Genomic DNA, 54916 nt, shown 5'->3' with positions numbered 1-54916 from the left:
ATGTCGCGGAAGTAGTTCAGCGGATCGCTGGCGTCGTCCTTGAACAGGTCAAAGACCCGCTCGGAGGTCACGCAGCAGGCAATCGCCGCATAGCCGCTCGCCACGCCCTTTGCCATGGTGACGAAGTCCGGCTCGATCCCGTAGTGCTGGTAGCCGAACCATGTGCCCGTCCGGCCCACGCCGCAGACCACCTCGTCGATATGCAGCAGCACGTCGTATTTGCGGCAGATCGCCTGCACCTTCTGCCAGTAGCCCTCCGGCGGGGCGATCACGCCGCCCCCCGCCGTCACGGGTTCAAGGCAGAGCGCGCCCACCGTGTCGGGACCCTCGCGCAGGATGACCGCCTCGATCTGGTCCGCCGCCCATTCGCCGTAGTTCTCCTCCGGCGCGCCGTCCTGCTCGTGCTTGCGATATTCCAGACAATGCGGCACCCGCACGAAATCGGGGGCAAAGGGCCCGTATTGCGCGTTGCGCTCGTCCTGCCCGCCCGCCGACAGGCAGCCGATGGTGGTGCCGTGGTAGTCGCGGTCGCGGTACAGGATCTTGGTTTTCTTGCCGCCATACCGCTTGTGCGCGATCTGGCGCACCATCTTGAAGGCCTTCTCGTTCGCCTCCGACCCGGAGTTGCAGTAGTAGACGCGCGTCAGCCCCGGCATCTTGTCGATCAACTGTTCGGCGAACAGCGCGCCGGGCACGGAACCGGCGGCCCCGGCGAAATAGTTCATCCGCATCAGCTGATCGTAGACCGCGCGGGCGATGCGCTCGCGGCCATAGCCCACGTTAACCGTCCAGACCGCGCCCGACACCGCATCGAGGTGCTCCTTGCCCGCCTGGTTCCAGACGCGCATCCCCTTGCCCTCGATCATGATGTTGGGGTCCTTGGTCTCGAACCCCTTGTGCTGCACGAGGTGATGCCAGACGTGCGCCTTGTCGGCACTGACGATGTGGCTGAGGTCGTTCTGCGAATAGGTCCCGTCCATGGCGGTGCTCCCCTGTATGGCGTTTCGTCCAGTTGGCGCGATTTTTGGGCGTCGGATAGGTCCAGATCAAGGGCGCGTGTAAGTCCAGACATGAATTCCCTTACGGCAGTCGATCCGAAAAGCAGCGCTTTTTCAACGCTTTGATCCACGCCGCCAGGCGGCCTGAAATCGCGCAGCTGCCTTGCGCCGGGGCCTCTATGGGAAAAAACGTTGATCGACTGCCTGTTTGCTGGTCGGATCAACCGTAGCGCCCGGCACGAGGCGCGCCCAAACAGGGAGAATTCGCATGAAGACGACGCTTCTTGGCGCCGCGGCCGCTTTGGTCGTGATCGCCGGCACCGCCCGCGCGGAAACCATCACCGTGGGGTATTTTCTCGAATGGCCGATGCCCTTCGAATACGCCAAGGCCGAGGGCCTCTACGAAGAGGCCATGGGCGTGGACATCAACTGGGTCAGCTTCGACACCGGCACCGCGATGAGTGCGGCCATGGCGAGCGGAGACGTCCAGCTGAGCGTGTCGCAGGGCGTGCCGCCCTTTGTCGTGGCCACCTCCGCCGGGCAGGATCTTCAGGCGCTCGACGTGGCGGTCAGCTACTCGGACAACGACAATTGCGTGGTGCGCGAGGATCTGGAGATCGACAGGGACTCGGCGGCGGAACTGGCGGGCAAGAAGGTCGCCGTGCCGCTGGGCACCGCCGCGCATTACGGTTTCCTCAAGCAGATGAGCCACTTCGGCGTTGACCTTGCCAGCCTCGACATCGTCGACATGGCGCCGCCCGACGGGGCGGCCGCCATTGCGCAGGGTGCGGTGGACATGGCCTGTGGCTGGGGCGGATCGCTGCGCCGGATGAAGGAACACGGCAACGTGCTGCTGACCGGGGCAGAAAAGGAGGACCTGGGCATTCTGGTCTTCGACGTCACCTCCGGCCCCGCCTCCTGGGTGGCGGAGAATTCCGACCTCGTCGCCACCTTCCTGAAGGTCACGGCCGACGCCAATGCCATGTGGGCGGACGAGGCCAATCAGGCAAGGATGATCCCCGTGATCGCCAGGGACGCCGGCATGGACGAGACCGCCACGGCGGAAACCATGGCCACCTTCGTCTTTCCCACGGTCGAGGAACAATTGTCCGAAAAGTGGCTGGGCGGCGGCGCGCAGGAGTTCATGAAGGGCGTCGCGGATGTCTTTGTGGAGGCCGGGTCCATCGACGCCGCGCTGGACAATTACGCGGATCACGTCGACACCGGGCCGCTTTCGTCGGCGAACGGCATGTAGGGCGGGTCGCTGACCGTGGGGCATGATCTTCGCCGAAGATCATGCACTCCCCGGTCGCCGGCCCCCATGATCTTCGGCGAAGATCATGGGTCTTCCCAAAGCGAGGTACTGGCGTGAGCGGTCTTGGCATCGAAAACATCTCCATGCGTTTCGACCTGCCGAACGGGCGGGCGGTGCAGGCGCTCAGCGACGTTTCCCTGCACCTCTCGCGTGGCGAGCTTCTGAGCGTGCTGGGCCCTTCGGGCTGCGGCAAGACCACGCTGCTGAACATCATAGCCGGCTTCCTCGCGCCAACCTCCGGGCAGATCACCCTCAACGGTCACGCCGTCACCGGCCCGGACGCGGAACGCGGCATGGTCTTCCAGCAGGGCGCGCTCTTCGAGTGGATGAGCGTGAGGGAAAACGTCTCCTTCGGGCCGCGCATGGCCGGACGGCGTGCGCGCGACTGGGCGGGAACGGTCGACCACCTGCTCGACGTCGTGGGCCTGAAGGATTTTCACGACAAGGCGGTCTACGAGCTGTCGGGCGGGATGCAACAGCGCGTGGCGCTGGCGCGCTGCCTGGCCAACGACCCGGACGTGATCCTGATGGACGAACCGCTGGGCGCGCTCGATGCGTTGACGCGGGAAAAGATGCAGGGACTGGTGCTGCGGCTGTGGAAGGAGACCGGCAAGACCATCATCCTCATTACCCACTCCGTCGAAGAGGCGCTCCTGCTGGGCGAACGCCTGCTGGTCATGGCACCGCGACCGGGGCGCATCCACAGCGAATACCGTCTGCCCTTTGCCGACATGGGAGTGAACGCCGACCTGCGCGAGGTCAAGAAACATCCCGACTTCGCCGCCCGGCGCGACGAGATCCTCGGGATGATCTGGGACATGGAGGAAGAGATCATGGGGCGGCCCGAAACCGCCTCCGAGACCGCCGGGACGGCGGGCGTCTGATATGATCGTCTTCCTGATCTACGCCGCCGTTTTCGTCTCCGCCTTCGCGCTGGTCCGCTTCATCGTCGGCCGCACCGCCACCGGCTTTGCCGCGCGCAAGACCGTGACTTTCGGTGATGAAAGCGCCGTGGTGCCGGACCGCGCGGCCTCCGTGGTCTCTGTCCTGGTGATCTTCCTGCTCTGGGGGGCCTTTACCGGCTCGCGCCTGCTGCCGGGGTTCCTGCACGCGCCGGGGCCCTTCATCGGCGACGCGACCTTTTCCTACACCGCGGAGGCCGATGGCGTGGGCCCCGACGAGGCCACCGTCACCGTGCGCGTCTTCGAGGTTGGCCAGACGGTCGCGACCCCGACGGTCGACCCCGGCGAAGGCTGGGCGAAGAACGACAGCGACACGGTGGGTGCCTGGCGCTCCGGCCTGATCCGGGTGGCGAAGAACGACGAGGCCACGGAGGGCCACCGCGTTACGATGGTCAACGGCCAGCCCATCGCCCCCGGCCTGACGGTCGAAACCACCTATGGGCGCATCGGCATGTCACCCAAGGGCACGCTGAACTTCGAACCCGCGAAGGGCTGGCAGATGGAGCCGATCTGGCTCCCCGCGCCGGAGGCCGTGGTGGCGCGCCTCACCGACATCGCCCGCGAGGGCTATCGCGGCGCCTCGCTCTGGGAACACCTCGGGTTTTCGCTGTTCCGCGTGGTGGTGGGCTTCTTCTTCGGGGCGCTGGTGGGCATCCCGCTGGGCTATGCCATGGGCCTGTCGAACTGGTTTCGCGGCTGGTTCGACCCGATCGTCGAATTCATGCGCCCGGTGCCGCCGCTGGCGCTGATCCCGCTGGTCATCATCTGGGCGGGCATCGGGGAACTGGGCAAGATCATCCTGCTGTTTCTCGCCGCGCTCTGGATCATGGCCATCGCCGCGCGCGCCGGCGTGTCCGGCGTCGCCATCCCCAAGGTCCACGCCGCCTATTCGCTGGGTGCCTCGCGCTGGCAGATCATGCGCCACGTCATCGTTCCGAATTCCCTGCCGGAGATATTCACCGGCGCGCGGGTGGCCATGGGGGTGTGCTGGGGCACCGTGGTCGCCGCCGAACTGGTCGCCGCCGAAAAGGGCGTCGGCATGATGATCATGGTCGCTTCGAAGTTTCAGCAGACCGATATCGTCATCATGGGCATCGTGCTGATCGGCCTCATCGGCTTTGGCATCGACATCCTGATGCGCTGGGCCGAGAAGCTTCTGGTGCCGTGGAAGGGCCGCATCTGAGGGGTATCGTGGACCGGCACTCCCGGTCCACGCGCCTGTCGGGTCAGTTGTCAGTTGCCGGAGCTGTCTCCGCCGCAGGATCCACAGGCGCCACCGGGTCAGTGTCCACCGGGTCAGTGTCCACCGGGTCAGTGTCCGCCGGGGCAGTGTCCGCCGGGGCCGCCTCTTCCCCCACGGGGGCGGTCGTGTCTGCCGTCCCCACCGGGGCGTCGCCCGCCTCGGAACTCATGCCGTCGAGCGACACCAGCAGCGCTGTCACCTGACCATCGAGCCAGGCCCGCCCCTTGTCCACCGCCGCGACGTAAGTATCCAGAACCGGGGCCGCCTGCGGCACCGCCGCCGAAATCCTTGGCGCATAGACATACAGCCCGACCGCCAGCGCCGCCAGCACCAGCACCGTCAGGAAGCCGCGGCCAAAGCCACCCTTGCCGGGATCGGCTTCCTTCACCGGGCCGCGCGGGGCGGTGTCGATCACGCGCGGCTCGTTGGTGGCGCGCAGGGTCTGGTTGATCTCGTCGACGTTGGGCAACAGATCCCGCCGCGAACTGGCCGCCGCTTGCGGTACAGCGTGACCGTCTCCGTCACCCTCCACCGGCACAGCCGGGCGGCGCGGTGCGGGGCGGGGGGACGGACGCGCGGCGGGGTCGCCGTCTGTCCCGTCGGCACGCAGCGCCGCCATGCGGTCGCGCGACTGCCGCGAGCGGCGTGCCAACTCGCCCTCGTCCGGGTCCGGGAGGCCAAGGTCAGGCTGGCTTTCCAGCGTCTCGGCGGCGCGGCGGCGGGCCTCGTATTCACGTTCCTCGCGGAAGATACCGGCCACCTCGGGATCAAGCCCGCGCGGCTTCGCCGTATCGGCCTCCACGTCCTCATCCACGCCGGCGGCGCGGGGATGGTACTCCGGTCCGTCCCCGGACCGGTACTCCTGGTCGCCCTCGGCACCGTACCCAGGGGCTGACTCTGGCGCATCCGACGCATATTCAGGTCCATATTCAGGCCCATCTTCAGGCCCGTAATCAGAAATCTCGGAAAAGGCGGTTCCGGGGGCATCCTCGGGCGCTTCCCCGGACGTATCGTCGGAGGCGGCTGCGCGCGGCCGGGACGGCCGGGGGCGCGCCGCGGCGGGCAGGGGGGCCTGTTGCGTCTGGTCCTCGTCGACCTCCGTTTCCCATTCCGGTTCCCGCAGCGGCAGGTCCGCATCCCCGGTCAGGCTGGCGTCATCGTCGGGGTGGTGCTGGAACCAGGTATGCCCGCAGTTGGAACACTGCACGTCGCGCCCACCCTCGGGAATGACCTCGGGCGGAACGTCATATTGCGCACCGCAATTCGGGCAAATCAGCCGCATCCTGCTCTCGTCCTGTCTCTCGCTCGGCCCCCGAGAGCCGTTGGCGGTACAATAGGGGCCTTGTCCCGGCGGGAAAAGTCCAATGTTCACATGGAAGGTGCGTTGCGTTACAGGGCGTGCACTGGCACAACAGGGCAAACGTGAGGTGAGGGCAAACGACCCGTGATCGAGCTGGAAAACGCAGCCTACACCTACGGTGGCGAGGCGCTTCTGACGGACATGACGCTGACGCTGGCCCCGGGGACGTTCCACTTCCTGACCGGGCCTTCCGGCGCGGGCAAGACGACCTTCCTGAAACTGCTCTACGGGGCCTTGCAGGCGACCGAGGGCGCCGTGCGCATCTTTGGCGATGACGTGACGGGCCTCAGCCGCGACCAGATCGCGCTGATGCGCCGCCGGGTCGGCGTGGTACATCAGGATTGCCAGTTCCTTGACCACCTGCCGGTGGCCGAAAACGTGGCCCTGCCGCTGACCGTGTCCGGGCAGGCGACGCCGGATCAGGTGGACAATCTCAACGAGCTCATGGGCTGGGTCGGCCTGCACGGCAAGTTCGAGGCCCTGCCGCCGCAGCTGTCGGGCGGCGAACGGCAACGTGCCGCGCTGGCCCGCGCGCTGATCCTTTCGCCCGATGTGATCCTCGCCGATGAACCCACCGGCAATGTCGACTGGGAGATGTCGCAGCGCCTGCTGCGCCTGCTCATCGAACTCAACCGCATGGGCAAGACGGTGATGATCGCGACCCACGACCTCGCGTTGATCCGCGCCGCCAAGGCCCATGTGCAGGCCCGCGTCCTGCGCATCGCGGGGCGGACCCTGCATACGGCGGGGGCGGACCTGTGAACGCGCGTCTGGCCGACACCCTCGCCCTGCTGAAGGGCGATCAGGGCGCCGACCGCGTGGTGCCGCCCTCGGGCTTTACCGTGCGGCTGACGCTGCTGACCTCCGCCGCCATGGCCTTTCTCACCGTCTTCGCGCTGGCGCTGTCGCTGGCGGCGGGGCGGCTGGCGCAGGACTGGGGCGAGGAACTCGCCCGCGCCTCGACCGTGCGCGTCTCCGCCCCCGAAGGCCAGATGATGGAGCAGGTCCAGAAGGTGCTGGTCGTGCTGGAACAGACCCCCGGCGTGGCCTCCGCCCGGACGCTGACCGCCGAGGAACAGCGCGCCCTGCTGGAGCCGTGGTTCGGCCCGGCCCTCCCGGTCGAGCAACTGCCCATCCCGCAGCTGATCGAAGTGCGCGAAACGCCCGACGGTTTCGATGCCGACGGGTTGCGCCTGCGCCTGCAGGCCGAGGCCCCCGGTGCCGTGCTGGACGAACACAGCCGCTGGCGCAAGCCTCTGGTGGCGGCGGCCTCGCGGCTGCGGCTGCTGGGCTGGGTGTCGATCCTGCTGATCGGTGCCGCCACGGGCGCCATGGTGACGCTCGCCGCCCACGCGGCACTGGCCGCCAACGCGCAGGTCATTGCCGTGCTGCGGCTGGTGGGGGCGACGGATGACTACATCGCGCAGGCCTTCGTGCGGCGCTTTACCTTGCGGACGCTGGCAGGGGCGGCGGCCGGCACGCTGCTGGGGATGCTCGCGATCCGCTTCATGCCCGCGCCGGGCGCGGTGGACGGCCTGCTGACCGGCCTGCGCTTTCAGGGGCTGCAATGGCTCTGGCCCGTACTGGTGCCCGTGCTTGCCGCCGTGGTGGCTTGGGGCGCCACCTCCACCGCCGCCCGCCGTGTCCTCGGAGACCTTACATGACCGCCTATTCGCCCGGCCGGATCGGTGCCCTGCAATGGTTGCGCTCCGCCGTCTTCGTCTTCCAGATGTACCTCGCCATGGCGGTGATGGGCATCCTCTACTTCCCCTGGGCGCTGGTGTCGCGGCGGGGCGCCCGCGCCGCCTGCCTGCATTACTGCCACTGGGTACGCTGGACCGCCTCCTGGATGGTCGGCCTCAGGACCGAGGTCCGCGGCACGCCCCCCACGGGCGAGGTCATCATCGCGGCCAAGCACCAGTCCTTCCTCGACATCATCATGATCTTCTCCGAGGTCCCGGCCGGCAAGTTCATCATGAAGCGGGAACTCCTCTGGGCGCCGGTCCTGGGGCAATACGCCCTGCGCATCGGCTGCGTCCCGGTCCAGCGCGGCAAACGCGGCGCGGCCATCGCGCGGATGATCGCCGACGTGGAAAGCGGCCTCGCCGATCCCGGTCAGCTGATCATCTACCCGCAGGGCACCCGCGTCGCCCCCGGCGTCCGCAAACCCTACAAGGTTGGCGCCGCGCTCCTGTCCGAACAGACCGGCCAGCCCTGCGTCCCCGCGGCCACCAACGTCGGCCTGTTCTGGCCGCGCAAGGGCATCTGGCGCAGGCCCGGCACCGCCGTGGTCGAATTCCTGCCGGTGATCGAAGCCGGCATCGGGCGCGAAACCTTCCTCATCCGGCTCGAGTCGGAGGTCGAGAAAGTCTCCAACAGGCTCATGCGGGAGGCAGGCTTTGAACCGGATCCGCAGCATCCCGGCGCTTGAGGCGCTCTACGGCGCGACAGTCCCCCTCGCGGTCACAAAGGAACGCCCCCGGCTGACGCCGCTCTACCGGCAATGGATCGAGGGCGCGCGCTTCTGCATCCTCTGCACCGCGGGGGCGGAGGGCGTACACGGCACCCCGCGCGGCGACGCTGGCCCCGTGGTCCGGGTGCTGGACGACGAAACCCTGCTGATGCCCGACTGGATGGGCAACAACCGGATCGAGGCGCTGCGCGACATCGTCACCGACGGCCGCGTGGCGCTGCTGTTCATGGTGCCCGGCTCCACCACCACCGTCCGTGTGAACGGCACGGCCTTCCTCACCGACGACGCCGCGCTGCGCGAAAGCTTTGCCAAGGGGGCCCGCCAGCCCGCGACGGTCATCGTCATCGCCGTCGCGCAGGTCTACACGCAATGCGCAAAGGCCTTGCTCCGCTCCGGCCTCTGGAACCGCGACGACCGCGACAGCGTACCCACCACGGGCGCGATCCTCGCGGAGATCACCGGGGGCGCCGAGGGCGGCACGGACTACGACACCCATTACGCCGAGCGCGCCAAACCCCGCATGTGGTAAGCACCGGCCCGGCGCGCGGCACTGTCTGCCCGCAGCCAAAATCTCTCGCCGGCCCGCCGCCCCGGAACCCGCTCTCCGCTTCTTCTTGGGGCAAATTCTCCCCCGGGGGGAGAACCCACGCATGGGCCCTCGCCGCTGTGTAGCTACAACTGTTCCCGATAGTGGGTTACAGTGGGTTCTGACACCGGAAGTGTCCGGCAGTGGCCTGCCTTGTCCGGATGGGATTTCAGCGCGCTGGCTGCTGACGCTTCCTCCACCAGGCGTGGATTGCCCTCTTGCCGGCGCGGCGCGGAGCGGAGCCGGGAAAGCGGCTGCCATGTCCTCTTCGATCCGGACGAAGGTGAGGCGGTTGATGCGTGCCGGGATGAAGGCGCGCAAGGCGGCGTCGGTGCCGATCCGCGCGGGCCTTCCGGGCCGACGGTCGCGGCGATGGTCGCAGGTGGGCGGCAGGTTCGTTACCGGCTCTGGAACAGGGTGTTCAACACCTGTCGCAAGCGACTGTTCCGCCCGCGCCGCGACCACGGCAAGGGTGGTCTCCGCCAGGCGCGCGACCTTCGCCAGATCCTGCCGGGTGATGGTGACAGCGCCACCAGGGCGCGCAAGTCCTGCCGCTGGCCGCTCATGCCGCCCGGCCCTCGCGTGCCCTGCTGCGCACGGCGCAGACTCGTAGCGGAGTGTCTGCGCCGTGCGCGGCGGATTTCCGGGTTCGACTTGCCTTCGGCGCTCCATGCCAGGATCAACCGGGCGCGCGGCATCGGGATGCTCCCCCTGCTGTCCGGCATGCGTCGGTCCAAGGCCCCAGGGCGTTCGGCACCGACCAGGGCTTCGGCCATGCTCCTGCCCTTTGGATCATCGGGGAAATAGAGTGGACAGGCGCCAAAGGTCACGAGGAAGCGGACTGGCAGAGCAGGCCCCGGCACATCTCCACGTAGACGTTGAGGCGTGCCGGGTGGCGCGGGGCTCGGACGGCTGGGAACTGTTCAGTCATCCGGCCCACCCGATTGACAGAAGCCAATCCGGCCGGCCCGCGATGGCCAGCCCGATCACAGCCCGCGACGAAGCCCGCACCGGCAAGCCATATCGCCGCGCCTTGCAGCTTGGGAGCGAGCTCTTCCACCTTGTTCATGGCGCGTGCTCCTGGACTTCGAAAGGCCCCTCCCTCGCGGGTCTGACGGGGACCATTGTCTCTGACATTGTCAGCGGGACAAAGTGCAGCGGGTCATTCTTGGCGGTATCGGTCATGCCTGATCCCCTTCAGAACTCGTCGGCTCGTGGATCTGGGCGGTTCCGAACACGCTCACCCAATGCCGCGCGACCATGCCAGCCCTGATGGTGTCCCAACCCGGGCACTTTGCGATTTTCGGCGCGTTCTCGCGCTACCGGATTTTTTCCAGCTTAATCGCGTAGCGATGGGCTTCCCTCGAAAACGCCTCCACCAGCTCATACCAGCCACGCACTGCGACGCCGTCATGGTAACCGTCGCCCTTGTTTCATTGTCCTGCATCCATCGAACCCCTTCTCGAAATGCCACAGCCCGCCCCGCCGATCGCCTGCAGTGGGCATGGCAGAAAACGCCTCCATGTCGCCGGGTGTCGCACCCGTGATCCGCACCCTTGGATGTGTCCGCTGCTTGTTCGGCGGATACTTCGCCAACACACGGTCAAGCCCGGTGTCCCCGATGAAAGCGAGGCCGAAGCAGCCATCCTACTGCATCATGTGCAGCCACTCGAAGGTCCGGGTATCGTCCTGCCCCCGACCTTCGCCATCGCGAATGAGGTTCTGTGCCTCGTCCAGCATCAAGATCCCATCCGGCCCGACCTCTTCCGCGATCCGGTGACGGCTTGCTGCAAGGGTGCGCGCGTTCGGCTCTTCGAGGCCAAGCCGCGCGCACAACGCACAGGCAATCCCCCACTGGTCCGCCTGATCCGTGCCCACGTCCAGGAATGATGCTCTTGGCGCTTCCATGTCGCGGAAGAGGAACTCGGTTTTCGTCTTTCCCACGCCGGAACTGGCGATGATCATGGTGATCCCGCAAGCCGCCCGCACGCTGCGCAGGGACAGCAGCATCTTCCGCGAGGTCTTCGTTTCGACAAACGCCGCGTATCGCATCGGCGGTCGCTCGGGATTGATCCAGGCCACAGTCTCCGGACTGTCCTTCCTCGCTTGTTGGAGTACCTTGCACGCTGGTGAGGCCGGGACGGTGAACCACCACCGCCCGGCCATTTCAGAACCGATCCGCCAGGCGGCGTGCCTGCGCATCGGCCCAATTTTACATCTGCTCTTCGGTCGGGCGGTATTCGACCTCTCCGACCTCCGGCACGAAGCTGCCACCGCGGCGCGGCAATGCGTGCATGAAAAAGGGCGCTCCCCCTGGAGGAAGCGCCCCGGAGACCGGCGAGTGGGCAGGTCCGCAGGCTCGCCGGAGGGGAACGCCCGGGCCGGACGCGATCAGGCGTGGATCGCTCCGTCGCCGCAGGCCAGTGCCGCCTCGCGGACGGCCTCCGAGAATGTCGGATGCGCGTGACAGGTCAGCGCGATGTCCTCGGCGGAGGCGCCGAATTCCATGCCGACGCAGATCTCGTGGATCAGGTCGCCCGCACCGGGGCCGATGATGTGGCAGCCGAGGATGCGGTCGGTGTCCTTGTCCGCCAGCAGTTTGACAAAGCCTTCACCCTGAAACACTGCCTTCGCCCGGCCATTCCCCATGAAGGAGAACTTGCCGACCTTGTAAGCCTGGCCCGCTTCCTTCAGCTGCGCCTCGGTGGCGCCGACGGCGGCCACCTCCGGCGCGGTGTAGATCACGCTCGGGATCACACCGTAGTTCACATGGCCATGCTTGCCCGCGATGACCTCGGCGCAGGCCATGCCCTCGTCCTCCGCCTTGTGCGCCAGCATCGGGCCTTCGACCACGTCGCCGACGGCATAGATGCCGTCAACGCTGGTTTTCCACTGGCCGTTCACGGCGATCTGGCCGCGCTTGGTCATCTCGATGCCCAGGGCGTCGAGGCCGAGCCCTTCGGTGAAGGGCTTGCGGCCGGTGGCGACCAGAACCACGTCCGCCTCCACCACGTGCTCGCTGTCGTCCTTGCGCAGCTTGTAGGTGACCTTGGCCTTGTTCTTCGCGGCCTCCACCTTCGACACGGCCGCGCCCATGGTGAAGTTCAGCCCCTGCCTGGCCAGAATGCGCTGGAACTGCTTTTGGACCTCCGCGTCCATGCCGGGGGTGATGTGGTCGAGAAACTCGATCACCTGCACCTCCGCGCCCAGACGCTTGTAGACCGATCCCATTTCCAGACCGATCACGCCCGCGCCGATGACGATCATCTTCTTCGGCACCTTGGGCAACGCCAGCGCGCCGGTGCTGTCGACCACCACGCCCGCGTCGTTGTCGACCGTCACCTCGGCACCGGGGACGGAAGCGACCTCCGACCCGGATGCGATCAGGATGGTCTTCGTGTCGTAGGTGGTGTCACCGACCGTGACCTTGCCCTTCTCGGGGATGGAGGCCCAGCCCTTCAGCCAATCCACCTTGTTCTTCTTGAAAAGGAACTCGATCCCCTTGGTGTTCTGGCCGATGACGTCGTCCTTGTAGGCCAGCATCTGCTTCCAGTCGACCTTCGGCGTGGCCCCCTTCAGGCCCATCTTGGCGAAGTTGTGCTCCGCCTCGTGCAGCTGATGGGAGGCGTGCAGAAGCGCCTTCGACGGGATGCAGCCGACGTTCAGACAGGTGCCGCCGAGGGTCTCGCGGCCCTCGACGCAGGCGGTCTTCAGGCCCAGCTGGGCGGCGCGGATGGCGGCGACATAGCCGCCGGGGCCTGCGCCGATGACGATGACGTCGTATTGGGACATGGGTCAGGTTCCTTTCGTTTGGCCGGGAAGGGGGCTCTGCCCCCGTCGCGGCGCGGCCGCGACTCCCCCGGAGTATTTCACAAGCAGAGAAGCAAAAGCGGTGCGGGCGGTCATATCACGCTCCAGACCAGCAGGAAGACGGTGGCGAGGAAGCCCGCGAACCAGATCAGCGAGCGCCACGGCGACCAGCCGAGGAGGTAGGCGGGCAGGTAGAGGGCGCGTGCCGCGAGGTAGATCCCGGCGGCGATAGCGGTCGCGCCTCCGGCCTTGTCGCTGTAGGTCACGGTCATGACGCCGATTCCAAAGAGGATCAGCCCCTCGAAGTGGTTGGACAGCGCGCGCTGAGCGCGGCCCGCGTAGCCGGTCAACTGGCGCGGCTCATCCCTTGGCGAGGCGGCGTAGCGCGGGCCGACCTGTTTCTGCGCCAGCACGGAATAGAGCGCGAACTGCAGGCATTGCAGCAGCGCGGAGAGGCTGAGGGCGGTGAGTTCGGGGGTCATAGTTCGGGGGTCATAGGATGGCTGTTCCGATCATGGCGAGGGTGGCAAGTAGCCCCGCGAAGTAGAGGTACGAGCGCCATGGCACCCAGCCAAGCGCATAAGCGGGCAGGTAGAGCGCGCGGGCCACGACGTAGGTCCAGGCGCAGGCCGCGGTGAACCAGCTGCCCGAGCCGGTGAACTGCACCAGGACCACGGCGATGATGAAGGGGCCGATGTTTTCCGTATGGTTGCCGAGCGCGCGCCTCAGGCGTTCCGTCCGCTGCGACAGGTCCTGCGTCCCATCGCGCGGGGCGAGGTTGCCCTCCCGGCCGATATCGGCCTCCAGCGACTTCTGCGACCAGAGGACGGCGGCGAGGTGGATCAGCACGGTGGCGGCCAGCGCGGCGAGGTCCGGGGTCATGCGGGGGCTCCCTTTGTCCACGCGCGGCGTGCGTCGGGGGTCAGGACGGCGGCGCGACGGGCCGCGAAGGCGGCAAAGCAGGCCTCCTCCAGCGCGCGTACCTGTGGATCGGCGCGCCATGTTTCCAGCAGCGCACGTACGCGGGGCAGGTGGGCGCGCATCTCGGGCGCCGCCACGTCGTTGCGGTTGGCCGTGCGGTGCCAGTGGGACCCCAGCCGGTATTTCGAATCGCCCCGCTTGCCCTGACCGTCGCCGCGAGCGTTTTTCATCAAGAAGACATCCTCCGACCGCACGGCGTAATGGTGCAGCCGTGCGGTTTGCGCCCCGGCGGCCACATCATGCGGGCGGAAACGGGCGGATTTCGCCTGATAGAGCGAAGCATTCGACAGCGCCGCGCCGTCCGGCGTCATGACCTGCGGGTCCGGGACGGTCGGCTCCAGCGGGTTGTGATCCGTGGCGCGGGCAAAGCTTGCCGCCCGGAACAGGCACTTGAACTTCGCCTCGCCGGGGACCGGCGCGGGCTCTGCACGCGTGTTGCGTTCCAGCACCAGATCGCCGGGGCACCAAGCCGTCACCCCGCCGTCACCGAACAGCCGCCACGGGATCGGCACCACATCCGCGCCCGACGTGCGTGCCATCAATGCGGGCAGCCCGTCCTCCAGCCAGAGGAATTCATCGCTGTCGATGTGCAGCAGATGCGTGATGCCCGCGCCCCGCGCCCAGGCCAGCACGTGATCCATGCCTGCATCCTGCGGTGGCCGGTCGCCGGGATCGTGGTCGATGTGATGCACCAGCCCCCGCGCCGCCAGCCCCGCCAGCAGCGCGTCGGAGCCGTCCGTGCAGTGGTTCGTCGCCACCACCATGGCGTCGAAACCCAGCCCCGCATGGTAGGCCAGCCATTCCAGCAGGAACGGGCCTTCGTCCTTCATGCAGGACACAAGGGCGATGCGGGGCGCGTCGGTCACGCGGTCTCCAGCAGGTGCGCGGCCGATGGCGGATGGCCGAGCCCGGTTTCCTTCGACAGCCAGCCTTGCGCCTTTTCGCGGTCGTTGACGGAAAACAGCGCCCAGCGGGCGGCGCCCTCGGACCAGAGCTGCAGCAGCGTCAGCCCGGCCTGCCCGCGCGCCTCCGCGTCGGCGTCAAAGGCGGCCTGATCGAAGGCGTCGAATTTCAGCAGGAGTTGGGTGGTCATAGGAACCTCCATGTCCGGTGTCGTATCCGGTGACATGGTAGCGCGACCCTTCGCAGGATCACGCCGCGTGACAGGGGGCAGGCCGGGTTTGACCCCGACCTGCGCTTCGGATCACAGATCCATCAGCAGGCGACGGGGGTCTTCCAGCGCTTCCTTGACGCGCACGAGGAAGGTCACGGCGCCCTTGCCGTCGACGATGCGGTGATCGTAGGACAGCGCGAGGTACATCATCGGGCGGATCTTGATCTCGCCGTTGATGACCATCGGACGGTCCTGGATCTTGTGCATCCCCAGAATGCCCGACTGCGGCGGGTTCAGGATCGGCGAGGACATGAGCGACCCGTACACACCGCCGTTCGAGATGGTGAAGGTGCCGCCCTGCATTTCCGCCATCGACAGCTTGCCGTCGCGGGCGCGCTTGCCCTTTTCGGCGATGGCCTTCTCGATTTCGGCAAAGGACATCTGGTCCGCGTCGCGGATCACCGGCACCACGAGGCCCTGCGGCGTGCCCGCCGCGACGCCCATGTGGACGAAGTTCTTGTACACGATGTCGGTGCCGTCGATCTCCGCGTTGACCTCCGGGACCTCCTTCAGCGCGTGGCAGCAGGCCTTGGTGAAGAAGGACATGAAGCCGAGGCGCGCGCCGTGCTTCTTTTCGAACTGCTCCTTGTACTGGTTCCGCAGCGCCATGACCTCCGTCATGTCCACCTCGTTGTAGGTGGTCAGGATCGCGGCGGCGTTCTGCGCGTCCTTCAGGCGGCGGGCGATGGTCTGACGCAGGCGCGTCATCTTGACCCGTTCCTCGCGCGCGGCGTCATCGGCGTGCACCGGGGCGCGCGGCGCGGAGACCGGCGCGGAGGAAACGGCCGGCGCGCTGTTCGCGGCCGCCACGGCGGCGGCGACGTCGGCCTTCGTGGCGCGACCGTCGCGGCCGCTGCCCTGTACCTGATCGCGCGAAATGCCAGCCTCGGCCATGGCCTTTTCGGCGGCGGGGCCGTCCTTCACGTCCTTGCCGGGGCCGGCGTTGCCCGCCGGCGGGGTGGAGTACTGCGTCTCTGCGGGGGCGGAGGCCGCCGGGGCGGTTGCGCCCGCGCTGCCGCCGATCACCGCCAGCTTCCCATTCGCCTGAACGGTTGTGCCTTCGGTCGCGACGATCTCCGACAGGACGCCGGCGGCGGGGGCGGGCACCTCGACCGACACCTTGTCGGTCTCCAGTTCACAGAGCATTTCGTCCTGCGCCACCGTGTCGCCGACCTTCTTGAACCAGGTGGACACGGTCGCTTCCGTCACGGATTCGCCCAGCGTGGGCACCATGACGTCGACCGACTGGCCGCCTTCCTGGCCCGATCGCTGGCCCGATCGCTGGCCCGATCCCTGGCCCGATCCCTGGCCCGCCGCGCCGGAGGCCGGGCCGTCTTCGGACCTGGCGGTGGTGTCGCGCGGCTTCATCTCTTCGGGGCCGGCGTTGCCTTCCTCCGCGATGTTGCCCAACAGCGCATCGACGCCGACCGTCTCGCCCTCGGCGGTGACGATGTCGGACAGGGTGCCGGCAACGGGAGAGGGCACCTCCACCGTCACCTTGTCGGTCTCCAGTTCGCACAGCATTTCATCTACCGCGACCTTGTCGCCCGGCTTCTTGAACCATGTGGCCACCGTCGCCTCGGTGACGGATTCGCCCAGCGTGGGAACACGTACTTCGGTCATCTTGTCTTATCCTCTTTCAAACCCTTGGTCGCGTATCGCGGGGTGTCACTTGATCGTCAGCGCGTCGTCGACGAGCGCCTGTTGCTGTGCCTTGTGCGCCGAAGCCAGACCCGTCGCGGGTGAGGCGGACGTGGCGCGGCCAGCGTAACGCGGTCGGGCGTGGTCCGCCTTGATCCGGCCCAGCACCCATTCGATGTTCGGCTCGATGAAGGTCCAGGCGCCCTGGTTCTTCGGCTCTTCCTGGCACCAGACCATCTCTGCCTGCTTGAAACGCTCCAGTTCCTTCACGAGGCTGATCGCCGGGAAGGGATAGAACTGCTCGACCCGCAGCAGGTAGACGTCGTCGATGCCCCGCGCGTCGCGCTCCTCCAGCAGGTCGAAGTAGACCTTGCCCGAACACATCACGACCCGCTTGATCTCCGAATCCGGCTTCAGCCGGGTCGGGGAATGCCCGGTCTCGGCGTCGTCCCACAGTACACGGTGGAAGCTCGACCCGGTGGTGAACATTTCCTGCTCGGACACGCACAGCTTGTGGCGCAGCAGCGATTTCGGCGTCATCAGCATCAGCGGCTTGCGGTAGCTGCGGTGCAGCTGGCGGCGCAGGATGTGGAAGTAGTTCGCCGGGGTCGAACAGTTCGCCACGATCCAGTTGTCCTGACCGCAGGCCTGCAGGAACCGTTCCAGCCGGGCGGAGGAGTGCTCCGGCCCCTGACCCTCAAAGCCGTGCGGCATCAGGCAGACGAGGCCGGACATCCGCAGCCATTTGGATTCGCCGCTGGAAATGAACTGGTCGAACATGATCTGCGCGCCGTTGGCAAAGTCGCCGAACTGCGCCTCCCACAGGGTCAGCGCGTTCGGTTCCGCCAGCGAATAGCCGTATTCAAAGCCCAGCACCGCGTATTCCGACAGCGCGGAGTCGATCACTTCGAAGCGGGCCTGTCCTTCGCGGATGTTGTTGAGCGGATAGTACCGCTCTTCGGTCTCCTGGTTGATGAACCCCGAATGCCGCTGGCTGAACGTCCCGCGCGTCGAATCCTGACCGGCCAGACGCACAGGATAGCCTTCCAGCTGCAACGAGCCGAAGGCCACCGCCTCCGCCGTCGCCCAGTCGAAGCCCTTGCCGCTCTGGAACATCTGCGCGCGCGAATCCACGAGGCGCCCGACGGTCTTGTGCAGCGGGAAACCCTCCGGCACCGTGGTCAGCGCCGCGCCGATCTCCTTCAGCGTCTCGGGCTTGATGGCGGTCTTGCCGCGCTGGTACTTGCCCTCCTTCTGCTTGTCGAGGTGCGACCACCGGCCGTCCAGCCAGTCGGCCTTGTTCGGCTTGTAGACCTTGCCGGCCTCGAACTCCTCGTTCAGCTGCGCCTGGAAGGCCGCCTTCATGTCCTCGATCTCGCCCTCGGGGATCAGCCCGTCCTGCACCAGCCGCTCCGTGTACAGGGTCAGCGTGGTCTTCTGGCGCTTGATCTTGTTGTACATCACCGGGTTGGTGAACATGGGCTCGTCGCCCTCGTTGTGCCCGAACCGGCGGTAGCAGAAGATGTCGATCACCACGTCCTTGCCGAACTTCTGGCGGAACTCGGTCGCGACCTTGGCCGCGTGCACCACCGCCTCCGGATCGTCGCCGTTGACGTGGAAGATCGGCGCCTCCACCACCAGCGCGTTGTCCGTGGGGTAGGGCGATGAGCGCGAGAAATGCGGCGCCGTGGTGAACCCGATCTGGTTGTTGACGATGATATGCATCGTGCCGCCGGTGCGGTGCCCGCGCAGACCCGACAGCGCGAAACACTCCGCCACCACGCCCTGACCGGCGAATGCCGCGTCGCCGTGCAGCAGGATCGGCATCACCTGCGTGCGGTTCACGTCGCCCAACTGGTCCTGCTTGGCGCGGACCTTGCCCAGAACCACCGGGTTCACCGCCTCCAGGTGAGACGGGTTCGCCGTCAGCGACAGGTGCACCGTGTTGCCGTCGAATTCGCGGTCCGACGACGCACCCAGGTGGTACTTCACGTCGCCCGAGCCATCGACGTCCTCGGGCTTGAACGACCCCCCCTGGAATTCGTTGAAGATCGCCTTGTAGGGCTTGTTCATCACGTTCGCCAGAACGCTCAGACGGCCGCGGTGCGGCATCCCGATGACGATCTCCTTCACGCCGAGGTTGCCGCCCCGCTTGATGATCTGCTCCATCGCGGGGATCAGGCTTTCGCCGCCGTCCAGACCGAACCGCTTCGTCCCCATGTACTTCACATGCAGGAACTTCTCGAAACCCTCGGCCTCCACCATCTTGTTCAGGATCGCCTTGCGACCCTCGCGGGTAAAGGCGATCTCCTTGCCGTAGCCCTCGATCCGCTCCTTCAGCCAGGACGACTGCTCCGGGTCGGAAATATGCATGTACTGCAACGCGAAGGTGCCGCAGTAGGTGCGCTTCACGATCGACACGATTTCCCGCAGGGACGCGATCTGCAGCCCCAGCACGTTGTCGATGAAGATCGGGCGATCCATGTCGGCCTCGGTGAAGCCGTAGGACTTCGGGTCCAGCTCCGGATGGTTCGAGGTGTCGCGCAGGCCCAGCGGGTCGAGGTCGGCGGCCAGGTGGCCCCGGATGCGGTAGGCGCGGATGATCATCAGCGCACGGATCGAATCCAGCACGGCGCGCTGCACCACGGCGTCCGACAGGGTCACGCCCGCCTCGGCGGCCTTCTCGGAAATCTTCTTCGCCGCGCCCTTGGCTTCCGCCGGGACGGCGGGCATCGGCCATTCGCCGGTCAGCGCGGCGGTCAGGTCGTCGTTGGGCGACGGCGGCCAGTCGCTGCGCGCCCAGGACGGGCCGCTGGCCTCCTGCCGCACGCTCACCTCGTCGTCGCCCATCTGGCGAAAGAACGCCTGCCACGCGTCATCGACCGCGCTCGGGTCGTTGGCGTAGCGCGCATACATCTGCTCGAGGTATTCCGCGTTGTGCCCCTGCATGAAAGAGGAGGCATGGAAGAGGTCGTTGGGGCTTTGGTCGGTCATTGTTGAACCTCGTTGTCAGGGCGGGCAGGTCGGGCGGCGTTCTTTGTCGGGAACATGGCCCGGCCCCGGTTCGGATAAAGGCGAATTTCAGGTTTTCTCAGAAAACTTCGTGTTTCCGGGGGTGTTTCCGGTCGCATGTCGGATCGTATTTCAGGTCGTGTCGCAGTTGATGTTTCCGGCGAAAGGATCGCGATACAGCGGGTCATGTGCGCCTCCTCAGTCCCAGCGCTTCGGCGCAGGACTGCGCCTCTGCCCATGCGCTCCGCATGTAGCCTCCGGGGTCAGAGGCCATGGCCGTGTCGCGCGCCTGCTCCTCCTCCATCATGATGGGGCGGTAGTGCAGCCGCGCGGGATCGTCGCTCTGCTGCATCCGGTGGACGTAGGCAAAGACCTCGTTGGTCAGCGCATCCACATCGCGGAACGCCACCGCATCCCCCGAGACATCCCCCGACACATCCGCCGCGCCATTCCCTGTCGCGTGGGTGGCCTGCTGCAACGCGACCGTGCGCGCCACGCAGCGCAACCGGGCCTCCAGATCGGGGGAGGGGCCGCCCCTCGGGCGCAATTCGTCATACAGAACCGCCCCGCCGATCATCCCGGCAAAGATCAGCAGGCTATACAGGCCCACGCGTTTCCTGGGCTGGCTCATCGTCCCGCCCTCGCAAAGCGTGCGCGGCTCATGGTCATATACCGGGGTTCGTGGCCGATGAGGGCGGTCAGCGCCGCCCAATCCGCCTGCGTCGCCTGCGCCACGTCGATCATCGCGACACTCGCCGCCTGAAGTCCCGCGCCGCTGCCTTCGTCCTCGTTGGCCATGGACAGGGCCCATCGGTCGCGGACCGTGCTCACGGGGCGGTTGCCCAGCATCCGGGTCACGAAATCCGGGTCGGCGGCCTCCGTGTGGACCGCGCAGGTGATGGCCTGCGGGCGGCTCGCATCATAAAGCGCCAGCGCCGATCCATCCGCGCGCCCGTAGCCCATGGCCCGGGTATTGGACGGATCGCTCTTCTGGGCGCGTGCCAGCCTGTCACGCGTCGCGTCGGCGCCGTTCCGCAATGCGGGGGCCTCGCCGGTGACATCCAGCCCGCCCAGCGACATCCGGCTGACCACGTCGCGTATCCCTGCCGTTTCCGCCAGCACCTCCGCGCCGGCCGCGTCCAGCGGCCGCCACCCCTGCGCCCGGATCAGCGGATCGGCCTCATGCAGCGACAGCCCTCGCGCGCACAGCGTCAGGAACCGCCCGGCATCGGTCACCGGCTGCTGTGCCCGCATCTGGGACATGACGTACCACGTCCCGCCTGATCCGGCGGCCAGTACCAGAAGCGCTGCGGCAACAGTAAGGCCCTTGCTCATGCCAGCCCCTCCACCGTCCGGCCTGCGCCGCTCTGGCCAGTCCCGGGGCAAGCCCGGCTGGCCGCGCCTGCGGAAAATTCCGTTCCAAAGCCAGAAGGTACGTCGATACCAGGCCCAATGGCGGGCGGCAAACCAGCCCCGAAACCAGCCCCGAAAGCAGGCCCGAAAGCAGCTCCGCTGGCAGGCCCAAAGGCCAGCCCAGACACTGGGTCAGACACCGGCCCGGACACCGGCCCAGACACTGGCCCGGACACTGGCCCGGACACTGGCCCGGACACTGGCCTGAATTCCGCCCTGAACTCTGGCCTGAACTCTGGCCTGAATTCCGGCCTGAATTCCGGCCCGGAATCCGGCGGCGACAGCGCCGGGGCACGGCACACCCCGCCGGTCGGATCCGTCCTTCTGTCACGCGCGCCGACCATCTCTGGTCCGTCCTTTTCGCTCTCGGCCCCCGTCGCGCGGGTGCCTTTCGTGGTTCGACCGTTCTGGCCGTGATCGTCTGTCGACCGACCCACCGGCAGCCTTTCGGCAGCCGGTGGGTCGGCTCAAAGTGCCAGCCAGCGCGGCGGTCAGTGTGACCGCCACGAAGGCCCGCCTTACCGCCCGCCAGTCCGCCAGTCCGCCGGTGGGATCGGCGTTGCGTCCGCCTGCCTGACAACCGACCCGATGTACGTTCCGGCGATCCGTCTGCCGGTCTGTTTGCCGAGTTGGCTCCAGTGTGCCTGACTGGTCGGCCAGCCCACCGGACCGGCAGCCCGGACGGGCCCCGCGCGGGGCCTCATCCATTGTTCGCAAGGGTTAAATCCGGGTTACCGTGCCCGAGCCAACCCCTTGAAAAGCCTCATCCGGGCGGGCGTCCCAGCGTGGGACATCCGCCCTCCGGGGCCCCTTAGCCGATCGCCTTCAGCACGGCCTCGCCCAGATGTGCGGGGCTCTCGGCCACGACGATCCCGGCGGCCTTCATGGCCTCGATCTTGTCCTCCGCGCCGCCCTTGCCACCGGCGACGATGGCCCCGGCATGGCCCATGCGGCGGCCCGGAGGGGCGGTGCGCCCGGCGATGAAACCCGCCGTCGGCTTCCAGCGGCCCTTCTTCTTCTCGTCGGCGAGGAACTGCGCCGCCTCTTCCTCGGCCGAGCCGCCGATCTCGCCGATCATGATGATCGCCTCGGTTTCGTCGTCGGCCAGGAACCATTCCAGCACGTCGATGTGCTCGGTCCCCTTGATCGGGTCGCCGCCGATGCCGACGCAGGTCGACTGGCCCAGACCCACGTCCGTGGTCTGTTTCACTGCCTCGTAGGTCAGCGTCCCCGAACGCGACACCACGCCCACCTTGCCGCGCTTGTGGATGTGGCCGGGCATGATCCCGATCTTGCAGGCATCGGGCGTGATGACACCGGGACAGTTCGGCCCGATCAGCTTGGACTTCGACCCTTCCAGCGCGCGCTTGACCTTCATCATGTCCAGCACCGGGATGCCCTCGGTGATGCAGACGATCAGCTCCATCTCCGCGTCGATGGCCTCGAGGATCGAATCCGCGGCAAACGGCGGCGGCACGTAGATCACGGACGCATTCGCCTCCGTCACGTGTTTCGCCTCGTGGACACTGTCGAACACCGGCAGGTCGAGGTGCGTCTGGCCACCCTTGCCCGGCGTCACGCCGCCGACCATCTTCGTGCCGTAGGCGATGGCTTGTTCCGAGTGGAAGGTGCCCTGCGAGCCGGTGAAGCCCTGGCAGATCACCTTGGTGTTTTCGTCGATGAGAACGGCCATGTCTGTCGCTTTCTTCGTAAGGTTATGAGGAGAGGGCCGGGGCGTGCCCGGCCGAATGGGAAACACGCCCGCAGGCATGCAAAGACGACCCGCGCCGGAATGCGGCGGGGTCGTCCTGGGGTATTTGACCGGGAATGCGCGCGGTAACGCCCGCGGCGATCAGAGTTTGCGGCCGACGGCCTCGTCCAGCACGCGCGCGGTTACCATGGCGATGCCGCCCAGCACCAGCGAGGTGCCGAGCTTGTCCGTGATGTTCGACGGCGCGAAGTTCGCCGCGCGATCCCGCGCAAAGGCCGCACTCCTCAGGCGCTTGCTGGCCCCTCGCGCCGCTCCGAACTGCAGCGGATTGGGCGCCGTGCCGACCTCCGGCTTGACCTTCCTGAGCATCACGCCGACCGCGATCAGACCCGCGCCGTAGACCAGCGGCGACAGGCGCGCACGCTTGCTCGGCACCGGCAGGGCGGCTTCCTTGATCTCGTGCAGGTTCTTGTTGCGCAGCTTCTTGAACATCGCGTGTACCTCCGTTGCAGAGGTAACCCGCGACCTTCCGCAGTGGTTCCCCGTAGGCATGGGGCCGCACCGCGCAAACGGCGCGTGCAGCCTCCTGTCCGGTGTGAAACCCCTGCGTGGTCACTGCTTCAACTCCTGTCCGAACCCGGGTGCGAAGGGCCTCAGCCCTTCACCGCCTTCACGATCTTCTGCGCGCCGTCCTTCAGGTCGTCGGCGGCGATCACGTCCAGCCCGGAGGTGTTGATGATCTCCTTGCCCTTGTCGACGTTGGTGCCTTCGAGCCGGACCACCAGCGGAACTTTCAGGCCGACTTCCTTCACCGCGGCGACGACGCCCTCGGCGATCACATCGCAGCGCATGATGCCGCCAAAGATGTTAACCAGGATGCCTTTGACGTTCGGGTCGGAGGTGATGATCTTGAACGCCTCGGTCACCTTCTCCTTCGTGGCGCCACCGCCCACGTCGAGGAAGTTCGCCGGCTCCGCGCCATACAGCTTGATGATGTCCATGGTCGCCATGGCGAGGCCCGCGCCGTTCACCATGCAGCCGATTTCGCCATCCAGCGCGATGTAGTTCAGGTCGTACTTGGAGGCTTCGAGTTCCTTCGGGTCCTCCTCGGTGGTGTCGCGCAGTTCCGACACTTCCGGCTGGCGGTACATCGCGTTGCCGTCAAAGCTCAGCTTGGCGTCCAAGACCTTCAGCGAGCCGTTGGTCATAACGATCAGCGGGTTGATCTCCAGCATCTCCATGTCCTTCTCGACGAAGGCCTTGTAGAGGATGCCCATCAGCTTCACGCATTCCTTGACCTGCGGTCCCTTGAGACCCAGCGCGAAGGCGATGCGGCGGCCGTGGAACGGCTGGTAGCCGGTGGCCGGATCGACCGCGAAGGACAGGATCTTTTCAGGGGTCGATGCCGCGACTTCCTCGATGTCCATGCCGCCCTCGGTGGAGCACACAAAGGAAATGCGCGAGGACTGGCGATCCACCAGCAGCGCGAGGTACAGCTCGCGCTCGATGTCGGAGCCGTCTTCGATGTAGATGCGGTTGACCTGCTTGCCCGCGGGGCCGGTCTGGTGCGTAACCAGCGTCTTGCCCAGCATCTTCTTGGCTTCTTCTGCGGCCTCGGCCACCGACTTGGTCAGACGGACGCCACCCTTTTCGCCGGCCTCGGCCTCCTTGAACTTGCCCTTGCCGCGGCCACCGGCGTGGATCTGCGCCTTGACGACCCAGAGCGGTCCATCAAGCTCGCCCGCGGCGTTCTTGGCATCCTCCGCCCTCAGCACGGCGCGGCCGTCCGATACCGGCGCCCCGTAGGAGCGGAGCAAAGCCTTGGCCTGGTATTCGTGGATGTTCATGGGTCGAGATCCCCGTTTTGCTGCGATTTGCCTTGGATATAGGCCTGTAACGGCGGCCGGGTTAAACGAAAAATGGGTGAAACGCTCAAAAACGGCGTACTTTCTGCGTTCTGTGATCACACTTTTCGGAAGTGTGATCACAAGTTTTCGAAGTGTTAGCGCCGTGCGGGGATTCGGACGTCCACCATGCGCCCTGAGCGTGCGTCGACGCGCGGGCGCGGTCGTCTTCGTGGTATGTCGGTGATGAGGGCCGCCTGATGGTGGGGAGCGCAGGAGGGGACTCGCGCATGAGCAGGGTCCGGGCGGGTGCTGCCAGGGGCCTTGCGCGGCGTTTGCCCGCTCGGGCAAGCGACCCTCAGCTATTCCTAAAGGAGAGTTAATTTAAGTGCTTTAAATCATGGGTTTCGCCGCGAAACCTGCCGCTCCGAAAAAAGAACCCCGGGCACAAGGCCCGGGGTTCGACGTCGTCCGGTGTCGGGAAGGCTTAGGCGAGCGAGCCGTCGATGCCCTTGCAGGCTTCCACGAGGCCCTTGACCGCGTTCACGGAGGTGTCGAACATCTCCTGCTCTTCCTTGTTGAGCCTGATGTTCACCACGCGCTCGATGCCGCCGGCGCCGATCACGGTGGGGACGCCCACATACATGTCCTTCACACCGAGGTCGCCGTCGCAATAGGCGGCGCAGGGCAGGACGCGCTTCTGGTCCTTGAGGTAGGCCTCGGCCATCTCGATGGCGGAAGTCGCGGGGGCGTAGTAGGCAGAGCCGGTCTTCAGCAGGCCGACGATCTCCGCGCCACCGTCACGGGTGCGCTGCACGATGGCGTCGATCTTGTCCTTGGTGGTCCAGCCCATCTCGATCAGGTCGGGCAGCGGGATGCCGCCAACGGTGGAGTAGCGCACGGAGGGCACCATGGTGTCGCCGTGGCCGCCCAGAACAAAGGCGGTGACGTCCTTCATGGACACACCGAATTCAAGGCTCAGGAAGTGGCGGAAGCGCGCCGAATCGAGCACGCCCGCCATGCCGCAGACCTTGTTCGCGGGCAGGCCGGAGAACTTCTGCAGCGCCCAGACCATCGCGTCGAGCGGGTTGGTGATGCAGATGACGAAAGCATTCGGGGCGTGGGCGGCAATGCCTTCGCCGACGGATTTCATGACCTTGAGGTTGATGCCCAGCAGGTCGTCGCGGGACATGCCCGGCTTGCGCGGCACGCCGGCGGTGACGATGCAGACGTCCGCACCCGCGATGTCGGCGTAGTCCTGGGTCCCTCGCAGTTTCGCGTCGAAACCCTCGGAGGGGCCGGATTCGGCGATGTCGAGCGCCTTGCCCTCGGGGATGCCTTCGGCGATGTCGAAGAGAACGACGTCGCCCAGTTCCTTCATCGCTGCGAGGTGGGCGAGCGTGCCACCGATCTGTCCCGCGCCGATGAGGGCGATCTTGGGTCTGGCCATGGATTCAATCTCCGGTCCTGCTTGAATTTGGCAAGGTGCTACGCCGCTTGCGGGAACAACGCAAGGGTGCCGGGATCGGGGCAGGGTGCCGTCAGGGCTATCAAGTCCCGGCGGACTGCGGTAAACGCGCGACAAAACGCCAGGTTCGGGGGGTGTCGGTGGAGTTGTTTGCTTGGTCGGTCCTGGCCTTCGTCGTGCCCGCGGTGATCTTCGCGGGCATCTCCAAGGGGGGCTTCGGGTCGGGAGTCGCCTTTGCATCCAGCTCGATTCTGGCGCTGGTGCTCCCGCCCGCCGTTGCGGTCGGGCTGATGCTGCCGCTTCTGATGATGATGGATGTGACGGGACTCTGGGGCTATTGGAAACAATGGGACTGGAGCGTGTCCAGGGTCCTTCTGATCGGGTCCGTGCCGGGCACGATCCTTGGTGCCCTGTTCTGGGCCTCTGCCGACCCGGACGCGATCCGGTTTCTGATCGGGGCGGTGGCCCTGCTGTTCGTCGGGTGGCAGGGCGCGCGGGCGTTGGGGTGGATCCGGCTGGGCGCGCGGATCGGGCCAGCGGGCGGCGTGGTCTCTGGTGTGGTGCTGGGGTTCACCAGTTTCGTCAGCCACGCGGGCGGTCCGGCGGCGGCGGTCTACATGCTGGGACAGGGCATGTCCAAGACATCCTACCAGGCGACGACCGTACTGGTTTTCTGGGCGGTGAACCTGTTCAAGTCCTTCTTCTACGCCTTCATGGGAATCTTCACGGCCGAGACGCTTCTTCTGGATCTCGTTCTGATTCCCTGCGCGGTCATCGGGACCTGGCTCGGGATCAAGGCGCACCACATGGTGCCGGAAAAATGGTTCTTTGGCATTACCTATGTGGCGCTGTCCATCACCGGGGCAAAGCTGATGTGGGACGCCGTGACCTGAGGAAGCCGCAGGTCGGCCGACCGTGGAGACGGCGATCCGAACGGGATCCGGCCTGAAATAATCTGTGACCCAAAGGGCAGGGCCCGGGACGAGAGGCCGAGAGGGGCGGGAGCGCCGGTGACGGTTCCCGGAACCTCTGGAAACCTTTCGACCGTGTCAGCTTTATCCGGGATTATCCAGGGACCTGCCAGCGCCAGAAGGGTAATCGGGAACCTGACCGACTTCCATGAAGAGATGCGCAGATACCGGGGCACGATGCATCGAGAGATCGTGCCCGGAAAGGGTTTCAGGCCGGGTCGCCCTTCGGCGGGAGCGCTTCGGCGAGTTCCTCGAAGGCCTGACCGGAGGCCACGAGGCAGGTAATGCCGTTGGTCATGGTCACGGTGATCGTCCAGGAGCCGCTGTCGGAGGAGGCGAATACCTCCATCACGGCGTTGTTGGACCCAAGGCCCATGCTCTGGCGCGTCTCACCATACTTGTCCGCGAGCCGTTCGACCACCTGATCGCGCGGCGCGCAGTGCTGCAGCTGCTGTGCTTCGGCCAAGGTCGCCGCGCCGACAAGACATCCGGCAGACAGCAGGCCCAACTTGATCTTCATCATCGTATTCACCTTTCGGCTAGGGCCAGCGGATTTTCACCGACAACGCCCGTTGGGTCCTCTCGGTTCCCGGAACAACTGCCCCGGACCGTAGTCGCGGGTCCCTGTCGGTGGTGTTCCTGCCGTTTTCGAACGACCTGCGGGCATCCTTGGTCATACCTCGCTACGATCTGGTTAACGCGTCGGGCGCTGGGTCAAATGCAACAGATATGCCACGGTATACCGCGCGGAACGGCCAATTTTCTGCGCTGCAGCAGATTTTCTCTTGAACGAAACGGAAAATTCTGCGCACTCACGCGCAACAAAATTTCAAGACGGAGACTCGCATGGACCTGGCCACACGCCCTTACCGTTCCGTTCTCTATATCCCCGCCTCGAAGGAGCGCGCGCTGGAAAAAGCACGCACGATGCCGGTCGATGCCATCATATTTGACCTCGAGGACGCGGTGGCACCGGAGGAGAAGGCCGCCGGGAGGGCCACCCTCGCAGAGGCGCTGGAGACCTCCTACGGAAATCGCACCCGCGTGGTGCGCATCAACGGAGCGGATACCGAATGGGGCGCCGACGATGCGGAGGCGGCTGTCACGATGGCCTGCGACGCGATCCTGCTGCCCAAGGTCGAAAGCCCCGCGCAGTTGGATGCGATTGCCGCGCTGACGGACAAACCCTTGTGGGCCATGATGGAAACTCCCCTGGGGATGCTGAACGCGGCGGCCATCGCGGCGCACCCGCGCCTGCAGGCCATGGTCATGGGCACCAACGATCTGGCCAAGGACCTGAATGCCCGTTTCCGCGCCGACCGGCTGCCGATGCTGACGGGCATCGGGCTGTGCGTGCTGGCCGCAAAGGCGCATGGCAAGGTCATCGTCGACGGGGTCTACAATGCCTTCAAGGATGACGACGGCCTGCGTGCCGAATGCGAACAGGGGCGCGATATGGGGATGGACGGCAAGACCCTGATCCATCCGGCGCAGGTGGCGATCGCCAATGCCGCCTTTGCCCCCGACGAAAAGGAAATCGACCTCGCCCGCCGCCAGATCGAGGCCTACGAAGAGGCCAAGGCCGCCGGGCAGGGCGTTGCTGTGGTCGACGGCAAGATCGTCGAAAACCTGCACGTCGAGACTGCGAAGAAGACGCTGGCCAAGGCGGAGGCCATTGCCGCCCTCGCCGAATGACGGCAGGGTAAGGGCGGTCCGGGACCGCCCGAGCGCCGCATTGGCACAGGGTTTGGCGCAGGGTTTGGCGCAGTGTCTGGCGCAGTGTCTGGCGGTGGGTCGGGCCCAGGGTTTGCATTGGGGGAAAACATGCTTCTACTGATACTTGGCGTCGCGCTCTGGTGGGCGGCGCATCTGTTCAAACGCATCGCGCCGGGGCCGCGGGCGGCCATGGGCAACGCAGGACGGGGCGCGGTGGCGCTGGCGCTCGTGGCGTCCATCGTGCTGATGGTCCTGGGCTACCGGGCGGCGGAGGGGACGTTTTTCTACGGGCGCGAACCGGCGACCGTGGGGATCAACAACCTGATGGTGCTTCTGGCGCTCTATTTCACCTCGCCGGGTCCGAAGAAGGGCGCGCTGTTCTACCGTATGCGGCATCCGATGCTGTTCGGTTTCCTGCTCTGGGCGCTGGCGCACCTGCTGGTGAACGGCGACACAGAGAGCTTTGTGCTGTTCGGCGGACTGGGTCTGTGGGCGCTGGTCGAGATGGTTGTCATCAACCGCGCCGAACCCGGCTGGGTGCCGCCGCCGAAGGGCAGCATCGCCAAGGACGGCATGTTCTTCTTCGCCTCGCTGATCCTGCTGCTGGTTATCGGTTACATCCACGGCCTTATAGGGCCCACACCTTTCGGGTAAGTCCATGAAACTGTATCGTTTTCTTTCGGCCGACGACACGTCGGAATTCTGCCACAAGGTGACGGCGGCGCTGAACAAGGGGTGGGAACTGCACGGCTCTCCGACCTATGCCTTTGACGCGGCCAACGGCGTGATGCGCTGCGGGCAGGCCGTCACGAAGGACGCGCCGGGCGAGTATACGCCGGAGACGAAGCTGGGAGAGCAGTGATGCAGAAGACCAACGCGGGCCGCTTCTTCGAAGATTATCGGGTGGGCGACGTGATTCAACACGCCGTGCCGCGTACGGTATCGGGGGGCGAGCGGGCGCTGTACCACGCGCTTTATCCGATGCGGCACGCGCTTTATTCGTCGGACGAGTTCGCGCGCGACTGCGGGTTGCCGGGCGGGCCGCTGGATGATTTGGCGGCCTTCCACATCGTCTTTGGCAAGACGGTGCCGGACGTTTCGCTGAACGCGGTGGCGAACCTGGGCTACGCAGAGGGTCGCTGGCTGAAGCCGGTCTGGCCGGGCGACACGCTGCGCGCATCGTCGGAAGTGATCGGGCTGAAGCAGAACTCCAACGGGCGGACCGGCGTGGTCTGGGTGCACTCGAAGGGGTTCAACCAGCACGATGATTGCGTGATGGAGTACAAACGCTGGGTCATGCTGCGCAAACGCGACCAGGACGCCCCCGCGCCGGAGACGGTGCTGCCGGAACTGAAAGCGGTGCTGGACCCGGCCGATCTGGTGATCCCCGAGGGGCTGGATTTCACAGGGTATGACTGCACGCTCGCGGGGGAGCCGCACCGGCTGGGCGACTACGAGATCGGCGAAAAGATCGACCACGTGGACGGCGTCACGATCGAGGAGGCCGAGCACATGATGGCGACGCGGCTCTGGCAGAACACGTCGAAGGTGCATTTCGACGTCACGGCCCGGCCCGACCAGCGTCTGATCTACGGCGGGCACGTGATTTCCATGGCGCGGGCGCTGTCGTTCAACGGGCTGGCCAACGCGCAGATGATCGTCGGGCTGAACGGCGGCGCGCACGCGAACCCGTGCCTGGCGGGCAACACGGTAAAGGCATGGTCCGAAGTGCTGGACAAGGCACGGACCGACGCGCCGGGTGTCGGCGCGATCCGGCTGCGTCTGGTGGCGACCAAGGGCGGCGCGCCCTTCGCGTTGAAAGGGCCGGACGGCAAGTATCTGCCGGATGTCCTGCTCGACCTCGACTACTGGGCGCTGATGCCGGTCTGATCCGGCCCTTCGCGGCGGCCTGCGGCCCGGCGCGCCGAAGCCCCGAAAAACGCGGCGATCCTCCTCCCAACCCGACAGAATCCCTCATGATCCTGCGCAGGGAGATCAGTCACCGCAGCGCGCAGGTGTTATCGCCGATGCTGTGATCACAGCGTTACTTACTGTGATCACAAAGGTCGGAATTTCGTCCAAATGCCGCAAAAAAACCGTGTCATGCTGCAAGCGCACAGGTGACAGCCGTGTAAAACCCTCTAAAACGGCAGCGACGACGTTCATAATCCGAAAGGTGACGCCATGGCCGACGTGAACCGGGGCAATCGCCCGCTCTCACCCTTCATGATCGGGCCGTACTACCGCCCGCAGATGACCTCCATCTCTTCGATCATGGTCCGTATCACGGGGATCGCCTCTCTGGGGACTGCCGCGCTGCTGGTGCTCTGGCTGCTGTCTGCCGCGACCTCGCCCGAGATGTACGCCTGGGTGAACGGCCTGCTCACCAGCTTTGTCGGGGATGTGCTGCTGTTTCTCGGATCTTGGGCGATCTGGTTCCACATGTTCGGCCGCCTGCGGCATGTGATCTGGGATCTCGGCTACTTTGTCGACATCGAGCCCGCCGAGACCATGGGCAGCCTGATGTTCATCGCGGCGACCGTTATGGCGCTGTTTACCGCCATCGTCGTGTAAGGAGAGAGAGCATGCAATTCCTCACCGATCGCAAGCGCGCACAGGGGTTGGGGTCCGGCCGCAGCGGCACCGGGCACCACAAGCGGATGTTGATGACCTCCATGGCGCTGGTCGTTCTCGTCCCGCTTTTCGTCTTTACCTTCGGCACCGGCCTTGGCGGCAGCTACGAAGAGACGCTGGCCTTCTTCTCGCGGCCCTTCCCGGCAATCGTGACGGGGCTGATGCTGGTCGTCGGCATCCTGCACTTCAACGGCGAATGTCAGGAGGCGGTCGAGGATTACGTCCACGGCCTGAAGGGGGCGCTGCTGAGCGCGGCCGTCACCGGCTTCTCCTGGCTCCTGATCGCTGCCGGGCTTTTCGCCCTGGTCAAGCTGGCGCTCTAACGACATTCCGGGCGGCGTGCGGATTTTCACTGAAAATTCGGGTCCCCAAGATACGAGGCTGAACATGGCAGCATATCAATACGAGACGCATGAGTACGACGTGGTTGTGGTGGGGGCCGGCGGCGCGGGCCTGCGCGCGACCCTCGGCATGGCTGAACAGGGGCTGCGCACCGCCTGCGTCACCAAGGTTTTTCCGACTCGTTCGCACACCGTGGCGGCACAGGGCGGCATCGCCGCCTCGCTGTCGAACATGGGCCCCGACAACTGGCAGTGGCACATGTACGACACGGTAAAGGGCTCCGACTGGCTGGGCGACACCGACGCGATGGAATACCTCGCCCGCGAGGCGCCGAAGGCGGTCTACGAGCTTGAGCACTACGGCGTGCCCTTCTCGCGCACCGAGGAAGGCAAGATCTATCAGCGGCCCTTTGGCGGCCACACCACCGAGTTCGGTGAGGGCCCGCCGGTACAGCGCACCTGTGCCGCCGCCGACCGCACCGGCCACGCCATCCTGCACACGCTCTACGGCCAGTCGGTAAAGCAGCAGGCCGAGTTCTACATCGAGTATTTCGCCATCGACCTGCTGATGGAGGACGGCGTCTGCAAGGGCGTGCTGTGCTGGAAGCTGGACGACGGCACTTTCCACGTCTTCAACGCGAAGATGACCGTGCTGGCGACCGGCGGTTACGGCCGGGCCTATTTCTCCGCCACCTCGGCGCATACCTGCACAGGTGATGGCGGCGGCATGGTCGCGCGGGCCGGGCTGCCGTTGCAGGACATGGAGTTCGTGCAGTTTCACCCGACCGGCATCTACGGCTCGGGCTGCCTGATCACCGAAGGCGCGCGGGGGGAGGGTGGCTACCTGACCAACTCCGAGGGCGAGCGGTTCATGGAGCGTTACGCGCCGACATACAAGGACCTCGCGCCGCGCGACTACGTCTCGCGCTCGATGACGATGGAGATCCGCGAGGGTCGCGGCGTCGGCAAGGACGGCGACCACATCCACCTGAACCTGTCGCACCTGCCCGCCGAGGCGCTGGCCGAGCGCCTGCCGGGGATCTCCGAGTCTGCCAAGATCTTTGCCGGAGTCGACGTGACGAAGGAGCCGATCCCCGTCATTCCGACCGTGCACTACAACATGGGCGGCATTCCGACGAACTACTGGGGCGAGGTGCTGAACCCGACCGAGGAGAACCCGACCGCCGTGGTGCCGGGCCTGATGGCTGTGGGCGAGGCGGGCTGTGCCTCCGTGCACGGGGCTAACCGGCTGGGGTCGAACTCGCTGATCGACCTCGTGGTCTTCGGCCGCGCCGCCGCGATCCGCGCGGGCGAGGTGGTCGACCGGGCGGCCGCGATCCCGACCGCGCCGAAAGGCGAGATCGACAAGGCCTTCGACCGGTTCGACGGGCTGCGCTACGCGCAGGGGAGCGTGTCCACCGCCGAGCTGCGGCTGGAGATGCAGAAGACCATGCAGGCGGATGCTGCCGTTTTCCGCACGGCGGAGACCATGGCCGAGGGTGTCGAGAAGATGACCGCCATCGCGGGCAAACTGTCGGACCTGAAGGTCACGGATACCTCGCTGATCTGGAACTCCGACCTGATGGAGACGCTGGAGCTGACCAACCTGATGCCGAACGCGCTGGCCACCATCGTAGGGGCGGAGGCGCGCAAGGAAAGCCGTGGGGCCCATGCGCACGAGGACTACACGTCGCGCGACGACGAGAACTGGCGCGTGCACACGGTGGCGCGGGTGGATGGAAATGCGGTCGATCTGAGCTATCGTCCTGTCATCACAGACCCGCTGACCACCGAGGACGAAGGCGGCATCAGCCTCAAGACGATCGCGCCCAAGGCGCGGACCTTCTGAGGCGCCGCAGGCCAGGTGGATGCGCGCGTGACCGGACGGATGCAGAAAGGGGCTTTTCGGGGCCTCGGGCCGGGCAGGGGGGTCGCCCCCGGCCAAGGTTTCTGTGTGACGCAGGGCCGTGCCATGGCGGGTTTGGTGTCAACCGTCCACAGGGGAATCCTGCCATGAACCGCGCCACCTCGATCGCCTGCTTTGTTTTATCGGGCCTTTTCTCTCCGGGCCTTGCCGCACCCGCCGCTGCCCAGCAATGGTCGGCTGAGACCGTCACCCTGCATCAGCGTTGCTATGCTGAAGCCAACGCCATAGGTTTCTCCGGCGAGAAGACTGGCTATGCCGCCTCCTATAACGCCGCCGTCGCGGCGTGTGTGTCGCGCGGGACAGAGCGCTATGCCGGGTATCACCCGCTGCCGCATCGGGCCCGCGCGCCGGTCACAGGCAACTGCCCGCCCGGTGCTCCGCCCATGTATCGAGGAACACTCTATTGTCCACGTCACTGAGACTTGCACTCCTTGCACCGCTGCTGTTTGCCGCCGTGGCGGCCTGTTCGCCGCAGGTGCAGGACCAGATCGCCCGGGAGGCGGCGCGTTCCACCGTGGCGCGCGTGGTGACTCAGCAACTGCCCGGTGTGCCGGTCCAGCCCGCCATTGACTGTGTCATCGACAATGCCACCGCAGCGCAGATCTATGCGCTGGGGGCCGACACGCTTGGCGGGCCGACGCAAAGCTCGGTGGAGATCGTCGCCCAGATCGCGTCGCAGCCGCAGACCGTACAGTGCCTCGCCACGCGCGGGCTTCCCGCGCTCATGCAGGGGCAGACCGCAGGGCGCGCGGGATGATCGGGCCCACGTTCTTCGCTGGTCTGCGCCCGAGGCGGGCACGGGAAGAATCGCGGCGCCTGGGCGTCTACCCGCGTCTGAACGGTCAGTATCAGGCGCTCATGCTCGAGGCCTTCGATACGAAGGCCACCGTGGTTGAGGTGCGGGACCTTTCTGATGCGCTGGCGCGCGCGCGCAACGGCACGCTGTCGGGCCTGTGGATAAATTTCGACGACAAGTTCGTGGTTCCACGCAGGCGCGAACGCCAGATGATGGCAGCACGAAAGACCGTCCGTACGCTGAGCCGCCTGAAGAAGCTGGGCGTGCCGCTCATGCTGACGCTGCACAACGAGAAGCCGCACGACGGCTGCGACCCAAAGGCCTTTGGCCACCTGCGGGGATTCCTGTTGCAGAACGCGGATCTGGTGCACGGCCACAGCAGTGCTGCCGCCGCACTGGCGCAACGTTCCGGGACGCCGGAGGCACGGATCGGCGTCGTGCCGCATCCCAGCTACCTGGGGCACGTTCCCGGGGCGACCGCCCGCACAGCAGGGCCGGAGGCGCCGCGCTTCCTGAGCTTTGGTGCGACGCGGCGCTACAAGGGCCACGACCTGATGATCGAGGCCTTTGCCACCATGCGCGAGGCGCCGCGCGTGGCGCACCTGACCGTCGCGGGAAATGCGCGGGAGGAGGGGGGGCTCGACTTTGCCCGGCTCTCCGGGCGCGTGACGCTCGATCGCGATGCCCGCGTGATCCCGGAGGCGGAACTGCCCGCGCTCTTCGGGGCGCATGACTGGGCCGTGCTGGCCTATCGCTCCAGTCTGACTTCCGGCGCGGCGATGCTGGCGCTGAGCTTCGGGCTGCCGGTGGTGGCGCCCGATCTTGGTGGGATGCGCGAGGTGCTGACCGGGCCGCTGGCCGATTTTCTCTTTGCCCCCGGTGATGCGGGTGCCATGGCGGAGGCGCTCGACCGCGCAACCCGCGTGACGCCCGACGACTGGCTGACGCTGCACGGCGCCGCCCTTGCCCGGGCGGAGGCCCTGCGCCCCGCCGTCGTTTCCCAGGACTTCAAGGCCTTGCTTGCAAGGCATGCCATGTTGCCGGCGCCTCTGGCCCGCGCGATCCAACCCAGGAAGGACTTGACCCATGGTTCAATTCACGCTCCCCAAGAACTCCAAGGTCCGCACGGGCAAGACCTGGCCCAAGCCGTCCGGCGCGTCCAACATGCGCGCCTTCAAGATCTATCGCTGGAATCCCGATGACGGCGACAACCCGCGGGTCGACACCTACTACCTGAACATGGACGAGTGCGGCCCGATGGTTCTGGACGCGCTCATCAAGATCAAGAACGAGATCGACCCGACGCTGACCTTCCGGCGGTCCTGCCGTGAAGGCATCTGCGGGTCCTGCGCAATGAATATCGACGGGATCAACACGCTGGCCTGTATCTATGGGCTGGACGAAATCTCGGGAGACGTGCGCATCTACCCGCTGCCGCACATGCCGGTGGTTAAGGATCTGATCCCCGACCTGACGCTGTTCTACGCGCAGCACGCGTCGATCATGCCGTGGCTGGAGACCAAGACGAACCGCCCGGCGAAAGAGTGGAAACAGTCCATCGAGGACCGCAAGAAGCTGGACGGCTATTACGAATGCGTGATGTGCGCGTCCTGTTCGACGGCCTGCCCATCCTACTGGTGGAACAGCGACAAGTACCTTGGCCCGGCGGCGCTGCTGCATGCCTATCGCTGGATCGTGGATTCGCGCGACGAGGCGACCGGCGAGCGTTTGGACCAGCTTGAGGACCCCTTCAAGCTGTACCGCTGCCACACGATCATGAACTGCACAAAGACCTGCCCGAAGGGCCTGAACCCGGCAAAGGCCATTGCCGAGATCAAGAAGATGATGCTGGAGCGCGCCGCCTGAGGGAGCGCTTCCGCCGGGGCGCGCCCGTCTGGCGCGCGCCCCGCGACCTGACCTGAACCGGTTCCCTCCCGACAATCCCCGCAGAGCGGACGGCCGCCGCTCCGGGGTTGTGCACACTGCATGGCTTGGTTGCGCTATCGTCTGATGCGGCAGTGCAGCATCACGCCTATATGGCGGTCAGGGGAGGACTGGAATGGAAAGGTCAACCCGATGACGAATGTCACGAAACTGCAGGACGCCAAGGCAGCTGAAGCTCTGAAACTGCTCGAGCAGGCGTTTGAATACTACACCCCGGTCACTCGCCCGGAGTCCACCGCGCCGGTCTATGAAACCCTGCCACTGGCGGGATGACACACGTTAATGTCGCCGCAGGCGCGTGATTCGCACGCATACGTTGAGCGACTCGGTGATATCCTGTAACCTTCCCGTATTATACAGGGAGGCATACTATGGGACTTTCACGCAGACAGGCCTTGTCCCTCGGAGGGGCGGGCCTTTTGACAGCGACCGTGGTGCCGCTGGGCCAATGGGTCCGGCAGGCACGCGCCGCAGATTACATGCTGACGCGTTACAACGCCAACTCGCCCGAGGGGCGCGACATGCTGGGCATTTACGCGCACGGCGTCGGGCTGATGAAACAGCGGCCAAGCTCAGACCCGCTGTCGTGGGATTTCCAATATTACACCCACTGGATGCAGCAACCGAAGGCGCAAGCCATCGACGATATCTACGGCCCCGACCCCTCGCCCGAGAAGATGGCCGCAGAGGCAATGTGGAATACCTGCCGCGGGCATATTGCCTGGGCTTCGCAGGCGGACTGGTTCGTGCCCTGGCACCGGATGTACGTGCTTTACCTCGAACGCATCGTGCGGCGGGTCACGGGCGAGGACTCCTTTACCCTGCCGTACTGGAACTACACCAACCCGCAAACCGTCACGATCCCGGAGGCGTTCCGCGATCCGGACTCGCCGCTGTTCGTGGCGGACCGCAATCCTGGCATCAACGAGGGGACCCTGGGCATGGACGGTCTGTCCACCGGGTTCATGGGACGGGAAAATTACGCAGGCATCACCGGCTTCAACCGGACGCTGGACAACAATCCGCACGGGCAGGTCCATGTGCAGGTCGGCACGCCCACGAACATGGGCAGCGTTCCTACGGCGGCGAAGGACCCGGTATTCTGGGTGCATCACGCGCAGGTGGACCGCTGTTGGGCCAGCTGGAACGCGGCGGGCGGTGCCAACCCGACCGAAGACGCCTGGACCGGCCGGACCTTCCAGTTCTTCGACGCGGTCGAGAACACGCTGGTGACGGTGCCGACGGGATCGGTCACCACGACAGAGGCGCTGGGCTACAACTATCAGGACCTGATCCAACCCATGCCACCCGCGACGGAAATGGTTTCGGCTGACAAGCTGCGCGAGACGTTGCCGATGGTGCTGGCGGCGGCAGAAGGGGTGCCGATGACCGAATCCGTTCCGGGTGCGCAAGGCCCCCTGAAGCTGGGGACGGGGCCGGCCACCGCGCGGCTGGACGCGCTTCCGATCCTGAACGAGGAAGCGGTGACCGACAGACCGCAGCGTACCTACCTCGTGATTTCGGACCTGGCAACAGAGGTCCAGCCGGGGGTGGTCTACGATGTCTACATCGGGGGCGCGCAGGTCGCGGAAGCCAAGGCGGAGGCGTGGAAGGTGGGCCAGATCCACTTCTTCAACGCGGCCAGCAACCTGGAAAGCATGGCGGAGGGCAACGCCATCTTTACCTTCGACGTGACCGACAAGCTGGACGTGCTGACCGCCGAGGCCCCCGGAATGGACGCTCCGGAAGTCACCATCGTGCCCGCCGGGCAGCCCCGGGCCGAGGCGCAGCCGCTGGTGGGCACGATCCGCCTGATGCGGGAGTGATCGGGCGCGGGCTTTCGGAATTCGGGTAGACGGGATAGGACCGGGGTCATGCTGATCCCGGTCCTTGTCATTCTCGCCTTTGTCCTGTTGCTGATCTTCAATCGGCCCGAGACGCGCCTGTGTCGCTGGCGGGAATACCGCACGGGCGAGGGGGCGCGCTGGACATGCGTCGCCTGCGGGGCCACGGTGCTGGGCAGGGCGGGCGAGCGGCCCGACCGATGCCTGCGCGGGCAGGTGCAGGGGTGAAGGGCACTCCCTTGATACAAGTTGAAGAAAGCACCCGATGATCCCCGATGACGCCGAGGCGCGCCGCGCCATTGCACCCGTGATCTGCTACCCGACCGAAAGCCTGCCCAAACCGGCGCTCGGCCTGTATCGCTCCGCGCTGGAAGGCGCGGGGGTCGTGGCCTCCGTCATCGCGCCGCCGCGCGAGGCCTGCACTTTTGAGGTGCGCGCCGGGCAGTTCTTTCGCATCACCTGCGTGGAGGCGCCGCAGGTCGGTGACCTGAACCTCTGGAATGCGCATGACCTCGCCGAGCGTTTCTTTTCCGGCAAGACACGGGCGCTGCACGGGACGCATGTGACGACCGGGGACAGGCTGTGGTCGACCCTGCCCAGCCTGCGGCCCATGGCGACGATCGTGGAGGACGCGCTGGCGTGGTACGGGATCGACCCTCACGGCGGTTCGGTGCATGACGTGATCGGCACGCGGTGCGATCCATACACGCATCGGCTGCTCTCGGGCGGGAATTACCACCATTGCTGCCATTCGAACCTGACCCGCGCGCTTGCGGAGGCGCGGGCGATACCGCTGGCCGAGGCGGAGGCGCACGTTCACGACGTGCTGAACGTCTTCATGTGCACGGGGTTCACGCGGGAAACGGGGCAGTATTTCATGAAGGCTTCGCCCGTTCGGCCCGGCGATCACCTCACATTCTTCGCGGAAATCGATCTGCTGGGTGCGCTCAGCGCTTGTCCGGGGGGCGATTGCGGCGCGGAGCACAGTTCCGATGCGGCGCGCTGCGGCCCCTTGCGGGTCGAGGTGCTCGCCCCGGAGGAGGGCGCGCTGGGCGACTGGCGGATGCCGCCGCCCAGCGGTTACGACCGTTCGCACGGTCGATAGCGGTGTACGTCAGGCGAAGGCCGCCTCGAGCGCGATTTCCACCATGTCCCCGAAGGACCGTTCGCGATCCTCCGAGGGCAGGGCTTCGTGCGTGAGGAGGTGATCGGAGACGGTAAGCACCGCCAGCGCCCGGATACCGTGACGCGAGGCGAGGGTATACAGTTCCGCGGCTTCCATTTCCACGCCGAGAATGCCGTGCCGCATCATCTGTTCGTTGAGATCCGGCCGTTCGTCATAGAAAATGTCCGAGGAATAGATCCCGCCCACATGGACGCCCGCATCGCGTTTGCGTGCGGCGGAAACCGCGGCCTCCAGCAGGCCGAAATCGGCGCAGGGCGCATAATTCAGTTCCCGGAAAATGCCGCGCGACGGGGTCGAAAGGGTGGAGGCGGTCATCGCGACGATGATGTCGCGAATCTTGACCGCGTCCTGCATCCCACCGCAGGAGCCGATGCGGATCAGCGTTTTGGCGCCATAATCGCGGATCAGCTCATTGGCATAAATCGACAGGCTGGGCATGCCCATGCCCGATCCCTGAATCGTGACCCGGTTCCCTTTCCATGTGCCGGTATAGCCAAGCATGCCGCGAACACGGTTCACACAAACCGCATCGTCGAGGAAAGTCTGGGCCGCCCATTCAGCGCGCAGCGGATCGCCGGGCATGAGAACGCATTCCGCGATCTCGCCCGGCTTTGCACCGATATGAATTGTCATGGCGGATTACAGCGCCATGTCATCGAGCGATTTGCCCGCCTGCATCGCCTCGATCAGCCAGTTGGGCTTGCGCCCGCGGCCGGTCCAGGTCTGGGAAGCATCGGCAGGGTTTACGTATTTCGGCGCACCCTTGGAAGATTTTCCGCTGGATTGAACCACGTCCTCCAGTGAAAAGCCGTATTCCTTTGCCGCCATTTCGGCGGCGCGCTTCGCCTCTGCCATACGGCGGGCATCCACGCTCTTCAGCGCCTTCTGGGCATCGTTTATCAACTTCTGCAACTCATCACGGGAAAGCGTTTCCAGATCCACGTTCATTCCTGTCTTCCCTCGCTGATTTAATAGGTGCTTTAGGTAATGGGTAATCAAGGGCATCTTTTCAAGATGGTAGAAACACCACGTTACCGGAAAATTAATAAGAGTTCCGGGGTCGGACTCATCGCGCTTTTTCCAATGGCCTTGCCATAACTGTTCGTGCCGACTGTTCGAAAAAAATTGTACGGTCCGTGGCAAAATTCGCATCGGTCTGAAACGGCTTTGGGGTGTTTCGGCGATCGGTGTTTGTCTGGAGGAGTGTAAACAACGAAAAACCGGGCCCTGGGCCCGGTCCGTCGGTTCGAGATACCGAACGTGGATCCGAAGTGGTTTTTACTGCGCGGCGACGGACCGGGAATCAACGAGTCCCACAATGTCCTTCATTATGGCGTTCAGTTCAAAATCCTTCGGCGTGTAGACCCGGGCGACCCCCATGCCCTTCAGCCGGGCGGCGTCCTCGTCGGGAATGATGCCGCCGACGATCACCGGCACATCGCCCAGCCCGGCCGCGCGCAGCCGGTTCATTACGTCTTCGACCAGCGGGATATGTGAGCCTGAAAGGATCGAGAGCCCGACCACATGCGCGCCCTCCTGCGCTGCCGCGACGATCTGTTCCGGCGTCAGGCGAATGCCCTCGTAGTCGATCTCCATGCCGCAGTCGCGGGCGCGGAAGGCGATCTGCTCGGCGCCGTTGGAATGCCCGTCGAGACCCGGCTTGCCCACGAGAAAGCGCATCCGCCGCCCCAGCCGATCCGATACCGAGTCGACCATGTTGCGCAGATCGTCCAGGCCTTCGGTCTTGTTCGACACCGCACGGGAGACACCGGTGGGCCCACGGAATTCGCCATGCACGGCACGCATTTCGCCAGCCCATTCGCCAGTCGTCACGCCGGCCTTCGCGCAGGCGATGGAGGCGGGAACGACGTTTTCGCCAGCCTTGGCCGCCTCGCGCAGCGATGTCAGCGCGGCCTTTACGGCGTCCCCGTCGCGCGAGGCGCGCCACTCCGCCAGCCGGGACTTCTGGTCCTCTTCCACCGCCGGGTCGACCACCATGATGCCGCCATCCTCGCCCACCAGTGGCGACGGCTCACCCTGCTGCCAGCGGTTCACGCCGACGACGATGGTTTCCTCTCGCTCGATGCGGTTCAGACGCTCCGCATTGGAGTCCACCAGCCGCGATTTCATGTATTCGATCGCGCCGATGGCCCCGCCCATGGAGCCGATGTTCGCCAGTTCGGCGCGTGCGCCAGCCTTCAGCGCCTCCACCTTGGCGTCCACCGCCGGGTTGCCGTCGAAGAGGTCGCCGAATTCCAGGAGGTCGGTTTCATAGGCGAGGATCTGCTGCATCCGCATGGACCACTGCTGATCCCAGGGCCGGGGCAGGCCGAGCGCCTCGTTCCAGGCGGGCAACTGCACGGCGCGGGCGCGGGCCTTTTTGGACAGGGTGACGGCCAGCATCTCGATCAGGATGCGGTAGACGTTGTTCTCGGGCTGCTGCTCCGTCAGGCCGAGCGAGTTCACCTGAACGCCATAGCGGAAGCGGCGCATCTTCGGGTCGTCGATGCCGTAGCGATCGGCCACGATCTCGTCCCAGAGGTCGACGAAAGCCCGCATCTTGCACATTTCGGTGACGAAACGGATGCCCGCGTTGACAAAGAATGAAATCCGACCACAGACGGTGGCGAAGTCCTCTTCGGGGATGCGCGGCTTCAACTCGTCAAGCACGGCGATGGCGGTCGCGAGGGCAAAGGCCAGCTCCTGCTCCGGCGTGGCACCGGCCTCTTGCAGGTGGTAGGAACAGACGTTCATCGGGTTCCATTTCGGCACGTTCTTGTAGCAGTACTCCGCCACGTCGCCGATCATCTTGAGCGAGGGTTTCGGCGGGCAGATGTAGGTCCCGCGCGACAGGTATTCCTTGATCAGGTCGTTTTGGACGGTGCCTTGCAGTTTCGCGACGTCCGCGCCCTGTTCCTCGGCCACGGCGATATAAAGCGCGAGCAGCCATGGTGCTGTCGCGTTGATCGTCATGGAGGTGTTCATCTGCTCCAGCGGGATGTCCCGAAACAGGGTCCGCATGTCGCCAAGGTGGCAGACGGGGACGCCGACCTTGCCGACTTCGCCCCGTGCGAGGATGTGATCACTGTCATAGCCGGTCTGGGTCGGCAGGTCGAAGGCCACCGAAAGCCCGGTCTGCCCCTTGGCGAGGTTCGCGCGATAGAGAGCATTGGATTTCGCGGCCGTGGAATGGCCCGCGTAGGTGCGGATGAGCCAGGGCTTGTCCTTCTTCGTCTCGGTCATCGGGGCCTCCTGGGGCGTGACACGCAGCGTGAATCTGCGTGGCAATGTTGTTGCGTACGTGACGGGATACGCGAAATATTATGACCCTGTCAATTCGCCGCGTTGCGGCGCTGCCGCCGCAGCATCCTCGGAAGGCGTGCGGGCGGCAAGCGGTGACTTTGCCAATCATCTCGAGGAGGGAGGTGAGGCCGCGCCGGGCGCCCGTGCTGCAACTGCACGGGACATTCTGCATTCGCTCGGTTATAAAGTTGCAAAATATGTGCAAACAGTGTTGCAATGTTGCGCGGCCATCCGTATCTCTCGGAGCAGCGCCGCGATTCTGCATCTGCAAAAAAACGGGCACGACACGGCGAGAGTTATGGACCTCAGACCCTGAAGGAGGCCGGGATGGCACTGGATCAGCAGACGGGCATCGCCCACTACGACGCGCCGGAAAAGGATCTCTATGAGATCGGCGAGATGCCCCCGATGGGCTATGTGCCAAAGAAGATGTACGCGTGGGCAATCCGTCGCGAACGTCACGGCGAGCCCGATACGTCGTTCAAGGTCGAGGTGGTCGATACCTGGGAAATCGACAGCCACGAGGTGCTGGTGCTCGTGATGGCCGCCGGCGTGAATTACAATGGCGTCTGGGCGGGCCTGGGCAAGCCGATCTCGCCCTTCGACGTGCACAAGCAGGACTACCACATCGCGGGCTCCGACGCGTCGGGGATCGTGTGGAAGGTCGGCTCCGCCGTGAAGAACTGGAAGGTGGGCGACGAAGTCGTGATCCACTGCAATCAGGACGATGGCGACGACGAGGAGTGCAACGGCGGCGATCCGATGTTTTCGCCGACCCAGCGGATCTGGGGCTACGAGACCGGCGACGGCTCCTTTGCCCAGTTCACCAAGGTGCAGGCCCAGCAGCTGATGCCGCGTCCCAAGCACCTGACCTGGGAAGAGTCGGCCTGCTACACGCTGACGCTGGCTACCGCCTATCGGATGCTGTTCGGCCACCACCCGCACGAGCTCAAGCCCGGTCAGAACGTTTTGGTCTGGGGCGCGTCGGGTGGCCTCGGCTCCTATGCGATCCAGCTGGCGAACACGGCAGGGGCCAACGCAATTGGCGTGATCTCGGATGAATCCAAGCGGCAGTTTGTACTGGACCAGGGCGCGAAGGGCGTCATCAACCGGAAGGACTTCAACTGTTGGGGGCAGTTGCCGACAGTCAATTCGCCGGAATACAACGAGTGGCTGAAAGAGGCGCGCAAGTTCGGCAAGGCGATCTGGGAGATCACCGGCAAGGGCGTGAGCGTCGACATGGTCTTTGAACACCCCGGCGAGGCGACCTTCCCGGTTTCCACGCTGGTGGTGAAGAAAGGCGGCATCGTGGTGATCTGCGCCGGCACCTCCGGTTTCAACTGTACCTTCGACGTGCGCTACATGTGGATGCACCAGAAGCGCCTGCAGGGCTCGCACTTCGCCAACTTGAAACAGGCGGCGTCCGCCAACCGCCTGATGATCGAGCGCCGCCTCGACCCCTGCATGTCCGAGGTCTTTCCCTGGGACGAGATCCCGGAGGCGCACATGAAGATGCTGCGCAACGAGCACAAGCCCGGCAACATGTCGGTGCTGGTGCAGGCGCCCAGGACCGGCCTGCGCACGCTTGAGGATTGCCTTGAGGCGGGCAAGTAACGTTTCACACGGTCCTGTGGCGCCTTTTGGGCGCGGCAGGGGGATACGACATGGCCCGCGAATCGGCATCGGTTCGCGGGCTTTTGCTATGCTTCGGGAGGGCCTGCCGGATTTCAGTTACTTAGCGCTGCCACCCCCCACTATTTCTGGGGAGGAAATATCCGTGAATATCGGCCGTGTCGGGCACATGGTAGAGTTGCCTTAATCAAACGTTAACCACCTGGAGACGAGGCTTGCCATGGGACATGATTGGATCTTGGACGTCCTGACCGACCTGAAGACCTTTGCGCGAGCCAACGGGATGCCCTCCCTTGCGGCGCAACTCGACGACGCGTCCTTCGTTGCTCAGGCGGAAATGACGTCCCTTGCCGAGGGCAACGGAATTGGGATTTTTGCGAAACGCGTCGCGTCTGGACGGGCTGATAGAACGTTTGGAGTCCGCTGAAGGGCTGGAAGACCTCCAGGTCCTGATCGAGGAGTTGCGCGACGAATACGGTGTGGATCACATCGTCTATCACTGGGTCAACAGCGCGGGGGAACAATACGGCTGCGGGACCTATGACCTCGAATGGGTCAACCGCTATGTGGAAAAGGGGTATCTGCGGATCGATCCGGTGATCCAGGGGTGTTACCAGCGCTTTCACCCGGTGAACTGGAAACGACTGGACTGGTCCTCGAAGGCGGCGCGGGCGTTTCTCGAAGATGCCATCACTCACGGAATAGGCAATCAGGGCTACTCCATCCCGATCCGTGGTCCGAATGGCCAGTTCGCCCTGTTCACGATGTCGCACAACGGAAGCGACGAGGGTTGGGAGCGGTTCACCGGTGATAACCGGCGGGATCTGATCCTCGTGGCGCATTACTTCAACTCGAAGGCGCTGGAGTTCGAGCCGGGCCGCACCCCGGAGGCGGCGCAGTCGCTTTCCCCCCGGGAAATCGAGGCGATGACCCTGCTGGCCATCGGCTACAACCGGGCGCAGGCAGCGGACACGCTGTCGATTTCGGAGCATACGCTGCGCGTCTACATCGAGAGCGCGCGGCACAAGCTGGGGGCGATGAATACCACCCACGCAGTCGCCCGCGCATTGAGCCGCGGCGTGATCGTGGTCTGATAACATGAAGCGCATCGTGTCCTCTGATCGGGCGCCCGCTTGGACGCGCGAAAGAAAATTGCGCCGCGGTCGGTAAACCATTGGTTACCGGCGCGCACGGCTATGGTGAAATCTCTTAACTACTTGAAATGCAGGGTCATTCCATCACCGAACGCCACTCCGGCTTTGCGAAGGAATGACCCCAATGATCCGCTACATCTACGGCAATGACCTCCACAAGTTCCCGAAACTGGCCCGCACCATGTTCCTCGACCGTGCCGACCAGTTCAAGACGCGCCTCGGCTGGGACGTGACCGTGGACGCGCGTGGCTTCGAGCGTGACGAGTATGACGCCGAGAACCCGCTGTACGTCATCTGGGAAAACAAGGACGGCACCCACGGCGGGTCGATGCGGCTGCTGCCCACTGTTGGCCGTACAATGGTGAATGACCACTTCATCCACCTGACCGACGGCGTGCACATCGAAAGCCCGCTGATCTGGGAATGCACGCGGTTCTGCCTGGCACGCGGTGCGGCACCGGGTGTCGCCGCGGCTTTGATGCTGGCCGGGGGCGAGGTCATGCAGGAATTTGGCGTCATGCATTATGTCGGCGTCTTCGACGCCCGCATGGTCCGCATTTACAAGCGCATCGGCTCCTCCCCCGACATCCTCGGACAGGAAGGCGAGGGCCGCGCCATGATCGCCGTCGGCCTTTGGGAATTCTCCGCCGAGGCGCAGGCGAAGGTCGCAAGAACCGCCGGCATCACGCCCGAAATGTCAAAGCGCTGGTTCGCGCGCTCTTTCGGCGAGATCGTCGATGAGGCTGGTCTGATCGCCGCCTGACCGCCTGATCGCCGCTTGACGGCCATTCCGATGAAACCGCGCGGCCCACCTGCCGCGCGCGTTTTCATGTCTGGCGGCGCCCTTGCGCTGGAGATAGGGTGCGCGCCATGTCCACGGCGAACCCCCTTTCCCCCATCACGTTCTCGGATGACCAGGCGCAGGCCCACGACCGCGTGTCCGAGATGCTCCGCGCTGCGGGTGTCGACCTCGATAGCGGCATTTGCCTGCCTGCAAAGGACAGTGACGCCCGCGTGATGGCCCTGATGGGCAAGGCCGGGTCGGGCAAGACGCTGCTGCTCTCGGAGCTGGTGAAGGCGCTTGAGGCAAACGGAGTGGAGATCGTCTCCGGCGATTACGAAAGCAAACGCGCCCGGGACGCGCGCACCCTCGCGGTGCTGGCACCGACGAACAAGGCGGCTTCCGTCCTCAGGATGCGCGGCGTGCCCGCGACAACGATCCACCGCATCATCTATACGCCGGTCTACGACCCGGAATACGAAAAGGTCGCCGTCTGGCTCGATGGCATGGGTGACGCGCCAGAGATCGAGGGCCTGCCCGAAGAGGCGCTGGCCCGCGCTCAGGCTTCCTTCGAGATACACAAGTCCATTCCCGCAGCCCTGGCGGCCGCAGGGCTCCGGGGGTCGGATTTCATCACCGGCTGGAAGCGCCGCGAAGAGCCGCTGGATATCGGTTTTGTCGATGAATCTTCGATGCTGGACGAGAAGCAGTTCGAAGACCTGCAGGAGATCTTCCCCAACCTCGTGCTGTTCGGCGACCCGGCGCAATTGGCGCCGGTGGGGCAGTCGGGGACGATGGTCTTCGACAAGCTGAAAGAGAGCCAGAAGCTGGAGCTGCACCGCGTCCACCGGCAGGAAGCGGACAACCCGATCCTCGACCTCGCGCATGCGCTGGCCGATCCGCAGCTGGGCTTCGACGATTTCCAAAGCATGGTCGAGGACATCGCCCGCCGCGACGACCGTGTGGTCCAGGCCCAGCGGGTGGAGGTCGACCTCATGGCGCGCTCGCCGGTCCTGGTCTGGCGCAACGCCACCCGCATCCGCCTGATCGACGCCTTCCGCCGCGTGCACGGCGCACCCGAGACCGAACTCCTCCCCGGCGAGCCGCTGATCTGCGACGGTCTCGAACTGCCGCTGAAGCACCGCAAGAAACGCCTCGACCTGGAGGCGCGCGGTCTGATCAAGGGCGCGCAGGTGATCTACCTCGGCCCGGGGCGCAAGCCGGGGTTCTCCAAACTGCACGTTGTGGGCGCCATCGAACCGCAGGTCTCCGCCGCCTCGATCGTCAAGATCGAAAAGCCGGAGCAGGCTGAGCCCTTCATCCCCTATGCCGCGCGCATGGGCGCCACCTTCCTGCACGGTGCGGCGGTGACCATCCACAAGGCGCAGGGCTCGCAGTGGGAGAACGTACAGGTCTTTGCCCCCGATCTCTTTGCGGCCGCGCGCATGGGCCGGGTGGAGGCGGGGCAACCGCTGTGGAAACGCCTCGCCTACGTCGCCATCACCCGGGCGCAGTCGCGGCTCTACTGGGTGGTGCGCAACCGACTGTCGAAACCCCGTGACGGCCTGCGCGTCGACGATCTTGCCGGCACGCCCGCGCCGCTCGCACTGGAAATGCAGGACAGCGCGGCGCCGCTCTGACGCGTCCGCGCTCCGCGCGGGGACACCGGGTCGCGCCGGTGTTTCTCCTTGGAAATACACTCATCCCGGCGCGGGCTGGGCCCGCGCCGATCGCTTTGGCGCAGCCAAAGCGAAACCCCTCAAAGTTTTACTACAGCCTTGCCGGTATTGCCCCCTGACAGCAGCGCTATGAAGGCATCGACAGCGTTGTCCAGCCCCTCGGTCACATCCTCCAACCACGTGATCTCGCCTGCGGTCACCTTTGGCGCGACCTCCCGGAGGAAGTCCGGGTAGCCGTCCCAATGATCGAAGATGATAAAGCCGTTCACCGACAGCCGCCGCGTCAGCACCGTGCGCCAGACCATAGGCAGCCGGTCGGTGTCGCCATCGGTGCCGGAATACCATGCGATGGTGCCGCAGACCGGGATGCGCCCGTGGTCGTTCATAAGGGGCATCACCGCCTCCAGGACCTTGCCGCCGACGTTCTCCCAATAGATGTCGATGCCATCCGGGCAAGCCTCTGCCAGCGCCTTGCGCAGCGACGAAGCATCCGCGTGGGCCCGGTGATCGATCGCTGCGTCAAACCCGAAGGTGTCCACCGCGATGCGGCATTTCTCCGCGCCGCCGGCCACGGCCACGGTGCGCAGCCCGGCCGCCTTTGCCAGTTGCCCCACCATGGCGCCCACCGGACCGGTGGCGGCGGCGATCACCAGCGTTTCGCCCGCGCGGGGGCGGCCGTATTCGCGCAGCCCGGTCCAGGCGGTGAAGCCCGGCATTCCCAACACGCCAAGCGCGGCCGTCTGCGGCAGGCTCTCGTCCCAGACCTGCGCCTCCGCCGCCTGCAGCACCGCGTGGCTGGCCCAGCCGGTGCGGCCGGTGACCAGAGTGCCCACGGGCAGGTCGTCGGCCTTGGAGGCAACCACCCGACCGATGCCCTGACCTGTCATCGTCTCGCCAATCTCGAGCGGTGCGGAGTAACTGCGCACGGCGTTCATCCGCCCGCGCATGTAGGGGTCGAGTGAGAGGTGTTCGACTTTTACCAGCACTTCGCCGTCGCCGGGTTCGGGCAGGGGGTATGTTTCGTGGCCGAAATCCTCAGGCACGGGCGTGCCCGCCGGGCGGCGGGCCAGGGTGATGCGGGTCATCTGTTCGGGCATGATATTTCCTCTGCGTCGTGTTGGGGAAAACCGGTTGCGCCCGGAGGCGCATCTTGCGCAGTCTAGACCCGGAGAGGCGGACGGCAAGGGAGGGCCAGATGCAGGGTATGATGATGAACATGCCGTTGAGGATCATCGAAATTCTCGACTATGCGGCAGGCGCGCACCCGGGGGCGGAAATCGTATCCATGCGCACCGAAGGCGATTTGCACCGGCAAAGCTATGCGCAGACCTACGCCCGCGTCGCGCAACTGGCGCACGGGCTGAAGGCGCTGGGCATCACCGACGGCGATCGTGTCGCCACACTGGCGTGGAACGGTTATCGCCATTTCGAGCTGTATTACGCCATCAGCGGCATGGGGGCGGTCTGCCATACCATCAACCCGCGCCTCTCGGCGGAGCAGATGCTTTATATTCTCGGTCACGCGGGCGACCGGGTGCTGTTCGTCGACCTGACCTTTGTCCCGATCATCGAGGCGCTGTCGGATCACCTGCCGGAGGGGCTGACGCTGGTGGTCATGACCGACCGGGCGCATATGCCCGACTCGCCCGTGGCCTTCCTGTGCTACGAGGACCTGCTCGACGGCCAGCCGGAGACCTACGACTGGCCTCGGATGGATGAGAACGCCGCCGCCGCGTTGTGCTACACCTCGGGGACAACCGGGCATCCGAAAGGCGCGCTCTACTCCCACCGTTCCACCGTGCTGCACGCCATGTTCATCGCGGTGACGCTGCCGCGTTCCCTGCACGAGGGCGCGCGCATCCTGCCGGTCGTCCCGATGTTCCACGTCAATTCATGGGGGCTGCCCTATGCCGCGCCGCTGGTGGGCGCCTCGCTCATCATGCCGGGGCCGAAGCTGGACGGTGCGTCGCTCTACGACCTGATGGAGGGCGAGGGGGTCACCGCCTCCTGGGGCGTGCCGACCGTCTGGTTGGGCCTCAGGGCAGAGATGGAGAAGCGCGGCGCCATGCCCGGCACGCTGAGGCAACTGGTGATCGGCGGATCGGCGGCGCCGCGCGCCATGATCGAGTTTTTCGAAAAGCAGGGCATCGACGTCTGTCACGCCTGGGGCATGACCGAAATGTCCCCGGTCGGCTCCCACGCGCAGGTGCCAAGCGGGCTCGACCTCAGCTACGACCAGAAGATCGCGCTGAAATCGAAGCAGGGGCGGCGCGTCTTCGGGGTGGAGATGAAGATCGTCGACGAGGCGGGCAACCGGCTGCCGCATGACGGCGAGGCGGCCGGAGAACTTTTCGTACGCGGCAACGCCATTATCGCGGGCTATTTCCAGAACCCGGAAGCCAGCGAGAAGGCCTTTGACGCCGAAGGCTGGTTTGGCACCGGCGACGTGGCGACCATCGATACGGACGGCTTCCTGTCGGTCCAGGACCGGTCGAAAGACCTCATCAAGTCGGGCGGCGAATGGATTTCCTCCATCGACCTCGAGAATATCGCCATGGGCCATCCGAAGGTGGCCAACTGCGCCGTGATCGCCATTCCACACCCGAAGTGGGACGAACGCCCGCTGCTGATCGTGGTGCCGCGCGACGGCGGACCGGCGCTGGAGGAGGTGCACGAAATGATGCTGGAACACATGGCCAGATGGCAGCTGCCCGACGCCATGGAATTCGTCGATGACCTGCCGCTGACAGCGACGGGAAAGGTGTCCAAACTGACACTGCGCGAACGCTTTGCTGGTTACGAGTTGCCCGATGCTGGCTGACGAACTGCGCATGATGGCGCCGCGCGACAGCGACTGGTTCACGCTGGATGCCACGCGGGTCAAGGCCTTTGCCGACGCGACGGAGGACTGGCAGGATATTCACCTCGAGGAGGGGTTTGCCTCCCAAACGCCCTTTGGCGGAACCATCGCGCATGGTTTCCTGACCCTCTCGATGCTTTCTGCCATGTCGTATCAGGTGACGGCGGATCTGAAGGGCGTGGCGTCCTCGGTCAATTACGGCTTCGACCGCATCCGCTTTGTCTCTCCGGTGCGGGTGGGGCGGCGGGTGCGTGGGCGCTTCTCCGTGGCGGGTGTCGACGAGGGCCGCCCAAAGGGGGCACCCGAGGATGCGCCGGCCGCGTGGCTCGATGTACACTGGGAGGTGGAAGTCGAGATCGAAGGCGAGGCGCGGCCCGCACTGGTGGCAAGTTGGATCACGCGGTTCTACGTGTGAACCGTTACGGGCTTAATGCGGCTCAGGGGAGAATTCGAACGATGGATCTGGGCGTTAGCGCGCGGGTGAAACCGCTGATCGAGGCGGTGCGCCGCATGATCGAGGACGAGATCGCACCGCTGGATGCGGCGTTTCACGCCGAGGTGGGCAAGCATCCCGAAGGGCGCTTTCACCACACGGCACGGCAGCTGGAGATCCTCAACGGTCTGAAGGTCAAGGCGAAGGACCGCGGGCTGTGGAACTTCTGGCTGACGGATTCCGAGCGTGGCTATGGGCTCAGCACGGTGGAATACGCCTACCTCGCGGAGGAGATGGGCAAGGTCCACATCGCTGCGGAGGTTTTCAATTGCAACGCGCCGGACACCGGCAACATGGAGGTTCTCGAACGTTACGGCGCTGACTGGATGAAGGAGCGCTGGCTGACCCGGCTTCTGGAAGGAGAGATCCGTTCCGCCTATGTGATGACGGAACCGGAGGTGGCGTCCTCGGACGCGGCGCAACTGGTTTTCGAGGCGCGGCGGGACGGCGACGATTACGTCCTGAACGGGGAGAAATGGTGGATCAGCGGGGCAGGCGATCCGCGCTGCGGGCTTTATATCGTCATGGCCTGCACCGACGCCGCTGCATCGAAACACGCCCGGCACACGATGTTCGTGATGGATGCGGACACGCCCGGGATCGACGTCCTGCGCCCGATGACCGTCTTCGGCGCAGACGACGCGCCCCACGGCCACATGCACCTGCGTTTCACCGACGTGCGGGTGCCCGCGCGCAACATCGTGCTGGGCGAGGGTCGCGGCTTTGAGGTGGCGCAGGGTCGGCTTGGTCCCGGTCGCATCCATCACTGCATGCGGGCGATCGGACAGGCGGAAAAGGCGCTGGAAATGATGTGCCGCCGCGGGGTGTCGCGCGAGGCCTTCGGCAGGCAGATCAGCGACCTTGGCGCGAATTACGACATCATCGCCAACGCCCGGATGGAGATCGAGATGGCCCGCCTTCTGTGCCTGAAAGCGGCCTGGATGATGGATACGGGCGGGGTGCGCGCGGCGCAGCCGTGGATTTCGAAGATCAAGGTGGTGGCTCCGCTCATGGCGGGCCGGGTCATCGACGAGGCAATCCAGTTGCACGGTGCCGCCGGGATCAGCCAGGATTACGATCTGGCACAGATGTGGACGCATGTGCGTACCTTGAGGTTTGCGGACGGGCCGGATGCGGTGCATCGTCGGCAGGTGGCGCGGGCCGAATTGAAGAAGTATCGCAATGACTGAAGAAGAGCTGGCGCGCGTCGAGGACTGGATGCGCGGAACCGTGGCGGGCTACGAAGGCCCCTTGGCGGCGGAAAAATTTGCTGTGGGGCAGTCTAATCCGACCTACCTCCTGCGCGCGGCTTCCGGCACCTACGTGCTGCGCCGCCAGCCGCCTGGGGTCCTGCTGAAATCCGCGCATGCTGTGGATCGGGAATTCCGCGTGCAGAAGGCGCTGGCCGACACGGCGGTTCCTGTTCCACGCATGCTGGCGCTTTGCGAGGACGAGGCGGTTCTGGGCGTCAAGTTCTACATCATGGGGCATGTCTCGGGGCGCAACATCGTCGACCCCAGCCTGCCCGACGAAGTGCCGCAGACCCGCGCCGCCCTGATGGCCGAGATGGCCCGCGTGTTGTCCGCGATCCACGACACCGACCTGCGGGCCTGCGGGCTGGAGGACTTTGGCGCGCCGGGGAACTACTACGCCCGCCAGCTGGCGCGCTGGTCCAAGCAGTACCATGCCAGCGCCACGGAGGAGCAGGCGGGCATGGACCGGCTGATCGGCTGGCTGGAAGCCAACCTGCCCGAGGACGACGGTCAGCGCACGCTGGTGCATGGCGATTACCGCATCGACAACATGCTGTTTTCCGAAACCGGGACCGACTGCCTGGCAGTGCTGGACTGGGAGCTGTCGACGGTGGGACACCCCTACGTCGACCTTGCCGGGGTCATCATGCAGTGGCAATTGCCGCCGGGCGCCGAAGGGCGCGGCCTCGCCGGCGTCGACCGGGAGGCACTTGGCCTGCCATCGGACCAGAAGTTCATTGAAATGTACTGTGACAACAGAGGCCTGAAGCGGCCGGAGGGCTTTGGATACTACGTGGCTTTCAGTTTCTTCCGCATGGCAGCGATTCTTCAGGGCGTGAAGAAGCGCGCCCTCGACGGAAACGCGGCGAGCCCGGAAAAAGCCTTGAAGCTGGGCGTTTACGTGCCACGCTTTGCCGAACTCGGATGGGAGGCGCGCGACCGCCATGGATGAGAGCCTGCGCGAGGAGCCCTATCCCTTTCAGGCACATCTGGGGATGGAGGTGGCCGACTGGGGGCCGGACCGCTGCCGGATCACGCTTCCGGTGGCCCATCACCTGATGAACCGCCACATGAACGTGCACGGCGGGGTTTATGCGTCGGTGCTGGATACCTGCATGGGCTATGCCGGGTGCTGGACGGGCGACCCGGACCGGGTGCAGCTTTGCCTGACGTTGTCCTTGAACGTGCAGTTCATATCCCGGCCCAGGGGCGCGGTTCTGACGGCGGTCGGGCGGCGCACCGGGGGCGGAAAGGGCACGTTCTTTGCCGAGGCCGAAGTCTCGGACGAGACAGGTGAACTGGTGGCGAAGGGGACGGGGGTCTTCAAGTATCGCAGGCAGGCGGCGACGCGGTGATACCCGCAAGACGAGTTGCAGACCCACCCTACGCGAGGCCGGCGACGATGGCGGGCAATTCCGACCAGTTCGAGAACCGTGCCACGTGGGGCAGGGCTTCGGGCGGCGACTTGCGATACCCCTCTGTGAACAGCAAAAATCGCACCCCGGCGGCCTGCGCGGTTTCGCAGTCGGTTTCGGAATCGCCGATGTAAAGCGCTCGCGCCGGGTCAGCCCCGTCGAGCGCGGCAAAGAGCATCTCTGGCGCGGGTTTGCGGGTGGGCAGGCTATCGCCCCCCAGCACGACGTCGAACCACTCTCCCAGCCGGGTGTCGCGCAGAGCGGTCTCGGCGGCGGCGTAGGGTTTGTTGGTGCACAGCGTCAGCCGATGGCCGGCGCGCTTCAGCATATCGAGCGCGGCCAGTACGCCGGGGTAGATCTGTGAGGGGTCGGAGGGCGTTTCCACGTAGTGCACCATGGTGCGGGCGTAGAGCTGGTCCTGGAGGGTGGGGGCGCCGCCCACATGCGCCAACACCTGTTCGCAAAGGATGGGCAATCCGCGCCCCACAAAGCCGGGGGTTTCGGCGACCGTGATGGCGGGCAGTCCCAGTTCAGTGAGTGCCGTGGCGACGGCGTGGTGGATGTGCGGCACGCTGTCGATCAGCGTGCCGTCCAGATCGAAGGCGATGGTCGTCATGCCACCCGCACCCGCACTCACGCCAGAGACGCCCGGATCGCGCGCATGTTCTCGCCATAAGGCGCCGGGTTCGCGACCGAGCCACCCTTGAACACGGCCGATCCGGCCACCAGCACGTCGGCGCCCGCCTCCACAACCAGCGGTGCGGTCTGCGGCGTCACACCGCCGTCGATCTGGATGTGGATTTCACGGTCGCCGATCCAGTCGCGGATGGTGCGAACCTTGGCCGTCATGTCGATGAACTTCTGCCCGCCAAAGCCGGGGTTCACGGTCATCACCAGCACCATGTCGGCCAGCGGCAGCAGGTCGCGCACGGCCTCGGCGGGGGTGCCGGGGTTGAGCGCAATGCCCGCCTTCATGCCTGCGGCCTTGATCGCCTG

58 protein-coding genes (2 of these 58 cut by a window edge) are annotated in these 54916 nt (G+C 65.7%); 33 read left to right on the top strand and 25 right to left on the bottom strand.

What is annotated here, in order from left to right; all coding sequences use genetic code 11:
• Positions 1-980: the 5' portion of an aminotransferase family protein gene (locus tag J5474_RS03190; protein WP_209359229.1), read on the bottom strand. Its footprint begins 412 nt before the window's first position; 980 of the gene's 1392 nt are visible here — the first part of the coding sequence; it begins with the start codon at positions 978-980; its stop codon lies off the left edge, out of view.
• Positions 981-1266: 286 nt separating this feature from the next.
• On the opposite strand from J5474_RS03190, the gene J5474_RS03185 reads away from it, so the two are divergent.
• From J5474_RS03185 to J5474_RS03175, 3 genes are all read left to right on the top strand, one after another.
• The gene (locus tag J5474_RS03185) at positions 1267-2253 is read left to right on the top strand and encodes a taurine ABC transporter substrate-binding protein (RefSeq protein ID WP_209359227.1); all 987 of its coding nucleotides are present in this window, start codon (positions 1267-1269) and stop codon (positions 2251-2253) included.
• A gap of 113 nt (positions 2254-2366) precedes the next feature.
• Positions 2367-3197, top strand: a complete 831-nt coding sequence (locus tag J5474_RS03180; protein ID WP_209359225.1) for an ATP-binding cassette domain-containing protein — start codon at positions 2367-2369, stop codon at positions 3195-3197.
• A gap of 1 nt (position 3198) precedes the next feature.
• Complete coding sequence (locus J5474_RS03175) at positions 3199-4458, top strand: ABC transporter permease (RefSeq protein WP_209359223.1); 1260 nt, start codon at positions 3199-3201, stop codon at positions 4456-4458.
• Positions 4459-4501: 43 nt separating this feature from the next.
• On the opposite strand, the gene J5474_RS22730 is transcribed toward J5474_RS03175, so the two are convergent.
• Positions 4502-5800: a zinc-ribbon domain-containing protein gene (locus J5474_RS22730; RefSeq protein WP_245216198.1), complete on the bottom strand. Its 1299-nt coding sequence runs from the start codon at positions 5798-5800 to the stop codon at positions 4502-4504.
• A 162-nt stretch (positions 5801-5962) separates the two neighbouring features.
• On the opposite strand from J5474_RS22730, the gene J5474_RS03165 reads away from it, so the two are divergent.
• From J5474_RS03165 to J5474_RS03150, 4 genes are read left to right on the top strand one after another with little or no spacing between them, the layout of a single operon-like run.
• The gene (locus tag J5474_RS03165) at positions 5963-6640 is read left to right on the top strand and encodes a cell division ATP-binding protein FtsE (RefSeq protein WP_209359221.1); all 678 of its coding nucleotides are present in this window, start codon (positions 5963-5965) and stop codon (positions 6638-6640) included.
• A complete protein-coding gene (locus tag J5474_RS03160) occupies positions 6637-7542 on the top strand; it encodes a cell division protein FtsX (protein WP_209359219.1) in 906 nt (301 codons plus the stop codon). Before J5474_RS03165 ends, J5474_RS03160 begins: the two co-directional genes overlap by 4 nt.
• On the top strand, positions 7539-8309 hold the full coding sequence (locus tag J5474_RS03155; RefSeq protein WP_245216197.1) for a lysophospholipid acyltransferase family protein: 771 nt from the start codon (positions 7539-7541) through the stop codon (positions 8307-8309). The genes J5474_RS03160 and J5474_RS03155 overlap by 4 nt, the downstream gene beginning before the upstream one ends.
• Complete coding sequence (locus J5474_RS03150) at positions 8278-8880, top strand: pyridoxamine 5'-phosphate oxidase family protein (RefSeq protein WP_209359218.1); 603 nt, start codon at positions 8278-8280, stop codon at positions 8878-8880. Before J5474_RS03155 ends, J5474_RS03150 begins: the two co-directional genes overlap by 32 nt.
• 883 nt (positions 8881-9763) lie before the next feature.
• Here the strand turns inward: J5474_RS03150 and J5474_RS03145 are convergent.
• The 16 genes from J5474_RS03145 to mdh form a co-directional block, all read right to left on the bottom strand.
• Positions 9764-10006, bottom strand: a complete 243-nt coding sequence (locus J5474_RS03145) for a hypothetical protein (protein WP_209359216.1) — start codon at positions 10004-10006, stop codon at positions 9764-9766.
• Positions 10007-10584: 578 nt separating this feature from the next.
• Complete coding sequence (locus tag J5474_RS03140) at positions 10585-10989, bottom strand: TniB family NTP-binding protein (protein WP_209359214.1); 405 nt, start codon at positions 10987-10989, stop codon at positions 10585-10587.
• A gap of 339 nt (positions 10990-11328) precedes the next feature.
• Positions 11329-12729 (bottom strand): dihydrolipoyl dehydrogenase, encoded by a 1401-nt coding sequence (lpdA, locus tag J5474_RS03135; protein WP_209359212.1) that lies wholly within the window; start codon positions 12727-12729, stop codon positions 11329-11331.
• A gap of 110 nt (positions 12730-12839) precedes the next feature.
• Positions 12840-13229 carry an MAPEG family protein gene (locus J5474_RS03130; RefSeq protein ID WP_209359210.1) on the bottom strand — a complete coding sequence of 130 codons (390 nt, stop codon included), beginning with the start codon at positions 13227-13229 and terminating at the stop codon, positions 12840-12842.
• Positions 13230-13239: 10 nt separating this feature from the next.
• On the bottom strand, positions 13240-13629 hold the full coding sequence (locus tag J5474_RS03125; RefSeq protein WP_209359208.1) for an MAPEG family protein: 390 nt from the start codon (positions 13627-13629) through the stop codon (positions 13240-13242).
• A complete protein-coding gene (locus J5474_RS03120) occupies positions 13626-14594 on the bottom strand; it encodes a glycosyltransferase family 2 protein (protein WP_209359206.1) in 969 nt (322 codons plus the stop codon). The genes J5474_RS03125 and J5474_RS03120 overlap by 4 nt, the downstream gene beginning before the upstream one ends.
• Positions 14591-14821, bottom strand: coding sequence for a hypothetical protein (locus J5474_RS03115; protein WP_209359204.1), 231 nt, complete (start codon positions 14819-14821; stop codon positions 14591-14593). The genes J5474_RS03120 and J5474_RS03115 overlap by 4 nt, the downstream gene beginning before the upstream one ends.
• Positions 14822-14932: 111 nt before the next feature.
• Positions 14933-16525: a 2-oxoglutarate dehydrogenase complex dihydrolipoyllysine-residue succinyltransferase gene (gene odhB, locus J5474_RS03110; protein WP_209359202.1), complete on the bottom strand. Its 1593-nt coding sequence runs from the start codon at positions 16523-16525 to the stop codon at positions 14933-14935.
• 45 nt (positions 16526-16570) lie between these two features.
• Positions 16571-19537, bottom strand: coding sequence for a 2-oxoglutarate dehydrogenase E1 component (locus J5474_RS03105; RefSeq protein WP_209359200.1), 2967 nt, complete (start codon positions 19535-19537; stop codon positions 16571-16573).
• A complete protein-coding gene (locus J5474_RS03100) occupies positions 19534-19743 on the bottom strand; it encodes a hypothetical protein (protein ID WP_209359198.1) in 210 nt (69 codons plus the stop codon). The genes J5474_RS03105 and J5474_RS03100 overlap by 4 nt, the downstream gene beginning before the upstream one ends.
• Positions 19740-20186 carry a hypothetical protein gene (locus J5474_RS03095; protein WP_209359196.1) on the bottom strand — a complete coding sequence of 149 codons (447 nt, stop codon included), beginning with the start codon at positions 20184-20186 and terminating at the stop codon, positions 19740-19742. The genes J5474_RS03100 and J5474_RS03095 overlap by 4 nt, the downstream gene beginning before the upstream one ends.
• On the bottom strand, positions 20183-20890 hold the full coding sequence (locus J5474_RS03090) for a hypothetical protein (RefSeq protein WP_209359194.1): 708 nt from the start codon (positions 20888-20890) through the stop codon (positions 20183-20185). The genes J5474_RS03095 and J5474_RS03090 overlap by 4 nt, the downstream gene beginning before the upstream one ends.
• Positions 20891-21779: 889 nt before the next feature.
• Positions 21780-22661, bottom strand: coding sequence for a succinate--CoA ligase subunit alpha (sucD, locus tag J5474_RS03085; protein WP_209359192.1), 882 nt, complete (start codon positions 22659-22661; stop codon positions 21780-21782).
• A 159-nt stretch (positions 22662-22820) separates the two neighbouring features.
• Positions 22821-23171, bottom strand: coding sequence for a hypothetical protein (locus J5474_RS03080; RefSeq protein ID WP_209359189.1), 351 nt, complete (start codon positions 23169-23171; stop codon positions 22821-22823).
• A gap of 161 nt (positions 23172-23332) precedes the next feature.
• On the bottom strand, positions 23333-24526 hold the full coding sequence (gene sucC, locus J5474_RS03075; protein ID WP_209359187.1) for an ADP-forming succinate--CoA ligase subunit beta: 1194 nt from the start codon (positions 24524-24526) through the stop codon (positions 23333-23335).
• 484 nt (positions 24527-25010) lie between these two features.
• On the bottom strand, positions 25011-25973 hold the full coding sequence (gene mdh / locus J5474_RS03070) for a malate dehydrogenase (protein WP_209359185.1): 963 nt from the start codon (positions 25971-25973) through the stop codon (positions 25011-25013).
• A gap of 158 nt (positions 25974-26131) precedes the next feature.
• On the opposite strand from mdh, the gene J5474_RS03065 reads away from it, so the two are divergent.
• The gene (locus J5474_RS03065; protein ID WP_209359183.1) at positions 26132-26884 is read left to right on the top strand and encodes a sulfite exporter TauE/SafE family protein; all 753 of its coding nucleotides are present in this window, start codon (positions 26132-26134) and stop codon (positions 26882-26884) included.
• A gap of 286 nt (positions 26885-27170) precedes the next feature.
• Here J5474_RS03065 and J5474_RS03060 read toward each other — a convergent pair whose 3' ends face one another.
• Positions 27171-27482, bottom strand: coding sequence for a hypothetical protein (locus J5474_RS03060; protein ID WP_425342857.1), 312 nt, complete (start codon positions 27480-27482; stop codon positions 27171-27173).
• Between the two features lie 326 nt (positions 27483-27808).
• Here J5474_RS03060 and J5474_RS03055 point away from each other — a divergent pair, with 326 nt between their 5' ends.
• From J5474_RS03055 to J5474_RS02985, 15 genes are all read left to right on the top strand, one after another.
• Positions 27809-28657, top strand: a complete 849-nt coding sequence (locus J5474_RS03055; RefSeq protein WP_209359180.1) for an HpcH/HpaI aldolase/citrate lyase family protein — start codon at positions 27809-27811, stop codon at positions 28655-28657.
• A gap of 129 nt (positions 28658-28786) precedes the next feature.
• Entirely contained in the window at positions 28787-29332 is a 546-nt protein-coding gene (locus tag J5474_RS03050) for an NnrU family protein (protein WP_209359178.1), read from the top strand.
• A 4-nt stretch (positions 29333-29336) separates the two neighbouring features.
• On the top strand, positions 29337-29540 hold the full coding sequence (locus J5474_RS03045; RefSeq protein ID WP_209359176.1) for a DUF1737 domain-containing protein: 204 nt from the start codon (positions 29337-29339) through the stop codon (positions 29538-29540).
• Complete coding sequence (locus tag J5474_RS03040; protein ID WP_209359174.1) at positions 29540-30568, top strand: MaoC family dehydratase; 1029 nt, start codon at positions 29540-29542, stop codon at positions 30566-30568. The genes J5474_RS03045 and J5474_RS03040 overlap by 1 nt, the downstream gene beginning before the upstream one ends.
• Before the next feature lie 294 nt (positions 30569-30862).
• The gene (gene sdhC, locus J5474_RS03035; RefSeq protein ID WP_209359172.1) at positions 30863-31252 is read left to right on the top strand and encodes a succinate dehydrogenase, cytochrome b556 subunit; all 390 of its coding nucleotides are present in this window, start codon (positions 30863-30865) and stop codon (positions 31250-31252) included.
• Between the two features lie 11 nt (positions 31253-31263).
• Complete coding sequence (locus J5474_RS03030; RefSeq protein ID WP_209359170.1) at positions 31264-31635, top strand: succinate dehydrogenase, hydrophobic membrane anchor protein; 372 nt, start codon at positions 31264-31266, stop codon at positions 31633-31635.
• 64 nt (positions 31636-31699) lie between these two features.
• The gene (sdhA, locus tag J5474_RS03025; protein ID WP_209359168.1) at positions 31700-33502 is read left to right on the top strand and encodes a succinate dehydrogenase flavoprotein subunit; all 1803 of its coding nucleotides are present in this window, start codon (positions 31700-31702) and stop codon (positions 33500-33502) included.
• A gap of 164 nt (positions 33503-33666) precedes the next feature.
• Complete coding sequence (locus tag J5474_RS03020; RefSeq protein ID WP_209359167.1) at positions 33667-33999, top strand: hypothetical protein; 333 nt, start codon at positions 33667-33669, stop codon at positions 33997-33999.
• Positions 33984-34337 carry a hypothetical protein gene (locus tag J5474_RS03015; RefSeq protein WP_245216196.1) on the top strand — a complete coding sequence of 118 codons (354 nt, stop codon included), beginning with the start codon at positions 33984-33986 and terminating at the stop codon, positions 34335-34337. The genes J5474_RS03020 and J5474_RS03015 overlap by 16 nt, the downstream gene beginning before the upstream one ends.
• Positions 34334-35578, top strand: coding sequence for a glycosyltransferase (locus J5474_RS03010; RefSeq protein ID WP_209359165.1), 1245 nt, complete (start codon positions 34334-34336; stop codon positions 35576-35578). The genes J5474_RS03015 and J5474_RS03010 overlap by 4 nt, the downstream gene beginning before the upstream one ends.
• Positions 35463-36242, top strand: coding sequence for a succinate dehydrogenase iron-sulfur subunit (locus J5474_RS03005; protein ID WP_209359163.1), 780 nt, complete (start codon positions 35463-35465; stop codon positions 36240-36242). The genes J5474_RS03010 and J5474_RS03005 overlap by 116 nt, the downstream gene beginning before the upstream one ends.
• Positions 36243-36452: 210 nt before the next feature.
• Positions 36453-36593 carry a hypothetical protein gene (locus tag J5474_RS03000; RefSeq protein ID WP_209359161.1) on the top strand — a complete coding sequence of 47 codons (141 nt, stop codon included), beginning with the start codon at positions 36453-36455 and terminating at the stop codon, positions 36591-36593.
• Positions 36594-36739: 146 nt separating this feature from the next.
• Positions 36740-38146 (top strand): tyrosinase family protein, encoded by a 1407-nt coding sequence (locus J5474_RS02995; protein ID WP_209359159.1) that lies wholly within the window; start codon positions 36740-36742, stop codon positions 38144-38146.
• Between the two features lie 48 nt (positions 38147-38194).
• A complete protein-coding gene (locus J5474_RS02990; RefSeq protein WP_209359157.1) occupies positions 38195-38392 on the top strand; it encodes a hypothetical protein in 198 nt (65 codons plus the stop codon).
• A gap of 37 nt (positions 38393-38429) precedes the next feature.
• The gene (locus J5474_RS02985) at positions 38430-39269 is read left to right on the top strand and encodes an urea carboxylase-associated family protein (protein ID WP_209359156.1); all 840 of its coding nucleotides are present in this window, start codon (positions 38430-38432) and stop codon (positions 39267-39269) included.
• Positions 39270-39278: 9 nt separating this feature from the next.
• Here J5474_RS02985 and deoD read toward each other — a convergent pair whose 3' ends face one another.
• The 3 genes from deoD to J5474_RS02970 form a co-directional block, all read right to left on the bottom strand.
• Positions 39279-39983, bottom strand: coding sequence for a purine-nucleoside phosphorylase (gene deoD / locus J5474_RS02980; protein WP_209359155.1), 705 nt, complete (start codon positions 39981-39983; stop codon positions 39279-39281).
• A gap of 6 nt (positions 39984-39989) precedes the next feature.
• Positions 39990-40298, bottom strand: coding sequence for an H-NS histone family protein (locus J5474_RS02975; RefSeq protein WP_209359153.1), 309 nt, complete (start codon positions 40296-40298; stop codon positions 39990-39992).
• A 330-nt stretch (positions 40299-40628) separates the two neighbouring features.
• Positions 40629-42593: a protein meaA gene (locus J5474_RS02970; protein ID WP_209359151.1), complete on the bottom strand. Its 1965-nt coding sequence runs from the start codon at positions 42591-42593 to the stop codon at positions 40629-40631.
• Between J5474_RS02970 and J5474_RS02965 the strand changes: the two genes are divergently transcribed.
• The 5 genes from J5474_RS02965 (at position 42571) to J5474_RS02945 (ending at position 47860) form a co-directional block, all read left to right on the top strand.
• Entirely contained in the window at positions 42571-42969 is a 399-nt protein-coding gene (locus J5474_RS02965) for a hypothetical protein (RefSeq protein WP_209359149.1), read from the top strand. The two genes, J5474_RS02970 and J5474_RS02965, sit on opposite strands and share 23 nt — an antisense overlap.
• Positions 42970-42980: 11 nt before the next feature.
• Positions 42981-44267 (top strand): crotonyl-CoA carboxylase/reductase, encoded by a 1287-nt coding sequence (gene ccrA, locus J5474_RS02960; protein WP_209359147.1) that lies wholly within the window; start codon positions 42981-42983, stop codon positions 44265-44267.
• Between the two features lie 431 nt (positions 44268-44698).
• Positions 44699-45379 carry a helix-turn-helix transcriptional regulator gene (locus tag J5474_RS02955; protein WP_245216195.1) on the top strand — a complete coding sequence of 227 codons (681 nt, stop codon included), beginning with the start codon at positions 44699-44701 and terminating at the stop codon, positions 45377-45379.
• 184 nt (positions 45380-45563) lie between these two features.
• Positions 45564-46202, top strand: coding sequence for an acyl-homoserine-lactone synthase (locus J5474_RS02950; RefSeq protein ID WP_209359145.1), 639 nt, complete (start codon positions 45564-45566; stop codon positions 46200-46202).
• Between the two features lie 107 nt (positions 46203-46309).
• Complete coding sequence (locus J5474_RS02945; RefSeq protein ID WP_209359143.1) at positions 46310-47860, top strand: ATP-dependent DNA helicase; 1551 nt, start codon at positions 46310-46312, stop codon at positions 47858-47860.
• A gap of 119 nt (positions 47861-47979) precedes the next feature.
• Here the strand turns inward: J5474_RS02945 and J5474_RS02940 are convergent, their stop codons facing one another.
• Positions 47980-48996, bottom strand: coding sequence for an NADP-dependent oxidoreductase (locus J5474_RS02940; protein WP_209359141.1), 1017 nt, complete (start codon positions 48994-48996; stop codon positions 47980-47982).
• A gap of 98 nt (positions 48997-49094) precedes the next feature.
• Here J5474_RS02940 and J5474_RS02935 point away from each other — a divergent pair, with 98 nt between their 5' ends.
• From J5474_RS02935 to J5474_RS02915, 5 genes are read left to right on the top strand one after another with little or no spacing between them, the layout of a single operon-like run.
• Positions 49095-50720 (top strand): long-chain fatty acid--CoA ligase, encoded by a 1626-nt coding sequence (locus J5474_RS02935; RefSeq protein WP_209359139.1) that lies wholly within the window; start codon positions 49095-49097, stop codon positions 50718-50720.
• Entirely contained in the window at positions 50710-51174 is a 465-nt protein-coding gene (locus J5474_RS02930) for a MaoC family dehydratase (protein WP_209359137.1), read from the top strand. The genes J5474_RS02935 and J5474_RS02930 overlap by 11 nt, the downstream gene beginning before the upstream one ends.
• A 41-nt stretch (positions 51175-51215) precedes the next feature.
• A complete protein-coding gene (locus tag J5474_RS02925; protein WP_209359136.1) occupies positions 51216-52442 on the top strand; it encodes an acyl-CoA dehydrogenase family protein in 1227 nt (408 codons plus the stop codon).
• Entirely contained in the window at positions 52435-53457 is a 1023-nt protein-coding gene (locus J5474_RS02920) for a phosphotransferase family protein (RefSeq protein WP_209359134.1), read from the top strand. Before J5474_RS02925 ends, J5474_RS02920 begins: the two co-directional genes overlap by 8 nt.
• A complete protein-coding gene (locus J5474_RS02915; RefSeq protein WP_209359132.1) occupies positions 53450-53860 on the top strand; it encodes a PaaI family thioesterase in 411 nt (136 codons plus the stop codon). Before J5474_RS02920 ends, J5474_RS02915 begins: the two co-directional genes overlap by 8 nt.
• Positions 53861-53888: 28 nt before the next feature.
• On the opposite strand, the gene gph is transcribed toward J5474_RS02915, so the two are convergent.
• Both gph and rpe read right to left on the bottom strand, forming a co-directional pair.
• A complete protein-coding gene (gene gph, locus J5474_RS02910) occupies positions 53889-54536 on the bottom strand; it encodes a phosphoglycolate phosphatase (RefSeq protein WP_209359130.1) in 648 nt (215 codons plus the stop codon).
• A 17-nt stretch (positions 54537-54553) separates the two neighbouring features.
• Positions 54554-54916, bottom strand: the 3' portion of a protein-coding gene (gene rpe / locus J5474_RS02905; RefSeq protein WP_209359128.1) for a ribulose-phosphate 3-epimerase. The gene runs 315 nt beyond the window's last position; only the last 363 of its 678 coding nucleotides appear in the window; the start codon falls outside the window, past its right edge; it ends in the stop codon at positions 54554-54556.

Origin of the sequence: Sagittula salina (assembly GCF_017813235.1) — a bacterium.
Lineage (GTDB): Bacteria > Pseudomonadota > Alphaproteobacteria > Rhodobacterales > Rhodobacteraceae > Sagittula > Sagittula salina.
This window is presented reverse-complemented; position numbering and strand designations above follow the sequence as displayed.

What these genes read in the sequence shown, in the direction of transcription:
- J5474_RS03185 (WP_209359227.1), top strand. Translation starts at nt 1,267, where the DNA reads ATGAAGACGACGCTTCTTGGCGCCGCGGCCGCTTTGGTCGTGATCGCC.
- J5474_RS03175 (WP_209359223.1), top strand. Translation starts at nt 3,199, where the DNA reads ATGATCGTCTTCCTGATCTACGCCGCCGTTTTCGTCTCCGCCTTCGCG.
- J5474_RS22730 (WP_245216198.1), bottom strand. Translation starts at nt 5,800, where the DNA reads ATGCGGCTGATTTGCCCGAATTGCGGTGCGCAATATGACGTTCCGCCC.
- J5474_RS03155 (WP_245216197.1), top strand. Translation starts at nt 7,539, where the DNA reads ATGACCGCCTATTCGCCCGGCCGGATCGGTGCCCTGCAATGGTTGCGC.
- J5474_RS03145 (WP_209359216.1), bottom strand. Translation starts at nt 10,006, where the DNA reads ATGAACAAGGTGGAAGAGCTCGCTCCCAAGCTGCAAGGCGCGGCGATA.
- J5474_RS03140 (WP_209359214.1), bottom strand. Translation starts at nt 10,989, where the DNA reads ATGCGATACGCGGCGTTTGTCGAAACGAAGACCTCGCGGAAGATGCTG.
- lpdA (WP_209359212.1), bottom strand. Translation starts at nt 12,729, where the DNA reads ATGTCCCAATACGACGTCATCGTCATCGGCGCAGGCCCCGGCGGCTAT.
- J5474_RS03130 (WP_209359210.1), bottom strand. Translation starts at nt 13,229, where the DNA reads ATGACCCCCGAACTCACCGCCCTCAGCCTCTCCGCGCTGCTGCAATGC.
- J5474_RS03125 (WP_209359208.1), bottom strand. Translation starts at nt 13,629, where the DNA reads ATGACCCCGGACCTCGCCGCGCTGGCCGCCACCGTGCTGATCCACCTC.
- J5474_RS03115 (WP_209359204.1), bottom strand. Translation starts at nt 14,821, where the DNA reads ATGACCACCCAACTCCTGCTGAAATTCGACGCCTTCGATCAGGCCGCC.
- odhB (WP_209359202.1), bottom strand. Translation starts at nt 16,525, where the DNA reads ATGACCGAAGTACGTGTTCCCACGCTGGGCGAATCCGTCACCGAGGCG.
- J5474_RS03105 (WP_209359200.1), bottom strand. Translation starts at nt 19,537, where the DNA reads ATGACCGACCAAAGCCCCAACGACCTCTTCCATGCCTCCTCTTTCATG.
- J5474_RS03100 (WP_209359198.1), bottom strand. Translation starts at nt 19,743, where the DNA reads ATGACCCGCTGTATCGCGATCCTTTCGCCGGAAACATCAACTGCGACA.
- J5474_RS03095 (WP_209359196.1), bottom strand. Translation starts at nt 20,186, where the DNA reads ATGAGCCAGCCCAGGAAACGCGTGGGCCTGTATAGCCTGCTGATCTTT.
- J5474_RS03090 (WP_209359194.1), bottom strand. Translation starts at nt 20,890, where the DNA reads ATGAGCAAGGGCCTTACTGTTGCCGCAGCGCTTCTGGTACTGGCCGCC.
- sucD (WP_209359192.1), bottom strand. Translation starts at nt 22,661, where the DNA reads ATGGCCGTTCTCATCGACGAAAACACCAAGGTGATCTGCCAGGGCTTC.
- J5474_RS03080 (WP_209359189.1), bottom strand. Translation starts at nt 23,171, where the DNA reads ATGTTCAAGAAGCTGCGCAACAAGAACCTGCACGAGATCAAGGAAGCC.
- sucC (WP_209359187.1), bottom strand. Translation starts at nt 24,526, where the DNA reads ATGAACATCCACGAATACCAGGCCAAGGCTTTGCTCCGCTCCTACGGG.
- mdh (WP_209359185.1), bottom strand. Translation starts at nt 25,973, where the DNA reads ATGGCCAGACCCAAGATCGCCCTCATCGGCGCGGGACAGATCGGTGGC.
- J5474_RS03060 (WP_425342857.1), bottom strand. Translation starts at nt 27,482, where the DNA reads ATGAAGATCAAGTTGGGCCTGCTGTCTGCCGGATGTCTTGTCGGCGCG.
- J5474_RS03055 (WP_209359180.1), top strand. Translation starts at nt 27,809, where the DNA reads ATGGACCTGGCCACACGCCCTTACCGTTCCGTTCTCTATATCCCCGCC.
- J5474_RS03050 (WP_209359178.1), top strand. Translation starts at nt 28,787, where the DNA reads ATGCTTCTACTGATACTTGGCGTCGCGCTCTGGTGGGCGGCGCATCTG.
- J5474_RS03045 (WP_209359176.1), top strand. Translation starts at nt 29,337, where the DNA reads ATGAAACTGTATCGTTTTCTTTCGGCCGACGACACGTCGGAATTCTGC.
- J5474_RS03040 (WP_209359174.1), top strand. Translation starts at nt 29,540, where the DNA reads ATGCAGAAGACCAACGCGGGCCGCTTCTTCGAAGATTATCGGGTGGGC.
- sdhC (WP_209359172.1), top strand. Translation starts at nt 30,863, where the DNA reads ATGGCCGACGTGAACCGGGGCAATCGCCCGCTCTCACCCTTCATGATC.
- J5474_RS03030 (WP_209359170.1), top strand. Translation starts at nt 31,264, where the DNA reads ATGCAATTCCTCACCGATCGCAAGCGCGCACAGGGGTTGGGGTCCGGC.
- sdhA (WP_209359168.1), top strand. Translation starts at nt 31,700, where the DNA reads ATGGCAGCATATCAATACGAGACGCATGAGTACGACGTGGTTGTGGTG.
- J5474_RS03020 (WP_209359167.1), top strand. Translation starts at nt 33,667, where the DNA reads ATGAACCGCGCCACCTCGATCGCCTGCTTTGTTTTATCGGGCCTTTTC.
- J5474_RS03010 (WP_209359165.1), top strand. Translation starts at nt 34,334, where the DNA reads ATGATCGGGCCCACGTTCTTCGCTGGTCTGCGCCCGAGGCGGGCACGG.
- J5474_RS03005 (WP_209359163.1), top strand. Translation starts at nt 35,463, where the DNA reads ATGGTTCAATTCACGCTCCCCAAGAACTCCAAGGTCCGCACGGGCAAG.
- J5474_RS03000 (WP_209359161.1), top strand. Translation starts at nt 36,453, where the DNA reads ATGACGAATGTCACGAAACTGCAGGACGCCAAGGCAGCTGAAGCTCTG.
- J5474_RS02990 (WP_209359157.1), top strand. Translation starts at nt 38,195, where the DNA reads ATGCTGATCCCGGTCCTTGTCATTCTCGCCTTTGTCCTGTTGCTGATC.
- J5474_RS02985 (WP_209359156.1), top strand. Translation starts at nt 38,430, where the DNA reads ATGATCCCCGATGACGCCGAGGCGCGCCGCGCCATTGCACCCGTGATC.
- deoD (WP_209359155.1), bottom strand. Translation starts at nt 39,983, where the DNA reads ATGACAATTCATATCGGTGCAAAGCCGGGCGAGATCGCGGAATGCGTT.
- J5474_RS02975 (WP_209359153.1), bottom strand. Translation starts at nt 40,298, where the DNA reads ATGAACGTGGATCTGGAAACGCTTTCCCGTGATGAGTTGCAGAAGTTG.
- J5474_RS02970 (WP_209359151.1), bottom strand. Translation starts at nt 42,593, where the DNA reads ATGACCGAGACGAAGAAGGACAAGCCCTGGCTCATCCGCACCTACGCG.
- ccrA (WP_209359147.1), top strand. Translation starts at nt 42,981, where the DNA reads ATGGCACTGGATCAGCAGACGGGCATCGCCCACTACGACGCGCCGGAA.
- J5474_RS02950 (WP_209359145.1), top strand. Translation starts at nt 45,564, where the DNA reads ATGATCCGCTACATCTACGGCAATGACCTCCACAAGTTCCCGAAACTG.
- J5474_RS02945 (WP_209359143.1), top strand. Translation starts at nt 46,310, where the DNA reads ATGTCCACGGCGAACCCCCTTTCCCCCATCACGTTCTCGGATGACCAG.
- J5474_RS02940 (WP_209359141.1), bottom strand. Translation starts at nt 48,996, where the DNA reads ATGCCCGAACAGATGACCCGCATCACCCTGGCCCGCCGCCCGGCGGGC.
- J5474_RS02935 (WP_209359139.1), top strand. Translation starts at nt 49,095, where the DNA reads ATGCAGGGTATGATGATGAACATGCCGTTGAGGATCATCGAAATTCTC.
- J5474_RS02930 (WP_209359137.1), top strand. Translation starts at nt 50,710, where the DNA reads ATGCTGGCTGACGAACTGCGCATGATGGCGCCGCGCGACAGCGACTGG.
- J5474_RS02925 (WP_209359136.1), top strand. Translation starts at nt 51,216, where the DNA reads ATGGATCTGGGCGTTAGCGCGCGGGTGAAACCGCTGATCGAGGCGGTG.
- J5474_RS02920 (WP_209359134.1), top strand. Translation starts at nt 52,435, where the DNA reads ATGACTGAAGAAGAGCTGGCGCGCGTCGAGGACTGGATGCGCGGAACC.
- J5474_RS02915 (WP_209359132.1), top strand. Translation starts at nt 53,450, where the DNA reads ATGGATGAGAGCCTGCGCGAGGAGCCCTATCCCTTTCAGGCACATCTG.
- gph (WP_209359130.1), bottom strand. Translation starts at nt 54,536, where the DNA reads ATGACGACCATCGCCTTCGATCTGGACGGCACGCTGATCGACAGCGTG.